Here is a 48,813-nt window from a genome sequence, read left to right as displayed (position 1 = left end):
CAGCAGCAGAGAAGCGAGATTATGCGGTACAGCGTGCAGCTCGTCAACCCCTTCTTTTTCTCGTTTCGCTCTGCTGTTTTGTCAGCACTGCGTTGCGAGGGACAGAACTATAGCAAAGGGATCGCCATACCGCAAGGCCTGTTTTTACAAACCCTCGAACTTCGGTGCCCGTTTTTCCAGGAAGGCATACATGCCTTCGCGCTGGGCAGGGGTGCCGAAGCCCGCGTGGAACAGGCGGCGCTCGTAGTTCACGCCCTCGGATAGCGTGGTTTCAAAGGCGCGATTCACGCAATCCTTGATCTGCATGGCGACGGAAACCGGCATCTGGGCGATTCCCTGGGCGATCTCCAGCACGGATTCGATCAGCTTGTCGGCCGGGACCACCCGCGACACCAGGCCGATACGCTCCGCTTCGGCAGCGTCGATCATGCGGGTGGTCAGCAACATATCCATGGCCTTTGACTTGCCGATGGTGCGCGGCAAGCGCTGGGTGCCGCCTGCGCCCGGAGTTACGCCGACCTTGATTTCAGGCTGGCCGAACTTGGCGCTGTCCGCTGCAACCAGGAAGTCGCACATCATGGCCAGCTCGCACCCGCCGCCCAGCGCGAAGCCGGCCACCGCGCCGATCACCGGCTTGCGTACTTTCAGGATGTGCTCCCAGTTGCGGCCAATATAGTTGTCCCGGTGGGTATCCTGATAGGTGTAGTCCTTCATTGCGGCGATATCGGCGCCAGCGGCAAAGGCTTTTTCGCTGCCAGTCAGCACGATCACGTGGATTGCAGGGTCTTTCTCGAACTTGGCGAAGGCCTCACCCAGCTCATTCATCATATTGTCGTTCAGGGCATTCAGCGCCTTGGGGCGGTTCAGACGGATCAGTGCCACTTTTTCATGCACTTCCACGAGCAGGTCCTGGTATTCCATTTATTCTCCTCCAGTCGGTTAACTATCGGGCAATTGTAGCTGTTGTGGTCGAAGCGCGCGCCTGTGAATCGGGGGCAGACCTACACTGGACAAAGGAATTTGTCAGGAGAACCGCCATGTTCAAATCGATTTTGCTGCCCACCGACGGCTCGCAACTTTCGGAACGGGCTACCCAGACCGCGATCGAGTTTGCCAAGATCCATGGCGCGCGTATTACTGCGGTGTCCGTGGTTCAGCCCCTGCCCTTCGTGCCGCTGGCTGATGCGGCCGTGCTGCCGGATCCGGGGGCCTTCGACCGCGAAATGCGGCGGAATGTGCAGCTCGGCCTGGATAAGGTGCTGGCTGCCGCCAGCGCTGCCGGCATCGAGTGCGAAACAGTGCTGGGCGAGGCGATCAGCCCTTATGAGGTGATCGTCAGGACTGCAGAGGAACGCCATTGCGACATCATCCTGATGGCGTCCCATGGCCGCACCGGCTTAAACAGGCTTTTCCTCGGTAGCGAAACGCAGAAAGTCCTCGCCCACACACATTTGCCGGTACTCGTGCTGCGCTAACGGGCCAGCTTGGGCAGCAGCACCCAGATATTGCCGCGCTGTTTCATGCGGCCGGCAAGATCTGCCGCTTCCGAGCCGAAGCCGAAGAACAGGTCGAGGCGAATCGCACCCTTGATGGCGCCACCCGTATCCTGCGCCAGCATCAGCCTTTGCAGCGGCATCTCGTCGTCGCCTGGCAGCGTGGTATTCAGGTAGACCGGCGCACCCAGGGGAAGCTGGCTGCGGTCGATCGCGACGGAACGCTGCGGCGTCAACGGCACGTTCAGCGTGCCTTTCGGCCCGACTTTCGGGTCCGGCAGCTTTTCTTCCTTGAAGAAGACATAGCTCGGATTCGCGTTGAACAGTTCCTGCTGGCGCGTCGGATGGCCATCGATCCAGGCCTTGATGCCTTGCGCGGTGGCTTGCTCGAGCGTCAGCTCTCCCTTCTGCACCAGCCATTTGCCGATCGACTGGTAAGGGCGGCCATTCTGGTCGGCGTAGGCAACACGCACGGTATCGCCGTCAGGCAGTTGCACGCGGCCGGAGCCCTGCACCTCCAGGAAGAAGGCCTCGACCGAATCGTCCACCCACAGCAATTCGTTGCCCGGCAGGCCTGCGCGGCTGATCTCCTCTCGCGCCGGATAGGGCACCACGCGCTTGCCTTTCAGGCGGCCGCGCACGCGCTTGCCGGCCAGCTCGGGGTAGACCGAGCCGACGTCGATAATGACCATATCGTCCGGCACTTTATATAAAGGGGTCTTGTATGGGCCACCCTTCTTGCGGGCGCCCCGCAGCAGCGGCTCGTAATAGCCGGTAATCAGCCCGGTGTTGCTGCCGTCCGGCCCAACCACCTGATGCGGGTCGAAGAAGGACTCAAAGAACAGGCGGATGGCAGCCTGGCTGTTGGCATCCACCGTTTTGGCGATGGCGCAAGGCTCTTTCCAGTCTGCGCCGCCTGCCAGCTTGGAGCAGGACAGCATGAAGGCCGGCCATGCGGCGCGCAGGTCGTCACGGTCCCAACCGGGCAGGTCGGAGAAGCGGACCGGGATGAATTCGGCCTTGGCGGGTGCAGTCGGCGCCGCGGGCACGGTCGGCTGTGCCGGCGGCTGGGTGGGCGCGGCCGGTGCGGTTGGCGTAACTGGCGCAGGCTTGCTTGGTGGAGATGGCTGCGTCGCGCAGCCGGCCAGCACTAACGCGACGGCGGTGGCGCAAACGGGTAAACTACGGCGTGTCAAAAACATGAGGTGTTGTCTATGATTTATCTGATGCTTGAAGCGCTGGTGGCGCTCTTCCTTCTGGTGTTCATCGTCTGGTGGACGCTGCCATCCAACAAAAAGAAGAAGGACGGCGACAAGTAATTAGTGCAGGGCTCGCGGCAGCGACAGCACGAATTCCGGAATCCTGGTCTCGAACTGATGGCCATCTTCGGCCACGCAGAAATATTCGCCATACATGGAACCCTGCTGCGTGCGCAGTTGCGTGCCGCTGGTGTATTCAAACACTTCGCCTGGCGCCAGCAATGGCTGGTGGCCCACCACGCCCAGTCCGCGCACTTCTTCAATATGGTTGTTCGCATCGGTGATCACCCAGTGGCGGGAAATCAGCTGGGCAGGCACAGTGCCGGTGTTCTTGATGGTAATCGTGTAAGTAAACACGAAATTGGTGCGGTCCGGATTGGACTGTTCCGGCAGGTACTGGGTGCGTACCTCGACCGCAAACTCATACTGGGCCATAAGGGTTTCCTTCATAACAATTGGGCAATTCTAGTCCAAGCAATCGGACAGCGTCCGCACGGAAGCGTAAAATAACGCATCTTTTTTCACAGCCGACCAGCCATGACTACATTCCGTATCGCTCCCAGCATCCTGTCCGCCGACTTCGCCCGCCTGGGCGAAGAGGTTCGCAACGTTGTTGCAGCCGGTGCCGACATCATCCACTTTGACGTCATGGACAACCACTACGTGCCGAACCTGACCATCGGTCCGCTGGTATGCCAGGCAATTCGCCCGCACGTGCAAGTGCCGATCGACGTGCACCTGATGGTCAAGCCGGTCGACCGCATCATCCCTGATTTTGCCAAAGCCGGCGCCAACATCATCACCTTCCACCCGGAAGCCTCCGATCACATCGACCGCTCGCTGCAACTGATCCGCGACAACGGCTGCAAGGCCGGCCTGGTTTTCAACCCTGCCACCCCACTGAGCTACCTGGACCACGTGATGGACAAGATCGACATGATCCTGATCATGTCGGTGAATCCGGGCTTCGGCGGCCAGTCCTTCATCCCGCAGGCGCTGAAGAAGATCGCCGAAGCGCGTCGCCGCATCGACGAATCCGGCCGCGACATCATGCTGGAAGTCGACGGCGGCATCAAGATCGACAACATCAAAGCGGCAGCAGAAGCTGGCGCCGACACCTTCGTGGCCGGTTCCGCGATCTTCGGCCAGCCTGACTACAAGGCCGTGATCGACGCAATGCGCGGCCAACTGGCTTCGGTGTAATCGCATGGCAGCGGTCCTGCGCGGAGTAAGGGCCGCCATCATTGACCTCGACGGCACCATGCTCGACACGATGCCGGACTTCGAGGTGGCCATCAACCTGATGCGCGAAGAACTGGGCCTGGCGCCGATTGGCGTGGCGCAGATCGAGCTGATGGTCGGCAAAGGCTCCGAGAACCTGGTACGGCGCGTGCTCGCACTGGACTACGGTGAAGAAGGCGTTGAACGCCTGTTCGCCCAGGCGATGGAGGCTTACCAGCGCCATTACCTGGTCATCAACGGCCGCCACAGCGAGGTGTATGCCGATGTGATGGCGGGCCTGCAGGCGATGAAAGCCAGCGGCCTGCGCCTGGCCTGCGTCACCAACAAGCCGGTAGCCTTCGCCAAACCGCTGCTCGCGCTGAAAGGCCTGGACGGTTATTTCGAGGTGCTGTTCGGCGGCGACTCCTTCGAAAAGAAGAAGCCGCACCCTATGCCGCTGTTGAAGGCCTGCGAATTCTTCGACCTGCCGCCGGCCCAAGTAGTGGCGATCGGCGACTCCTCAAACGATGCGGAAGCGGCCCGCGCGGCCGGCTGTCCTGTGCTTACTGTGCCATATGGATATAACCACGGAGTGGGTATACATGAAACAGATTCCGATGGTATAGTTGACACGCTTCTTCATGCAGCTGAACTGATTTCACGCGCAAACTAGACCGATGTTTCTCAACAAAAGACACAATGTAACCCACCGGGGCTCGATTGAGGCCTGGCTGTGGCGACGCTGGCAATCCTGACTTAGTCCTGATTGCTGCCGGCGCACGCGCATGTGTTCCGGCAGGTTTTTTGCAACCTACCGCCCCCACCCTATCCTGCGGCGGAACGGAGAGACACATGACCGAACTCGAATTCAAATCCCTGGCCGCGGAAGGCTATACCCGTATCCCTTTGATCGCGGAAGCTTTCGCCGACCTTGAAACCCCGCTCACCCTGTACCTCAAGCTGGCCCAGACCCAGAACTACGGCAAGAACACCTTCCTGCTGGAGTCGGTGGTAGGCGGCGAGCGCTTCGGCCGCTACTCTTTCATCGGGCTGCCGGCCAACACCATCCTGCGCAGCACCGGCAAGCTGACCGAGATCGTCAAAAACGGCCAGGTGATCGAGACCCATGAAGGCAATCCCCTCGAATTCATCGAGCAATACCAGGTGCGCTTCAAAGTAGCCGTGCGTCCCGGCATGCCGCGCTTCTGCGGCGGCCTGGCCGGCTACTTCGGCTACGACACCGTTCGCCATATTGAAAAGACCCTGGCCAGGACACAGCCAAAGGACGACCTGGGCCTGCCGGAAATCCAGCTGATGGTGACGGAAGAACTGGCCGTCATCGACAACCTGTCCGGCAAGCTCTATCTGATCGTCTACGCCGACCCGCAACAGCCGGAAGCCTACTCCAAAGCGCGCCAGCGCCTGAAAGACCTGCGCGCCCTGCTGCGCCGCGGCGTCGATGCGCCGGTGACCACGCCTTCGGTACGCACTGAAACCATCCGCGACTTCGCCAAAGAAGATTACCTGAAGGCGGTCGCCAAAGCACACGAATACATCCTGGCCGGTGATCTGATGCAGGTGCAGATCGGCCAGCGCATCCGCAAACCGTACGTGGATTCGCCGCTCACGCTGTACCGCTCCCTGCGTTCGCTGAACCCCTCGCCTTACATGTACTTCTACAATTTCGGCGACATGCAGATCGTCGGTGCGTCGCCGGAAATCCTGGTGCGCAACGAGACGCTGCCGGACGGCGAAAAGAAAGTCACGCTGCGCCCGATCGCCGGCACCCGCACGCGCGGCAATACGCCGGAACGCGATGCGGCCCTGGCGGAAGAACTGCTGAACGATCCGAAGGAAGTGGCGGAACACGTCATGCTGATCGACCTTGCGCGCAATGACCTGGGCCGCATCTCCGAAATCGGCAGCGTGAAGCTGACCGACAAGATGGTGATCGAGAAGTACTCGCACGTACAGCACATCGTCTCCAACGTCGAGGGCAAGCTGAAGAAAGGCATGTCCAACCTGGACGTGCTGCGCGCGACCTTCCCTGCCGGCACCCTGACCGGCGCGCCGAAAGTGCGTGCGATGGAAATCATCGACGAACTGGAAATCTGCAAGCGCGGCATCTACGGCGGCGCCTGCGGCTACCTGTCCTTCGGCGGCGAAATGGACGTGGCAATTGCGATCCGCACCGGCGTGATCAAGGACGGCATGCTGTATGTGCAGGCCGCCGCCGGCATCGTCGCCGACTCGATCCCGGAAATGGAATGGCAGGAAACTGAAAACAAGGCGCGCGCCGTGCTGCGCGCAGCCGAGCAAGTGCAAGATGGCCTGGATGGGGAGTTCTGAAATGCTGCTGATGATCGACAACTACGACTCCTTCACCTACAACATCGTGCAGTATTTCGGCGAACTGGGCGAAGACGTGCGCGTGCACCGCAACGACGAGATCACCATCGCTGAAATCGAAGCATTGAATCCCGACCGCATCTGCATCTCGCCGGGCCCAAAAGACCCGTCGCAGGCGGGCATCTCGCTGGAAGTGCTGAAGCACTTCGCGGGCAAGAAACCTATCCTGGGCGTCTGCCTGGGACACCAGGCCATCGGCGAAGCCTTTGGCGGCAAAGTTATCCGAGCCAAGCAAGTCATGCATGGCAAAACTTCTCTTATCGCGCATACGGGTGTCGGCGTGTTCCAGGGCTTATCCAGCCCGTTCACGGTAATCCGCTACCACTCTTTGGCAATCGAGCGATCCTCGCTGCCTTCCTGCCTGGAAGTGACAGCATGGACCGACGACGGCGAAATCATGGGCGTGCGGCACAAGGAATACGACATCGAGGGTGTGCAATTCCACCCTGAGTCCATCCTGTCCCAGCACGGCCACGCCTTGCTGAAGAATTTCCTCGACCGCAAATAAGAGAAGGAAGCATCATGGCAATCACGCATCAAGAAGCACTGGTTCGCTGCATCGAACACCGTGAGATTTTCCACGACGAGATGCTGCACCTGTTCCGCCAGATCATGTCCGGTGAAATGTCGCCTGTGATGATGGCGGCCCTGATCATGGGCCTGCGCGTCAAGAAGGAAACCATCGGCGAGATCACCGCTGCGGCGCAAGTCATGCGCGAGTTCTCGACCAAGGTGCCGATGGCCGACACCACCAACCTGGTGGACATTGTCGGCACCGGCGGCGACGGCGCCCATACTTTCAATATTTCTTCCGCCTCGATGTTTGTCGCCGCTGCCGCAGGCGCGCGCGTGGCCAAGCATGGCGGGCGTTCCGTGTCTTCCTCTTCGGGCAGTGCGGACCTGATCGAATCGCTGGGCGCCAATATCAACCTGAAGCCGGAGCAGATCGCGCAGTCGATCGCGCAGACCGGCATCGGCTTCATGTTCGCGCCCAACCACCACGCCGCGATGAAGCATGTGGCGCCGGTGCGCCGCGAACTGGGCGTGCGATCGATCTTCAACATCCTTGGCCCGCTGACCAATCCTGCCGGCGCGCCGAACATCCTGATGGGCGTGTTCCACCCGGACCTGGTCGGTATCCAGGTGCGCGTGCTGCAGCGCCTGGGCGCGCAGCACGCGGTGGTGGTGTACGGCCGCGACAACATGGATGAAGTGTCGCTGGGCGCCGGCACCATGGTGGGTGAACTGGTCAACGGCGAGATCCGTGAATACGAGATCCACCCGGAAGATTTCGGCCTGTCGATGATCGCTTCACGCAACCTCAAGGTGGCCGATGCGGTGGAATCGAAGGCGCGCGTGATGGAAGCGCTGCGCGGCGAACCGGGTCCCGCTTCGGACATCGTGGCATTGAATGCCGGTACCGCCCTGTATGCGGCGGGCATTGCGTCCTCGATCGAGGACGGCCTGGCACGTGCCCGCACGGCTGTCTCTTCCGGCGCTGCGGTGGCCAAGCTGGAACAGTTCGTCCGCGTGACCCAGGAACTCGGCCGGGAGGGCTAAGCGATGTTCGGCATCCATGACCTGACGCTGTTTGTAATCTCCGGTCTGCTGCTGAACATCATGCCGGGACCGGACTCATTGCTGATCATGGCGCGCAGCGCCACCCAGGGCTGGCGCGCCGGTTGCGCGGCGGCGCTGGGGATCGGCGCCGGCACCATGGTGCACATCGGCGCGGCAGCGCTGGGCTTGTCGGCAGTGCTGGCCACCTCGGCCACCGCCTTTACCGTCGTCAAATGGGTCGGTGCAGCTTACATCGTCTGGTGCGGCATCGGCATGCTGCGCGCACGGCTAAAGCGCGACGCTACAGCCGGTGCTGCGCTTGCACCGAGCACCCCGCCGGCCGCCCAGCCCTTCCGCAAAATCTTCGCCCAAGGCTTCCTGACCAATGTGCTGAACCCGAAGGTCGCGCTGTTCTTCCTGGCTTTCGTACCGCAGTTCATTGATGCTGGCGCGGCCAACAAACCGCTGGCCTTCCTGGTCCTGGGCTGCATATTCAACTTCAACAGCATGCTGTGGTGTAACGGCCTTGCCGTCTTCACCGCCTTCGCGAGTGCGAAGCTGAAGGTCAAACCGCTGGTGGCACTGTGGCTGAACCGCGTGACCGGCAGCCTGTTCATCGCACTCGGCGCACGCCTGGCCCTGTCCGAACAACATTGAGAACCATATGTCCGATATCCTGAACAAAATCCTGGCCGTGAAGGCCGACGAAGTAGCAGCCGCCAAGAAGCACCGCAGCTTGCAATCGCTGCGCGACGAAGTGGAAGGCGACAAGGAATTGCGTGCAAGCCTGCGCGGCTTCGAAGCCAGCCTGCGCCAGAAAATCGACGCCGGCCAAGCCGGCGTGATTGCCGAAGTGAAGAAAGCATCGCCATCGAAAGGCGTACTGCGCGCCGACTTCCGCCCTGCCGAAATCGCCGACAGCTACGCCAAGGCCGGCGCCGCCTGCCTGTCCGTGCTGACCGACGTGAACTTCTTCCAGGGCTGCAACGAATACCTGCAGCAGGCACGCGCCGCCTGCGATATTCCCGTGCTGCGCAAGGACTTCATGGTCGACATGTACCAGATTTATGAAGCCCGCGCGATGGGCGCCGACTGCATCCTGCTGATCGTGTCGGCACTGGACCATGGCCTGATGGCGGAAATGGAAGCCTGCGCCCACGAACTGGGCATGGACGTGCTGATCGAATCGCACGACGGCGACGAACTGACCGCTGCGTTGAACCTGAAAAGCCGCCTGATCGGCATCAACAACCGCAACCTGCGCACCTTCGACGTCACGCTGGACACCACGCTCGACCTGCTGTCGCGCATCCCGCCGGAACGCATGGTGATCACCGAGTCCGGCATCATGGCCCCGGCCGACGTACAGCGCATGCGCGAACGCGACGTGCACGCCTTCCTGGTTGGCGAGGCCTTCATGCGCGCGCCCGACCCTGGAGCCGAGCTGCGCAAGCTGTTCAATTAAATCCGCAACGCGCCGATTTCATGGCGCCCGCGCGGCGCCATTCAGTAAACAGGCCCATCGACTTGGGCTCGAAAATAGTCAGGGTCTGGCCGTCCAGGCTAAGCTTGAAGGTCTCGATACGTTCCACCTTCATCCATGGCTTGTCGGCCAGCGGCACTTGCCACACGAAGTTGCGGTTACGTACGGACCATTCGCCCTCTTCCTGTTTTACCTTGTCCTCCTGGCCTTTCAATGGCAGGACAAAGTAATTGCCGTCATCGCGCATCAGCACCCTGCCATTCGGGCCAAGTTTGCTCGATTCCCAGATGCCGACAATGGCGCAAGGCTGCGGGTGGCTGCCAAGCGCTGCGTCGATGTATTTTTCCGCCGCCTGCCGCCCAAGGCCGACCAGGCCAGCCACACCCAGCGCTGCAATCAAACCGATCGTGGTCGAAGGAAGAATCCCGGTACTGCCGCCGCGCAAGCGGACAATATCGTCATACGACGCGCCGAACCAGCCGGTGCCAACTTCATTCTCGCGCAGCGCCACTTTGCCGCGCCTGATCAGCAGCAGCAATACCAGGATATTGGCAAGCGGGATGATGATGAAGATCATCGCCAGGATGCGCATCACAATATTCGACCCTGCGCCCTTGGACAGCCGGTAGACGCCAGCCATAGCCAAAACGGTCACGACCAGCGCCAGCATGCCCCTCGGCCATCCGGCCAAGCCGCGGATGAAGTATGCCGAAACGAGGTAAAGCACGGTCGCAAAGACCGTCAGGCGCAAACCATCTGCCAGCATGAAGAGGCGCGCATCGGCGCCGGAATCGGCCGGGGCATACGGTTCCGGCTCCGGCTCACGCGATCGCGGCGGCATGGCGGATTTGGCTTCCGCCGCTTGCAGCGACAGGCCGCCAGCGGCCGGCGCCCGCTTCGCCTGGGCAGGCCGGGCTGGCACCGGGTTGGGCGGCGGAGGTTTCGGATACTCCTCCCGGTCGTGTTCCGCTGCCAGCGTAGCGTGGCAACCCGCGCGCTCTTTCAGCGCATCCACGTAGTACTGGGCCTGGCTGCGCGGCACGCCTTTTTTGACGACCTTGCGGCGCCCACCCGACAACAGTGCCAGCATTTCCGTGATCGGCTTGTTCATCAAGGCGGCAAGGCGGTTGGCGGCGTCGCCCAGCGCCACGCCCGGCGCGGGGCCCTCGAGAACGACCTGGTAGCTTGCAGGGCGATGCACTTTGCCGGTCTGGTTATCCACCACGGCCAGCCCGAATTCACCGGCAAGGTAAAGCACATGCGGCACGACTTCGTCGCGGCGATGCGTCACTGCCAGGCGTCCCGCATCACCGGCGAAGTGGCTATCCGACCAGGGCGCATCCGGGAACAGCGCGAGCAAGGCGTCATGAAAGCGCTGCAACGAGGCGGACGGCGGCAGTCCGCCGCTGTCTTGCCGCAACTTGTTGATAAAGGGGAAGACGTCCAGGTCTGCCTCCGGAAGGGCGACCGACGCCAGTTGGATCTGGTAACTCATGCAATTAAATTAAACTACTATCAAGCCATGGTAAATTACTACGAGGCAAAGATAAAGTTTCTGGAGACATGAAAACGACAAATCGCCCCGCCGGCCGGCGGCCGATTCGTGTTTTCGGTGTTGCGGAGGAGGAGGATCGGCTGGCAGCGCAGCGCTGGCCAGCCGTTGTGATCTCACTACAGATAGGTAATGTAGGCGTATCCGCCGGCTGGGGCCAGGACCAGCAATGCGAGCAATAATTTAGTTGAAGGCAACATTCCCTCGCGGCCACCCAGTTCACGCACTTCGTCGGCATCCAGCAAGGCGTTGCGGGTGGTGAGGCCATTCGCCTTCAAGACGCCCGCAGCGCGGAAATAGGTCCAGATGGCCAGCAAGCTGCCGATACCTGGAACCAGTGCCAGCGGTGCCAGCACCATGCGGAACAGGGTCGAACCTGTCGCCTGGCCAAGCTGGAAGACCGCCGCGGCACCCAGTACATTCATCGCCAATGCCAGTGCGAACAGGTAGGGCGAATTGAGGCGCAGGACCATTACCAGCAGCAGCACTACAACACTGACAAGCAGAGCCCGCGCTGCCATGCGCTGCGACTCGGCTGCCTTGAACATCTTCTCGTCCGGCTCGATGCCGACAAATGTCGGCGCGTCAAAGACCGGGGCCGGCTGCGGCTGCGGCACGCGCGGCTGCGGCACGCTTGGCGCCTTCGCTGGAACCTTGCTTGCTACATGGGGCGCGGCTTTTGCCGGGGATTTGCGCGGTTCGGGCGACACCGAAGCACGACAGCTGGCGCGCTCGCGCAAGGCTGCCACATAGACTTCGGCCTGGGTCCGGGTGAGCCCCTTCTTGACCAGGGTACGGCGGCGCGAATGCAGCAGCAGTACCATCTGCGGCAGCGGCTGGTTCATCAGCTCTGCCAGCTGGGTCGCAGCGACTTCGACTTCCACGCCTTCCAGCGCGCCTTCCAGCACCACCTGGTAGGACAGCGGGCGGTGCACTGCGCCATTCTGCTCGTCCACCACCGTCACGCCAAGGTCGCTGGCAATACGCAGCACATGCGGAATCACTTCATCATGGCGGCGCGCAATCGCCACGCTGCCATAGCCGCCCTTGAAGTTGTCGGACAGGGGGCCGTCCGCCCAAGGGCAGTTGTCAATGGCCTTATCCCCTGCGCCATAGCTGCTCAGGCAGGGGAACAGCTTGACGATGGCGTCGCGAAAACTCTTCAGCTGCTGGGATGGCGCAATACTGATGGTTGCGCCGGCAATCTGTTCCAGGAAAGGGAGAACTTCCGCATCGTTGGCTGGAACTTCGCGCGCGACGATGTGCAGTAGATAAGTCATAAATTAAACGTTAACCAAACTCGTAATGAGTGATGTTAAATTACTGGCGAGCAAAATAATAGTCCGTGCGGCATGAAAACGACAGCCATCAACGCGGCGCCAGTCAAGCGGCTAACGGTGTATGGGCCGAGATTTCAGTGCGGTTGCGGCCATTTGCCTTGGCGCGATAGAGGGCGGCGTCGGCGCGCGATAGCAAGCTGTCAAGAGATTCGGCCGGCGTTTGTTGACTAGCAACACCGATGCTGATTGTGCAAGATGGCACGCCTGGTTGTTGGCATTCATGCAATTGCGCCTGGATGCGCTGGGCCAGCTGCTGCGCCTGCGGCAGCGCGGTTTCCGGCAGCAGCACGACAAATTCCTCGCCGCCGAAGCGGGCCACGAGATCGCATTGGCGCACTGAGCGCATCACCACCGACGCCACGTGCACCAGCACTTTGTCGCCCTGCGCATGGCCATGCTGGTCGTTGATCGCCTTGAACAGGTCAAGGTCGATTGCCATCAGCGACAGCGGCGAATCGTGGCGCTGCTGGCGCGCCCGCACGCCGCTGAAGCCTTGCAGGAAGCCGCGGCGATTCAATACGCCCGTCAGCGGATCGTGGGTGGAGCGCTGCTCCAGGATCTTTTGCAGCTTGCGGGTGGCCAGCATCAGGAAGGCCACCGTCATCAGCAAGGTCATGAAGTTGGCCAGTGCGAGGTAGACGTTGACCAGGGGGCTGCGCTGCATCAGGTCCGCCGCTTCGCCGTTGATGAACATGGCGGCCACGCCGCGCGTCAGCACGTTGACAACCTGCAGCGCCAGCAGGACGCCGAAGAACCAGCTCGTGAAATGAGGCGTACGATGGCGCCAGACCAGCCGTAACTGGTCCAAGTAAAACACCGCGACCAGGAAGCTGAAGGCCGTTGCACGGCGCGGGAAACTGGGCTCCGCCAGCAGCCACCACAGGATGGCCGCCAGCTCCAGCACCCACACCGCGTGGAATATCCTCCACCCCGGCGGCGCGCCGAAAAAGCGCCGCGTTCCCACCATCGACAGCCCAATGCCCCACACCAGGCAGGTATTTGCCGCAGGCAGCACCAGTTCGTCAGGCAGCAGTCCGCGCGACAGGAACAGGCCGCCGGCGCCCACCATGCAAAGCAGTCCGCAGGCCCAGTACCCGACGCCAGCGACCTCGCGGCGGAAGCTCACATGCATGGAGTACATGGCTACCGCCAGCACCGCGCAAGTCAGCGTGGTGGTGAACAGGATGGTGAACGGGTCCAGCGCGGACTTCACGGCTGCATCAGGCAGTCGGGCGGCGCAGGCCGGTTTTCTGCTGCTCCACCGCGATGCTGATGCCCGGCGCGCGGTCGCCTTGCAGCACAACGTCGAAGGCCATCAATTCGTCGCGCCGGAAAGCATGCACCTGCACGGTCTCACCGACCTTGTAGCGCGACAGCAGGGCGTCGACATTGGACGGATTGCCGCTGACACGCAGGCCGTCGATCGCCACCAGCAGGTCGTTGGCCGAGAGGCCGGCCTTCTGCGCTGCGCCGCCGTCGTGCACGGCGCCCAGCTTGCAGTCGGCGCCGTCGCGGCCGATGTTGACGTCCAGGCTCGGCTTGGACGACTTGCGTTCGTCCCTGTAGCCGACGCCGAACTGCGGCAGCAGCTTTGCCAGCGGTACGTCCTCGGTGCCGCGGATGTACTTGTCGAAGAAGGTCTTCAGCTTGAAGCCGGCCACATTATCGAACAGCGCTTCCACCTCTTCCGGCGTGACGCCGCGCGCTTTGCCATTATAGAAATCGCGGCCGAACTTTTGCCACAGCGCGCGCATGATGTCGTCCAGCGAGCGCTTGCCGTTGGTCTTGGCGCGAATGGTCAGGTCCAGGCCCAGGCCGATCAGCGAGCCCTTGGCGTAGTAGCTGACGATGGCGTTCGGCGAGTTTTCATCCTGGCGATAATACTTGCCCCAGGCGTCGAAGCTGGAATCGGCCACGCTTTGCTTGCTGCGGCCGCTGCCGCGCAGCACGGCGCCGGCGGTCTTGCCCAGCATCTTGAAGTAGCCCTCTTCCGACAGCAGGCCGGCGCGCACCAGCATCAGGTCGTCGTAATAGCTGGTAAAGCCTTCGAACAGCCAAAGCAGCGGGGTGTAGTTCTCCACCTGGTAATCGTAAGGCGCGAACACCGCCGGCTTGATGCGCTTGACGTTCCAGGTGTGGAAATACTCGTGGCTGCACAGGCCGAGGAACTTCATATAGCCTTCACTTGGCTCCTTGCCTTTCTGCGCGGTGGTGGGCAGGTCGGCACGGGAGCAGAACAGCGCCGTGGAGGCACGGTGTTCCAGGCCGCCATAGCCGTCGCCCACTACCATGGTCATGAAGACGTAGCGTTCCATCGGCGCTTTTTTCGTGCGCGGCTCGAAGAAGGCAATCTGCGCCTCGCAGATCTGTTTCAGGTCGGCGCAGACGCGGGCGATATCGAGGTTGGGCACGCGGCCGGTGAACACCACGTCGTGCTGCACGCCCAAAGCCTTGAAGCTGGCAATTTCAAACGTGCCCATTTCGACCGGGCTGTCGATCAATTCGTCGTAGTCCTGCGCGATGTAGGTGCCGAAGCCGTAGCGCTTGGCCTTCAGTTCCGGCAGGGCCGTAGCGACGCGCCATTTGGCCGCTGCCTCATGGGCCGGGCGCTGGATGTCGACCACATGCGGCTCGCCTTCCTGGCCAACGGCGCGCAGGAACACGCTGGTGCCGTTGAAGAAGCCGTGGGTCTGGTCGAGGTGGGCGGCCCGCACCGACAGGTCCCAGGCATAGACTTCGTAGTGCACCGTGAGCTTGCCCTTGCAAGGCGCAGCCTGCCAGGAGTGCTTGTCCAGCTTCGCCAGTTCCACCGGCTGGCCGCCGGCTTCGGCGCGGATCTGCACGATATTGCGCGAGAATTCGCGGATCATGTAGCTGCCGGGGATCCAGGCCGGCAGCACCAGGACCTGCCCCTCCGGCGCCGGGGTCTCAATCGTCATCGCGACCTGGAACATATGGGTGGCCGGGTCTTGGGCGGCGATGGTATAGCTGATTTTTTTGCTTTTCATTGGATGTCGGACGGCGTGTCGATGTCCTGCAGGATGCCGGGATCGTTCACCGTCAGTTCGTTAACCGGGTTGTTCTTCAAGATGCTGCGGGCGCCCTGGTCGCCGGCCAGCGCCAGCAAGGCTTGCAGGTGGGTACGGCCGAAGGCGACCGGGTTGCCGCGCCGGCCTTCGTGCACCGGTGCCGCGATGGCCGCAGTGCCTGAGGCGCTGCCGCCCTGCCCGACCGCGCCTGCCAGCGCGGCCATTGTGGCCGGCTGCACATAAGGCATATCGGCCAGCGCGATCAGCCAGCCGCCGGCATCGCGCGCGTGCTGCACAGCGCATGCCAGCGAAGCGGCCATGCCATCTCCAGCGTTGGCGCAAACGACAACTTCACAGCCAAGGCCGCGCAACAAGCCTGCCGTTGCCGCGTCTTCCGGGCGCACCACGGCGAATACGCGCGGCACGGCTGCCAGCAAGGCGCGGGCACTGGCCACAACGACCGGATCGCCATTCGGCAGCGCCTGCAGCAGCTTATAGCGCTCGCCAGTGGGATCGAAACGGCTGCCGCGGCCTGCCGCCAGCAGGACGCCCACCACTGCGCTCCCCACGGCGCCTGCGTCCGCAACTACGGCGGACGCGATGGCGGCAGTTGGGGCGGCCACGTGCGATGCCCGCCTTAAGCTGTGGACAGGTCGAACGGCAGCTTGCGAACGCGTTTGCCGGTCAGTTTGAACACTGCGTTGGCCAAGGCCGGAGCCAGCGGAGGCAAGCCAGGCTCGCCCATGCCGGTCGGATTGTCGGTCGATGCGACGGTGAACACCTCCACCACCGGCATGTCCGTCATGCGCGCCACCGTGTAGTCGCTGAAGTTCGACTGTTCAACCACGCCATCTTTCAGCGTGATCGCCGCGCCGGGCAAGGTAGTGCCGAGGCCCATCAAGGCCGCGCCCTGGACCTGCGCCTCGATGGTCATCGGGTTCACCGGCAGGTTGCAATGCACGCCGGCGGTTACCTTGTGCAGCTTGGGCTGGCCATTCTTCATCGACGCCACCACGACGTATGCCACGGAAGTTTCGAACGATTCATGCAGCGCCACGCCCCAGGCCTGGCCTTTGGGCAGCTTGGCCTTGCCGTAGCCCGACTTCTCCACCGCCAGGTTCAGCGCCGCCAACTGGCGTGCATGTTTGGGGTCGATCAGCTTGCGCCGGTATTCCACCGGATCCATCTTGGCGACATGTGCCGCCTCGTCGATCAGGGTCTCCATCACGAAGGCCGTGTGGGTCGAACCGACGGAGCGCCACCACAGCACCGGCACATTGGCCGTCACATTGTGCACGCTCAGGTTCATCGGCACCGAATACGGGTCGCCCATGCCCTCGACCATGGTCGCGTCCACGCCATCCTTCACCATCATCGGTTCGAACGGCGTGCCGGTGATGATGGACTGGCCGACAATCACATGGTTCCAGCCAACGATATTGCCCTTGGCATCAAAGCCGATATCGGCCTGGTGCACATGGGAAGGACGGTAGTAGCCGCCCTTGATATCGTCCTCGCGGCTCCAGATCAGCTTGACCGGCCCCTTGCCCCAGGCCTTGGCCACATTCACCGCTTCCACGATGTAGTCGGAAGTCGGCACCGCCCGGCGGCCGAAACCGCCGCCTGCCATCATGGTGTTCAGCGTGACCTTGTCCGGCGTCAGGCCGGCCGCCTTGGCGGCAGCCACCGCGTCCAGGGTCTGGAACTGGCTGCCCGCCCAGATGGTGCAGGAATCGCCCTTCAAGTCCACCACGCAGTTCAGCGGCTCCATTGGCGCGTGCGCCAGGTAAGGGAATTCATAGGTCGCACTGATCTTCTTCGGCGCCTTGGCGATGGCCGCGATATCGGCCTTCTTCACCGGCGTGCCGGGCTTCTTCGCCAGCGCCTTGTACTCGGCGAGCTGCTTCTTGCTGCTGACCTTTTCCAGGCCCTCGGTATCCCACTCGACCACCAGCGCCTCGCGGGCCTGTTTGGCCGGCCAATAGCCGTTCGCCACCACGGCCAGGCCGCTGCCGCCACGGTCGGTATCGACCTTGATGACATCGATCACGCCCGGAATGGCCTTGGCCCTGGAAGCATCGAACTTCTTCACTTTGCCGCCAAACACCGGGGCACGCACCACCAGCGCAACCTTGGCGCCCTCAGGCTTGAAGTCCATGCCGAATTGCTGGGTGCCGCTCGACTTGGCGCGCGCATCCAGGCGCGGCGTCGGCTTGCCGATGATGGCGAAGTCCTTCTGGTCTTTCAGTTTGACTTCTTTCGGCACCGGCTGCTTCATGGCCGCATCGGCCATGGCGCCGTAAGTCGCGTTCTGTCCGGCGGGGCCAGTTAGCACGCCCTTCGAAGCACGCACCTGGGAAACAGGAACTTTCCACTGCTCGGCCGCCGCGGCAACCAGCATGGCGCGTGCACGGGCGCCGATTTCGCGGTGCTGCTGCCAGGAGTGCTTGACGGCGGTGGAGCCGCCCGTCATCTGGATGCCGAAATTAGGGTCTTTGTACGGATCGCCGGCCGGCGCCAGCGAAGAGCGCACCTGCGACCAGTCCGCGTCGAGTTCTTCGGCGATCAGCATCGGCAGCGCGGTATGCACGCCCTGGCCGAATTCGAGCCGGTTGACCTGGATGGTGACGGTATTGTCAGGCGCGATATGCAGGAAAGCGTTGGGCGCCACCGGCGGCTTGGCCGGCGCATCGGCAGCCAGCGCCCGGGCAAAGCGCCCGCCGCCACTGGCCACGTAGAAGCCGAGGAGCAGGCCACTGCCGGCCTTCAGGAAAGAACGGCGCGACACCCCTTCAGGAGCCGCATCGTCCGCTTGAGCTGCCATGAACCATTCTTTGCGCATGGCGGACTCCCTTAAGCGATGGATTTCGCGGCGTCCTTGATGGCGGCGCGGATCCGTTGATAGGTACCACAGCGGCAGATATTGCCCGACATGGCGTTGTCGATATCGCTATCACTCGGCGCCTTGTTGGTGCGCAGCAGGGCCGTTGCGCTCATCACCTGGCCACTCTGGCAGTAGCCACATTGCGGCACATCGTGCTTGACCCAGGCATCCTGCACCGCCTTGCCCACCTTGTCGGCTGACATGGCTTCGATGGTGCTGATCTTCTGCCCCACCGCCGCCGAAATCGGCGTCACGCAGGAACGGATCGCCTGCCCTTCCAGGTGCACCGTGCACGCACCGCACATCGCCATGCCGCAGCCAAACTTGGTGCCGGTCATATTGAGGTTATCGCGCAAGGCCCACAGGATGGGCGTGGAAGGATCGGCGTCGACTTGCACGTCGCGCCCGTTGATGTTCAATGTGACCATGCCAGCTCCCTAGTTAGTTGGACCTGAACCCGCATTTTTACTTAATGGTGGCGAACTTTGCTTCCAGCGCACGCTGGTCAACGGCTCCTGCAATGCGGCTACCGTCAGCGAAGAAGATCGCCGGCGTGCCATTGATGCTCATTTTCTGGCCCAGGGCCAGTACCTTGTCGTTAGGCGAAGTGCAGCCATTCGGCGCTGCCGGCGCTGCCTTGCCGTTCAACATCCAGTCGTCCCAAGCCTTATTGCGGTCGGACGAGCACCAGATGTTCTGCGACTTGGTGAACGAATCCGGCGACAGGATGTTGTACAGGAAGGTGTACACGGTCACGTTATCCGTACTGGCCAGGGTCGTCTGGCGGAAGCGCTTGCAATAGCCGCAGTTCGGATCTTCGAAAATCGCCATCACGCGCTTGCCGTTGCCCTTGACGGACTTCAGCGCCAGTTCGAAAGGCAGTTCGTCGAACTTGATCTTGTTCAGGTCATCGATGCGGGCCTGGGTCAGGTCGGTGCGGGTCTGCAGGTCAAGGATGTGGCCTTCCAGCAGGTAGCGGCCGGTCGGGTCGGTGTAGCGCAGCTCATTGCCGATCGCCACTTCATACATCCCGGGGATCGGGGCCTTCCTGATGGAGTCGATCTTGACGCCGTTCAGGCGCTCGGCCAGGGCTTTGCGCACTTGCGCTTCTTCTTTTCCATTCTGCGCATCCGCACAGGACATCAGCATGACCGAGGCCATTGCCAAAACCAGCTTACTCTTCTTCATAGGTTCTCCGCTTACAGCTTTCCGAGGGCATGTGAGATCAGCCGGCGCTTTACGCCCGGCAATTTATCCAGCAAGTTTAGCCCGAAATTACGCACTGCGCGCACCGGTTCGAGATCGGTGCCGAACAGTCGCTCCAGTCCATCCGTTGTGGCCAGCATCAGGCTGACTTCTTCCTTGCGTGCACGGGCATAGCGCGCCAGCACGCGGTCATCGCCGATGGAACGGTGCTCTTCCCGTTCCGCCACGGCTTTCACCAATTCCTGCACATCGCCGAAGCCCAGGTTCATGCCGTGGCCGGCCAGCGGGTGCACCACGTGGGCAGCATCACCCACCAGGGCCACGCGCGGCGCCACCATCGAATGCGGGCGCATCAGCCGCAGCGGGAAGGCCTTGACCACTTCCGGCTGCAGCGGCGCCAGCTTGCCCAGCTTTTCATGGGCAAAGGCGGCCAGCCGTTCGGCCAGCGCAGTGGCGCCTTCGCGGCACAGGGAATCGGCCAGTGTGTCCGGCGCAGACCACACCAGCGAAACCTGGTTGCCCGGCAGCGGCAGCAGGGCCACGATGCCCTGCTCGCCAGTAAACCACTGGTGCGCAACGCCGTGGTGCGGCAGTTCGCAAGCGAAGTTGGACACCACGCCGCTCTGGTTGTACGGGCGGTAATCGAGGCCGATATCGCACTGGCCGCGCACCCAGGACTGGGCGCCGTCGGCGCCAACCACCAGCGAGGCGCCCAGGTGGGAACCATCGTCCATGGTGATCACCGCGCCCTGCTCGTCGTGTTTCAGCGCGACCGCTTGGCCGTGCACGAAATGCACGTTCTGGGCGAAACGCAGCGCGGCATCCAGCGCCTGGTTCAGGTTGCGGTCCTCCACGATCCAGCACAATGTGCCGGTGTGGGCGCCGTAGGCATCGAAGTTCAGCGCACCGGCTTTGCTGCCGTCGCCATTGACCAGCATGGCGTCGACCGGGGCAATACGCGCCTGATCCATCGCGCCCCACACTTTCAGGGAATCAAGCAGGCGGTGGGCAGTGTGGTTGAGGGCGAACACGCGGACGTCCCAGCTCGCCTCGTCCGGGCGGGCCGGCGGCGGAGCCGGCGCCAGCAAGGTCACACTCAATCCGGACTGGGCAAACGCCAGGGCGGCCGTCTTGGCAATGGCGCCATTGCCAACGATGCAGACCGCAGTCTGCATATGGTGATGCGTGGGCTTGTTCATGCGCGCATTATAACTTTCCCACAACAGAAAAAGGCTATTGCATACCAAGGATTGCCTGCTATAATGCTGCCTCTTGGCCTGGTAGCTCAGTTGGTAGAGCAGAGGATTGAAAATCCTTGTGTCGGTGGTTCGATTCCGCCCCGGGCCACCAAGAATAAAAAGTAAAAACGCCGATCCTTGCGATCGGCGTTTTTGTTTTGTGCAATGGCTTTTGATTTGGTGAGAATTAGCGCATTTTAAGAAGGTATCAAGATGATACCATCTCGCGTTTATATTTCCCCTTAGCAAGTTTTTCAACAAGAGATCAAAAGCATGAAAAAAGCTGTATTCGCCCTCGCCGCGCTGGCAATCGCCTCGTCTTCGTTCGCCCAGGAAGTTGCCGCCCCGGCCAAGACCGTTCGCGGCTTTGTCGGCATCGGCGCCAGCACCGGCGGCGACAAACTGGCCACCGCCGAGTACACCAACGGCGACACGGCCAGCATCAAAGCCGGCTCCGGCGTGTACTTCACCGCTGGCCTGGAATTCCGCATCAATGAGCAGTTTTCCGCGCAAACCAGCGTCAACTTCCACGTGGACGAGCAGTCCGCGCAAAATGGCAGCCTGACGTTCCAGCGCGTCCCGGTAGAAGCCATGGCCTTCTATCACATCAACCAGCAATGGAAGATCGGCACCGGCCTGCGCTATGTATCGGGCGCCAAGCTGAGCGGAAGCGGTGTGGCCGATATCGACGACGTGAAGTTCGACAACACCCTGAGCGGCCTGGTAGAGGCGGAGTATATGTTCTCGCCGCAAGCGAGCATTAAAGTGCGTTACGTGAATGAGAAGTTCGACGTCAAGAGCCGTTTCCGTCCCGTGGAAGTGAAAGCCGAGCACGTTGGCATCTCGGGCAATTACTATTTCTAAGGCCTGCACGAAGCTTGTCCTGGAGCTAAAAATGCCACCTTCGTGTGGCATTTTTGTTTTTGTCGGGAAATTTTACACATTGCCATCCAGGCAATGAATTTCACTAGTAAAACAAGGCGTAACCGCTTGTAACTACAAGCGAAACCAACAATATTGTTGCTATGGCATGATTTGTGCTAATCCTGTTGAGTCTTTGTCAACCCTTGGGATTCTCAATGAAACTTCTTCGCCAGCTCCTGGCTGCCATCGCACTGATCGCCCCGCTGTCAGCCTTTGCCTTCCCGATCGCCACCACCGGCACCGAAGGCAATCCTGTGCTGGTTGGCAGCACCGCCAATATTGTCGCGCGCTACGAGGGCAATTCCGCTTCGTACAGCAATGACCTGTACCTCGTCACCAATGACGGCATCGCGGGCAACGACATTTTCCTGTTCAATAATCATGGCTCGGCCATTGGCGCGACTGTGGACCTGGGCAGCTTTGCCGTGGGTAGCGAACTCGTCTTCCGCCTGCACGTCAACAACACCAATTCGGACTATTTCACCGGGTTGGCCGGCCGCAACCAAGATGGCTCGTTCCACGCACGCGTGCAGGGCAACTGGCTTCCCAACACCACGCTGGTGAGCTTCGAAGACCTGTACAACGGCCCCTTCGAATTCAATGACCTGAGCTTCTCCTTCAGCAACACCACCACGCCGAATGACATCCCGGAACCAGCCAGCATGCTGCTGCTGTCGCTGGGCCTGGCAGGCATTGCCATTGCGCGCCGCAAGCCACGCAAGTCGTAAGCCGAAGCCCCCCCTGAAAACGCCGATCCTCACGATCGGCGTTTTTCTTTCCGGGACAGGACGCGCTTGACGCCATCCCTTCTCCGGCCTATATTAAACCAATCAGTTAATTAATCGATTGGTGAAATTCGATGCAAGATCCTCTCAGCCAAACCTTTTCTGCGCTGGCAGACCCGACCCGGCGCGCCATGCTTGCGCGGCTGTCGCTGGGAGAGGCCAATGTTTCCGACCTGGCCGAGCCTTTCCTGGACGAGATGAGCTTGCCTGCTATCACCAAACATTTGCAGGTGCTCGAAAAGGCCGGCCTCATCACCAAGACGCGCAAGGCGCAATGGCGCTCGTGCAAGATCAATGGCCAAGGGCTGAAGGACGCCGCCGGCTGGATGGAGCAATACCGCGGGTTCTGGGAAGAAAGTTTCGACCGCCTCGAGGCCTACCTGAAAACCGTCACTGCAAAAAACCCACCTGAAGGAGATGAAAATGCCTGAATTCACTGCCCCGAATGAGATTCGCATTATCCGCAGCTATGACGCGCCCGTGCAGGCAGTCTGGGATGCGTGGAACGATCCAGCCCAAGTGGCGCAATGGTGGGGGCCGCGCGGCTTCACGCTGACCACGGACAGCAAGGACCTGCGCGTCGGCGGAACCTGGCGCTACACCATGCACGGCCCGGACGGCACCGACTTCCCCAACATGACCACCTATCACGTGGTGGAGCCGCTGCATAAGCTGGTCTACGACCACGGCGCCACCGAAGACACGCCGCCGCTGTTCCGCGTCACCGTCCTGTTTGAAGAGGTGGATGGCAAGACCCGCATGGACATGACCATGGCCCTGGCCGATGCGCAAGCTGCCGCCCAGACCCGCCAGTTCATCCGCCACGCCAATGGCGATTCGACCTGGGACCGCCTGGCCGAATACCTGGGCAAGCGCCTGGCGGACCAGGACAAGTTCGTCATCAACCGCAGCTTCGAGGCGCCGCTGGCAACCGTGTTCGACATGTGGACCAAGCCCGAGCACCTGGCCCGCTGGCTTCCGCCTACCGGCATGGAGATGCGCTTCCTGCGCGCAGACATTCGCTCCGGCGGCGCATCGCTGTACTGCATGAGCAATGCGGCCATCACCATGTATGGCCGCGCCCATTACGAAGAGATCCGCCGCCCCGACCTGCTGGTCTACACCCAGCAATTCTGCGACGAGAACGAAAACATCGCGCGCCATCCAATGGCGCCGGTATGGCCGGAAACCATGCGAACCACGGTGCAATTCGCTGCCGAAGCGCCGAATCGCACCCGGGTGACGGTAACGTGGGAAGTGGAAGGCAAAGCGACGGCGGCCGAACTGGCGGCCTTCCTCGAGCACCGCGCCAGCATGACGCAGGGCTGGAGCGGATCCTTCGACAAGCTCGAGGCGCTGCTCGGCGCTTAAGGGGAGACCCGCCGCGCGAAGCGGCGGGGAACTTCAATTACGGCTTGGAGGCTGGCGCCGCACCGGCTGCACCGGCTGCGGCTTTGGCAAAGTCACCGGCCTTGATCACCGAAACCGCTTCCGGCTTCAAGTGAGCGCGCAGTGCCTCGTTCACCTGTGCTACGGTCAACGCACTGACTTTGGCTTCCAGGTCCTTCTCGAAGGCCATGGTGCGCTCGAAGCTCAGGTAGCTCGCCAGGCGCCCAGCCAGGCTGGCGTCACCGGTACGGCCCACTTGCTGCGATTGCAGCCAGGCTTTCTTGGCATCGGCCAGTTCAGCGTCGGTGAAACCGTCCTTGAGCGCCTTGGACAGTTCCTCACGCAGCGCAGCTTCTACCTTGGCGGTGTTTTGCGGCGCGCTGATCGCGAAGGCCAGCCACAGGCCGGCCGGATCGCGCGACGGCACCGACAGCTGCGAGCCCACGCCATACGACAGGCCTTCTTTCTGGCGGATGCGGTCGGCCAAACGGCTGCGCAAGGCGCCGCCGCCAAGCATGTAGTTACCCATCAGCAGGGCCGGGTAGGCCGCGGCATCATCCTTCATCGGCACTGGCTGGATCGCGAACAGGACCGAGTTGGCTTTGTCCGGAGTCTCCAGCGAGATGGCCTGGCCTGCCACCTGCTTCATTTCGCTGGCGATGCGGACGTACGGCTGCTCCGCCTTCCAGTTGCCGAACAGCCTGGCTGCCTGCGCCTGCACTGCGGCGATGTCGAAGTCGCCAACCACGGACAGGGTCGCGTTACCGGCGCCATAGTAGGCTTTGTGGAAGGCTTTGACTTGCTCCAGCGTCGCAGCCTTTTGTTCCGCCAACTGCTCCGGCAGGGTCATGGTGTGATGCGGGTGGCCGGCCGGGAAAGTATTGGTCAGGCGCCGCATCGCGTTGCTGGCCAGTGGCTGCGGCTCGGTCAGTTGCTGCTCGGTGCCGGAGATCATATCGCGCTGCTGCTCGGAGAAGTCTTTCGCCGTCAGCGCCGGTTTCATCAGCGATTCGCCCAGCAAGTCCAGTGCTGCCGCCAGGTTGTCGCGCGTGGTGGTCAGGTTGACCGTCACGCCTTCCGCGCCACCGTTGACGTTCACGTTTGCCTTCAGCTTATCCAGCGCATCCTTGACTTCCTGGCGCGACAGTCGCTCGGTACCGCTCAACAGCAACGATGCGGTCAGGTCGCCGATGATGGCCTTGCCCGCCAGGTTCTCGGCCGTTCCCATGCGCAGCTGGATCGATGCGCTGACAGTGTTGCCCTTGGTGCTCTTTGGCAGCAGCGCCAGCTTCATGCCGTTGGCCAGTACTGAACGCTGGGTGCGCTTCTCGATGTTGTCCGGGCTCGGGTCAAACACTTCGCCCTGTGCCACCGCTGCACGGCCTTTGTAGTCCTTGACCAGTGCTGCCACGTCAGGCGTCTTCGGCACTTCGGTGCGGTCCGCCCCTTCGGTAGGAATGAAGCGCGCCAGGGTGCGGTTCGCAGGTTTCAGGTATTTCAGCGCAACCGCCTGCACTGCTGCCACATCGATTTTCTCGACCTGGTCGCGGCGCTGGTGGAACAGGCGCCAGTCGCCGGCGGCTTGCGCCGAAGTCAGGGCGATGGTGAAACGGGCGGTGTCGTTGACGGTCTGGTCGATGTCTTTGGCGATCGAAGCTTTGGCGCGCTCTACTTCTGCTGCGGTCAACGGGTTGGACTTGATGTCCTCCAGCGCCTTCAGCATCGCCTCTTCCACCGCGGCGGTCTGGCCGTCCTTCGGCACGACCGCTGCGAACAGGCGGTAGCCCGGCTCCATCTGGTTGAAATCCAGGTCCATCACGGAAGACGCCAGCTTGGCATCGACCAGGGCTTTGTGCAGTCGGCCGCCTGGTGCTTCGGACAGGATACGGCCAAGCACCTGCAGGGCTGCCGCATCGTCATGGCTGGCCGGGGCCACGTGGTAGCCGGCGGCCACGATCTGGGTGCCGCCGGTGCGGCGGATGGTGACCGAACGCTCGCCATCCTGGGTCGGTTCGGCGGTATAGGTTGGGGCCAGCACGCGCGTCGGCTTCGGGATTTTTCCGAACAGTTCGTTGATCTGGGCCAGCACCCTGGCTTCGTCGAAGCGGCCGGCAACCATCAGGATCGCGTTGTCCGGCTGGTAGTAGCGCTGGTAGAACGCGCGCAGGCGGTCGATGCTGACGCCTTCGATATCGGAGCGGGCGCCGATGGTCGATTTGCCGTAGTTGTGCCAGTCGAAGGCAACCGACATGGTGCGCTCGAGCGTGACGCGGAACGGATCGCTTTCGCCCCGTTCGAATTCGTTACGCACGACGGTCATTTCGCCCTTCTGGGTCTTGTTGTTCCACAGGTCATCCTGGCTGATCGGCGAATTGACCATGCGGTCCGCTTCCAGCTCCAGCATCAGCTTCAGGTTGTCGTCGTTGGCCGGGAAGGTCGAGAAGTAATTGGTGCGGTCATACCAGGTGGTGCCGTTGAAGCGGCCGCCGGTCTGGTTCAGCACTTCCACCGGAGTCTTGCTGCCTTTCTTGATGCCGAAGTTGGCGGTCGGCTTGAACAGCAGGTGTTCCAGCAAGTGGGCCATGCCGGTCTCGCCGTAGTTCTCGTGGCGCGAACCCACCATGTAGACGATGTTGGTGGTCAGCGTCGGCTTGCTCGCGTCCGGGAACAGCAGCACGCGCAGGCCATTGGCCAGGCGGTATTCGGTAATGCCCTCGACCGAGGTGACTTTGACGGCGGCGGCCTTGGCAGCGGCGGCCTTGGCCGGTACGGCTGGCGCGGCGGCGAATGCTGGCGACAGGATTCCTGCGCTGAGCAGGATGGCGGTAAGTAGCTTCACTCTGGGTAGTTCCTATATAAAAATAAAGGTTATCGATTATATAATCGGGAATTTGCCATGGTGAAAATTCTTTAATTTTCGCCGCAGCTCACCACAGGTGCTTGCCGTCGATCACGGTCACAGCGGCCGTGGCAGCATCAAAGCCGTCGAACAGGCGCGCATTGACGCCGATGCGGCGGGTATGGCCATCCCAGCTGCCGTCGAGCTGGAAGTCAGGAGAATCAGAAAAGGTAGCGCAGCCGCACAGCGGGCAGAAATGGTGCGCCACAGCCCTGGTCTTCCAGCGATAGGCGCTGTCGCCCGACGGTGCCGGCACCAGTTTGAACTGGCCCGGGGGAAAATAGGCCAGCAGCGCACCGCGCTTGGCGCAGAAGGAGCAGGTACAACGCGTGAGCTGAGGGGGAATTTCGCCATCGATCTCGAATGCGACGGCACCACAATGGCAACTTCCTTTGATAGTCATGGCCGGCCTCCTGGGGAAAATGCCAATGTAGCGCCATCGGCGCCCCAGGAGCGCGCAGCTATTCCATTATTAACAATATAATTACTTACCATGAATAAACACTTGCACCTCGCCATTGCGGCGCTCACCCTATCCAGCGCCGCGCTGGCCAACGACGGCATTGCCGCAGTTGGCGTTGGCGGCATCGTATTCGGCAAGACCGACGCCATTGCCATGAAAAAGGAAGTGCTGAATATCAGCCACAACCTGATCAGTGTCGACTATGAATTCCTGAACGAATCGGCCAGCGATGTCGAAGAAACCATTGTTTTCCCGTTGCCGCCCTACCCTGCCGCGCAACAGGACAGCGATACCTACTACGGCCAGCCTGACGGTTTTTCCATCCGGGTAGACGGCAAGCCGGTGTCGTTCCAGAGCCGGATGGTAGCTCGCTTGCCTGATGGCAAGGACGTCACGGCGCAACTGCGAAAACTTGGTTTCAGCAACAAGGAAATCGCCTACTCGCCCAGCTTTGGCGCAAAGTCGGGCAGGGCCGCCGCGTTCACTGGACAGCAAGCCAAACAGATGACCAAGCTGGGCCTGCTGGACAAGGATAATGGTGAGCCGACCTGGAAGGTGGAAGTCAATTACGTCTGGAGCCAGAAATTCCCTGCCAATAAAGTCGTGCGCGTGCACCATGACTACCGCCCCTTCGTCGCCGGCGGCCCCGGCGAATCCGGCATGCACGAGGACTTCGCGAAAGTCTACTGCACCGACAAGAGCTACCTGAACGCGCGTGCCAAGGTGGAGGCGCGCAACAATGGCTATGTCAACACGCATAACGTGTCCTACATCCTCACCACCGGCAACACCTGGAAGCGCGGCATCGAAGATTTCACCCTGAATATCGTCAAGCGCAAGCCCGATGAACTGATCAGCCTGTGCTTCCCTGGCACCTTCAAGAAGATCGACGCACGTACCTACCAGGTGCGCCTGTTGAATTTCCAGCCGACCCAGGACCTCGAAGTCCATTTCGGCAACGTCGACAGCAGCGAGGAAGACCAAAGCGGGGTGATGCCGGTGCTGCCCAAATGAGCGCATTTCACATTGCAAAATCCTGATCTCATATCGTAGAAAATTGCTTGGCGGCGCATCATACCGAACAGTTCATTCCGCGAAAAGCAATTTCATATCATGGTAATTGCAAAATATCTCATTGAATTTAAACGATAAAATATAACTTATATGTCTTATATAAGACATGGTGCATCGCAAAAGAACGGCCTATCATTATTCCAAGTGCTTCGCCTTTTTTAATCCGCTTTTTTGCTAGGAATAGACCATGTCCCACTACCAAGACGACATCCAAGCCATCGCAGCCCTGAAGGAACGCAACGGCAGCGCCTGGAACGCCATCAGCCCGGAAGCGGCCGCCCGTATGCGCGCCCAGAACAGGTTCAAGACCGGCCTGGACATTGCCCGCTACACCGCCAAGATCATGCGCGCCGACATGGCCCGCTACGATGCCGACCCATCCCAGTACACCCAGTCCCTGGGTTGCTGGCACGGTTTCATCGGCCAGCAAAAAATGATCTCGATTAAGAAGCACTTCAACAGCACCGACCGCCGCTACCTCTACCTGTCGGGCTGGATGGTCGCTGCACTGCGCTCCGAGTTCGGCCCGCTGCCGGACCAGTCGATGCATGAAAAAACCGCCGTCTCGGCCCTCATCAAAGAGCTGTACACCTTCCTGCGCCAAGCTGACGCGCGCGAACTGGGCGGCCTGTTCCGCCAGCTCGACGCCGCCAGCGGCGACGCCAAGAAAGCCATCCAGGACAAGATCGACAACCACGTCACCCACGTCGTGCCGATCATCGCCGACATCGACGCCGGTTTCGGCAACGCCGAAGCGACCTACCTGCTGGCCAAGCAGTTCATCGAAGCGGGTGCCTGCTGCATCCAGATCGAAAACCAGGTGTCCGACGAGAAGCAGTGCGGCCACCAGGACGGCAAAGTCACCGTGCCACACGAAGACTTCCTGGCCAAGATCCGTGCTGTGCGTTACGCCTTCCTCGAACTGGGCGTGGACGACGGCATCATCGTGGCGCGTACCGACTCGCTGGGCGCCGGCCTGACCAAGCAGATCGCCGTCACCAGCAAGCCTGGCGACCTGGGCGACCAGTACAACGCATTCCTGGACTGCGACGAAGTGGCGGCCGACGCCCTGGGCAACGGCGACGTGATCATCAAGCGCGACGGCAAGCTGCTGCGTCCTAAGCGCCTGCCTTCCAACCTGTTCCAGTTCCGCTCCGGCACCGGCGAAGCACGTTGCGTCCTGGACTGCATCACCTCGCTGCAGAACGGCGCCGACCTGCTGTGGATCGAAACCGAAAAACCGCATATCGGCCAGATCGGCGGCATGGTCAAGGAAATCCGCAAGGTGATCCCGAACGCCAAGCTGGTCTACAACAACAGCCCATCGTTCAACTGGACCCTGAACTTCCGCCAGCAAGCCTACGACCGCATGAAGGCTGCAGGCGAGGACGTGTCGTCCTACGACCGCGCCGCCCTGATGAATGTCGAGTACGACAGCACCGCACTGGCACTCGAGGCAGACGAGAAGATCCGCACCTTCCAGGCTGATGCAGCCCGCGATGCAGGCATCTTCCACCACCTGATCACCCTGCCAACCTACCACACGGCGGCACTGTCGACCGACAACCTGGCCAAGGAGTACTTCGGCGACCAGGGCATGCTGGGCTACGTGGCTGGCGTGCAGCGCAAGGAAATCCGCCAGGGCATCGCTTGCGTCAAGCACCAGAACATGTCCGGTTCGGACATCGGCGACGACCACAAGGAATACTTCAGCGGCGAAGCTGCCTTGAAGGCAGGCGGTAAAGACAACACCATGAACCAGTTCTAAGCTTCCTCCTGGGGCAGAACGCCACCTTCGGGTGGCGTTTTTTTTTTGCCTATTTCCATATGGAATTTGTGTAGTTTCCTGGTCAATTTTGCGGGGAAAGCCAATGTTGCGGTTGACCTCAGGGTTGAAGCCACCTAGCATCAATTTGATAGCCGCTACCCGCGGCTGTCTTCTTCTGTTGTCCAAGGCCATTCATTCCACATTCGATCCCAGGACTCATCATGTTCAAAAAACAGAGCGGAAATCCGCGCGCCAAACTCGCCATGAGCGTGCTGGCGGCAGCCCTCAGCGCCCAGTTCCCTGTCGCCAGCGCCGCAGCCGGCGACATACGCGTCATTGTCGGCTTCAAGGCCGGCGGCGCGGCCAACGGCAAAGCAGCTATCGCGTCAGCGCGCGGCAAGGTGGTACAGGACCTGGCGGAAATCAACGCCACAGCGGCCGAAGTCCCCGGCAGCGAACTGGCCACGCTGCGCAAGAATGCACAGATCGAATTCGTGGAAGAGGACAAGAAACGCCGCCCCTTCAGCGCCAGCATGCCATCGACCGGCAGTCCCTATTTGCCGGGCCAGCTGGTGCCTTATGGCATCGGCATGGTCCAGGCCGACCAGTTGCCCGACACCTATGCCAGCAACCGCACGGTGTGCATCATCGACTCCGGCATCGACCTGGCGCATGAAGACCTGAACGGCAACCGGCTCAGCGGCAACAGCAATCCCGGCACCGGCAACTGGTTCACCGATGAACTGCACCACGGCACCCACGTAGCCGGCACCATTGCCGCCATCAACAATGCCGGCGTCGGCGTGGTCGGCGTCAATCCGGGGCGCCAGTTGAACATCCACATCGTCAAAGTTTTCAGCGCCGACGAATGGACCTACACTTCGACCCTGATCGGGGCCGCCAACAAGTGCGGCGCAGCGGGCGCCAATGTGATCAGCATGTCGCTTGGCGGCGATGAGTCGAGCATCGCGGAGGAACGCGCCTTCGCCGGTCTGGCCAAGCGCGGCGTGCTGTCGATTGCCGCCGCCGGCAACGACGGCAACAACACCCAATCCTATCCCGCCGGCTATAGCAGCGTGATGTCGATTGGCGCGCTGGACGAAAACAGGCAGGTCGCCAGCTTCTCCCAGTTCACGCCAAAAGTCGAGTTGTCGGCGCCCGGTGTCAGCGTGCTGTCGACAGTCCCGATGGGCAGCGGCCGCACCGCGACCCTGCAGGTGAGCGACGTCATTTACACGCCGCTGCCGATGGACGGCACCCCGCCCGGCACCGCATCGGGCGTCCTGGCCAACTTTGGGCTTGGTACTGCTGTCGATGGCGCCATGGCGGGCAAGATCTGCCTGATCCAGCGCGGCTCGGTCTCCTTCGCAGCCAAGGTCACCAACTGCCAGGCCAGCGGCGGCATTGGTGCGGTGGTATACAACAATGTGGCCGGCGAGCTGAATGGCACGCTGGGCGGAACGGCGACCAGCATCCCTTCAGTCGGCGTATCGGATGCCTTGGGCGCCTCCCTGTTGCAACAGGCGGGACAGCCCGCGGTCCTGCAAGTGAACGCAACCAGCTATGCGCTGTTTGACGGCACCTCGATGGCGACACCGCACGTATCGGCAGTCGCTGCACTGGTGTGGAGCTACTTCCCGAAATGCAGCGCGGCCCAGATCCGCAGCACGCTGGACAAGACTGCGCTTGACCTGGGCGCGGCCGGCCGCGATCCATACTACGGCTACGGGCTGGTGCAAGCCAAGACTGCCTACGACCGCATCCGCACCATGGGCTGCAATAATTAAGCGGGAGCGACGGCCTTCAGGGCGAGGGAAGCCATGGCCCGGATTCCCTCGTAAGACCTGGCGGAAGCGATAAACCTGCCGTTGTGGCAAAAGCCGGCGTCAGGCACGCCGGTGACAGCCGCCAGTTCGGCGTCGCGCAGTCCGGCCCAGGCCTGCGGCAAGTCGGCGCGCGCATCGAAACTCTCGGTACTCACCGGAACGGTATGCAGCATGTGGCGCTGTTCGGCGATGCTGTAGCTGATCACGAACAGCACCTTCGGCATTTCCTTGCGTACCACCTGGCTCCAAGGCAGCGCGCCATTCTTCAGGAACAGGACCTTGCCGCCTTCCAGCACTTCGCCCTGGCGCACCTGCTCCAGGGCCAGCAAGGCGGCAACGCGGTACCTGACGGCATTGGCCATGACATCGGTCAGCAAGGCCATCGCACGGCGGAATTGCGACAGCCGGAACCCCTCCGTCTCTTCGCCATAACCCAGCCTTTGCTCATCGAGCCAGTTGGTGTTGTAGCCGGAAACCACCGCCGACAGGCCATAGCCGCCGGGCGCGCTTTTCGCAGCGCCAACGTCCGACAGGTCGAGGTACTGCACCACATCGGCATCAATGCCGTAAGCGATTTCGCGCGCCGGCCCTTCGGCCAGCTGCTGTCCGGTGTGCGCCAGGGCCAGGGCAGCCACGCAGCGCGCGCCGTATTCGCGCCACACCAGCCCAGCGCTGGCGTAAGGCACGCCTGACTGCCGCGCCACGTCGAAACCTTTTTGATGGTGGTCGAAGCGGCCGGTGGCCGGGTCCCAGACACCGCCCACATCCACCGCAAAGTCGGCCGTGTCGATGATGGCCTGGTCGCGCGTGCGGATGATCTCGGCGCCGGGATACAAAACGTTGAGGACAGCCACCGCCCACGCATCGTCTGCGTGGAACTTGCCGCTGTGAGTCACTATGAGCATGCCAAATCCAGTTCTATGAAACTACCTGCATGATATACCCTGACACAATCCAGATACGTTTCGTTTCTATACTAGGCCCCTTACAAGAACGCCGCGGCCTGCGGTACCACGCGCTTCCTGTCCAAAGACGCCTTGCGCAACGCGCAGCAGACGGCCGTCGCGCTCGACATCATCGGCATGATGGATGCACTGAAGATCGAGAGCGCGGTCTTCGGCGCCTTCGACTGGGGCGCGCGCACCGCCTGCATCATCGCCGCCCTGTTCCCGGAACGCTGCAAAGGCCTGGTGTCGGTCAGCGGCTACCTGATCGGTACGCCGGCCGGCAACAGGAAGCCGCTGCCGCCGCAGGCCGAGTACGAATGGTGGTACCAGTACTACTTCGCAACGGAGCGCGGCAAGCTGGGTTATGAGGCAAACCGCAATGACTTCAACCGCCTGATCTGGAAAACCGCCTCGCCCAGGTGGGCCTTCGACGACGCCACTTTTGCGCGCAGCGCGGCGGCATTCGACAATCCGGACCACGTTGAGATCGTGGTCCACAACTATCGCTGGCGCCTCGGCCTGGCCGATGGCGAACGCAGATACGATGCACTGGAAGCCAGGCTGGCAACCGGCCCTGCAATCACCGTGCCATCGATCACGATGGAAGGTGATGCCAACGGTGCACCGCACGCGCCGCCGGCTGCCTATGCGAAAAAATTTACCGGCAAGTACCAGCACCGCACGCTGAGCGGCGGCATCGGCCACAACCTGCCACAGGAAGCGCCGCGCGACTTTGCGCAGGCCATCATCGACGTGGCGGCGCTGTGATCAGATAAAGCTGGATGGATGCGCCTCGAACAGCTTCCTGTGCTCCTGCATGCAGAAGTAATACGTGCGCTTGCGGTAGGTGGTGGAGAACGAGCTCGCCTTGTCGACATCCATTTCGCAAACCGGGCACAGTGGATGCTGGCCGGTCGAGCGGCGTGCCTTGGCATAGGCGCTGTTGGAGAACGGGTCCAGCCAGCCCTGCCCCTGGTATTCCATGGTATTGGCCGTGTTGCGCGCCACGGTGCGGCCAAAGTAGCGCTCCACCACACGCAAGGCCAGGTCGATGCCGGACGAGAGGCCGCCCGCGGTAGCGATATTGCCTTCTTCGACAAACCGTGCACCGCGCTTGAGCGCAACGCGCGGGAACTTCATGGCGAAATCCTTGAAGGCGGCGTGATGGGTGACTGCCGACTTTCCGTCCAATAGCCCCGCATGGGCCAGGATGAACGCGCCGGTGCAGACCGACATTGTCAGGTCCGCCGTGCGCGACGCCTGGCGCAGCCACTCCAGCACGGCCGGGTCGCTCACGGTTTGCGCAGGAACCACGATCACCCTTGGCGCCGGCGCGTTGGCAATGGAGAAGTTCGGCACGATCTTCATGCCGCCATAGGTAGTGATCGGCGCCTCCGTCGCGCCAACCGTGTATAGCTGGAACAGCGTCCCCTCCCGTCCCGGCACGCTGACGTTGCAGAACACTTCCCAAGGGCCGCCAAAGTCGATCATCACCGCATTGTCCGACAGCAGGAAAGCAACCGGGATGGAGCCTTGCGCCGGTGGCGCCAATGGCGCTGCCGGCGCAGCGGCCTGCTGCGCTTTGGCATGCGCCAGCGCCGGCAGCGCGGCACCCAGGCCCATTGCGGTGGAAATACGGAAAAGGTCTCGTCTTTTCATGGTCTCGCCTCAGTGGATTGTCAAGGCTTGCAGTCTCCCATCGCCCTTGTGCGCAGCGCGATGCTGTTCGCTGCAGCCTGCTGTGGTTTCGCTGCAAACCGGTGTCCCGCTGCCTTGATATCCCATATGATTGCGGCCATGACCGCAATTGCTCCCTTCCTCGCCTGGCTGGCACTGGCCCTGTTCGATGCGACCCAGACCGTGGTGTCCATGCGCGCCATGGGCATGCAGCACGACTGGTGGACGCTGTTCTTCGTGATCGTTGCATCGTGGGGCGCATGGGCGGCGGCCACCCCGCTGGCGCTTGCACTGCTGCGGCACTTTCCCCTGCCTTCGCGCGCCATGCGCAATTGGGCCGTGCATATCTGCGCCTGCCTGGCAATCGGAGCGGCGTGGACCTGCTGGGCCGCCACGCTGGAACATGCGTTCAATCCTTTCGCCTACCCCAAGGGCCCCGATCCGTTTTTGCCACTCTGGAAATCGAAGTTCATCGGCAACCTGGTGGGCGAAGTGATCCTGTATGGCGCGGTTACGGCGCTCAGCGTCACTTTCGCCACCCGCAAGCGCTTGTCGCAGCAGCGCGAGCTGCTGGCGCAGGCGCAGCTGGCCGCACTGCGGCTGCAGCTCGAGCCACATTTCATTTTCAATGCGCTCAACGCGGTTACAGGCCTGATCCGCGAGAAGAAGGATAACGAGGCGATTGCCACCATTGCTGCCCTGGGCGACCTGCTGCGCCGGGTGACGGATCGTTCCGAGCGCCAACTGGTAGCACTGGAAAGCGAAGCCGATTTCCTGCGCAAGTATCTCGAAGTCCAGCAGGTGCGCTTCGGCGAGCGCCTGCACTGGCAGCTCGACATTCCGGCCGCAATCTCGGGCGCTCAGGTGCCCGACCTTGTCCTGCAGCCGCTGGTGGAAAACGCCATCAAGCATGGCATCGCCAAACGCGCCAAAGGCGGAACACTGCGCGTCACGGCTGCCCGCGCAGGCGAGGTGCTGACGCTATCCGTCGCCAACGACGGTCCGGCGCTGGCGGCGCCGCTGCGCGACGGCGTCGGACTGTCCAACACGCGCCAGCGCCTGCAAGCGCTGTACGGCGGGCAGCAATCGCTGCAACTGCGCGACTCCGGGCAAGGGGTGCTGGCCACCCTCACCTTGCCCTACCGGGGGCAATAATGCTGCGGGCATTGATCGTCGACGACGAGCCACTGGCACGCAGCAACGTCGCCCTGCTGCTGGCGCGCGACCCGGCCATCGCGCTGGTCGGCCAATGCGGCTCGGCGGAAGAAGCGCTGGCGGCATTACCTGCGGCCCGGCCCGACCTGCTCTTCCTCGACGTGGAGATGCCCGAATGCGACGGCTTTGAACTGCTGGAGCGCCTGGGCACCGCCCCGCCTTTTGCCATCGTCTTCGTTACGGCCCACCACCAGTTCGCACTGCGCGCCTTTGAAGTCGGCGCGCTTGACTACCTGCTCAAGCCCTTCGACGACCAGCGCTTCGAACGCGTGCTGGAGCGCGTGAAAGAACGCCTGCGTGCGCCGGGCGAAACGCGCCGCTTCATCGTCAGGAACGGCAACGCGCTGGAGGTGGTGAAATTTACCGACATCGACTGGGTCGAGGCCAGCGACTATTACGCCACTTTGCATGCGGCCGGCCGCGCCCATATGCTGCGCCGCAGCCTGTCCGATCTCGAAGGCGAACTGGCGCCGCACGGCTTCCAGCGCATTCACCGCTCCGCCATCGTCAACCTGGAACGGGTAAGGACCCTGGAGCTGCATGAAGACGGCGAGTATGAAGTCGTGCTGGATGGCGGCCAGCGCCTGCGCATGAGCCGCCGCTATCGCAAGGCGGTGCTGGATCGAATGTCCCCGACTTAGTTTATACTTGCATTTTTTTTAACCCCAGAAGACATGCAACGACTGATACTGGCCATTGCCGCGCTGGCCCTGAGCGCGTGCGCCACCAAGGAGCAAAACCGCATCCAGGAAATTGGCGTCACGCCGCTGCGCGACCTGAATATCGCCAAAGTTGAAATCCCCGACGTCCTGCGCGACGCCATCGGCAATCCATACAAAACCCCCTCCGACCGGAGCTGCCCGGCCTTGCTGGCGCAAGTTGCGGACCTGGACGAAGAGCTTGGGCCGGACTTCGACGTTCCTGAAGAAAAGCAGAGCCATATGGACGCTTCGAAGGAAGCACTGGGCGATGCCGCAACCGGCGCCCTGGCACGCACGGTGGAAGGCGCAATTCCATTCCGCGGCTGGCTGCGCAAGCTAAGCGGCGCGGAGCGCCAATCGCGGAAAGCTCAAAGCGCAATCCTGGCGGGCAAAGTGCGTCGCGGCTACCTGCGCGGCATCATGGAGTCGAATTCCTGCCAGAAGGCATAAACGCTTGCTTTTGCTGCGCCGCATCATGCTAGAATCGTTGTCATCCAAGCCACAACGGGGGCCAGCAGATGAAACGCGTAATCTTCAACCAGAAGGGCGGCGTCGGTAAATCGACCATTGCGGTAAACCTGGCGGCCATTGCGGCGCACCATGGCAAACGCACGCTTTTGATCGATATCGACCCGCAGTGCAATAGCAGCCGTTACCTGCTCGGTGCGGCGACCGCAGCACTGGCGCCTACGCTTGGCGCCTACTTCGAGCAAATGCTCAGTTTCAGCATGTTTGCCAAGCCGGCCGGCGAATACGTGCACGCCACGCCGTTCGACAACCTGTCCATCATGCTGGCCCATCCCGAACTGGGCGACCTGCAATCGAAGCTGGAGTCGCGCCACAAGATCTACAAGCTGCGCGATACGCTGAACGAGCTGGAAAAGGAATACGACGAAATCTACGTCGATACGCCGCCGGCCTACAATTTCTTCACCCAGTCGGCCCTGATCGCGGCCGATAGCTGCCTGATCCCCTTTGACTGCGACGACTTCTCGCGGCAGGCGCTCTACACCCTGGTCAACAACGTCAAAGAAATCAAGGCCGACCACAATCCGAACCTGCAGATTGAAGGCATCGTGGTCAACCAGTTCCAGCCACGCGCCCTGCTGCCGCAGCGCATGGTCGACCAGCTCAAGGAAGAAGGCTTGCCGGTATTCGAGAACAAGCTCTCCAGCTCGATCCGCATCCGCGAATCGCACGAGCGCAACCTGCCGATGATCCACCTTGACCGCAGCCACAAGCTAAGCCAGGAATTCCTCGCCCTGTACGGCGAGCTGCAGCCGGCGTAATACGCCAGGCTTGATCCAGGTCATGGCCGGGCCGCGGCGGCATGGCTATGCTGGCGGATTTTGCCTGCCATGCTGACCGCCCCCGAACTCCTCCTGCCCGCCGGCTCCCTGGCCAAGATGAACGCCGCCCTCGACTACGGCGCCGATGCCGTCTACGCCGGCCAGCCGCGCTACAGCCTGCGCGTGCGGAACAACGACTTCTCCACCCTGCAGGCGCTGCAGGAAGGCATCGACGGCGCCCACGCACGCGGCAAGCAGTTCTTCGTCGCCAGTAATATCTTCGCCCACAACGCAAAGCTCAAGACCTACCTGCGCGATATGGCGCCCGTGATTGCCATGCAGCCCGACGCGCTGATCATGGCCGATCCGGGCTTGATCATGATGGTGCGCGAAGAGTGGCCCGACATGCCGATCCACCTCTCGGTGCAGGCCAACGCCGTCAACTGGGCCGACGTGAAATTCTGGCAGCGCATGGGCCTGACCCGCGTGATCCTGTCGCGCGAACTGTCGCTCGACGAGATCGAGGAAATCCGCCAGCGTTGCCCGGACATGGAACTGGAAGTGTTCGTACACGGCGCGCTGTGCATGGCATATTCCGGCCGCTGCCTGCTATCCGGCTATTTCAATCACCGCGACGCCAACCAGGGCAGCTGCACCAATGCCTGCCGCTGGGACTACAAGGTGGGCGAAGGCTGCCAGGACGCCACCGGCGACATTTCGGTGCTGCACCAGCAGCCGCGCCACCCGCTGTCCAACCAGACTTATTTGCTGGAAGAAGCCGGACGCCCCGGCCAGCTGATGCCGATCTTCGAAGACGAACACGGCACGTACATCATGAACTCGAAAGACCTGCGCGCAGTGGAGCACGTGGAACGCCTTGTGAAGATCGGCATCACCTCGCTGAAAGTGGAAGGCCGCACCAAATCCGCCTACTACGCAGCGCGCACGGCACAGGTGTACCGCAAGGCGATTGACGATGCGGTAGCCGGCCTCCCCTTCGACGAAAGCCTGCTCGGCCAGCTCCAGGGCCTGGCCAACCGCGGCTACACGGACGGTTTCTACCAGCGCCACCATACGCAAGAACACCAGAACTACATGCGCGGCGCCTCGGAAACCGACCGTAGCCAGTATGTAGGGGATGTACTGGAAATCGACGGCGGCTGGGCGCGCGTCGATGTGAAGAACCATTTCGCGGTGGGCGACCGCATTGAAGTCATGCACCCGGGCGGCAACCGCGATATCACCATCGCCCGCATGCTGGCGAACGATGGCGGCGAGATCACGGTTGCCCCAGGCAGCGGCCACATCGTGCACATCGAGCTCGATGCAGGGCTGGATGGCGCAATGCTGTCGCGCTATCTGTAGCCGGATAAAAGTCGGGGTCAGCTCCGGCAATCAGACATAAATTCCGCGAGCGAAACTTATGTCTGATTGCCGGAGCTGACCCCGACTTTTCAATTGAGAGTAATTACCAGAAGATCACGCGCTGCTGCGGCGACAGGTACATCTTGTCGCCTTCTTTCACGCCAAAGGCGTCGTAGAAGCCCGGATGATTTTTCAGGCTGCCGTTCACGCGAAATTCGGATGGCGAGTGCGGGTCGGACTTCACTTGCTGGATCAGAAAAGCGTCGCGGCCTTTGCCGCGGCGTGCCTGCGCCATGCCCATGAAGATGCGCTGTTCGGCGGTATAGCCGTCGATCACCGGGCCCGGCTGGCCTTTCATGTAGATCTTGTAGGCGCGGGTAGCCATGATCAGGCCGGCGTTGTCGGCAATGTTCTCGCCCAGGGTCAGTTCGCCGTTCACGTTATACCCCGCCAGCGGGCTGTAGCCGTTGTACTGCGCTACCAGCATCTTGCCGCGTGCCGCAAACTTTTCGCCGTCTTCCCTGGTCCACCAGTTGCGCAGGTTGCCGTCGCCGTCGTATTGCGAGCCTTTATCGTCGAAGGCGTGGCTGATTTCGTGGCCGATCGAGATGCCGACCGCACCGTAATTGACCGCCGGTTCCGCCTTGGCGTCATACAGCGGGTACTGCAGGCGCGCCGCCGGGAACACGACCTCGTTCAGCGAAGGGCTGTAATAGGCGTTGACAGTTTGCGGCGTCATGCTCCACGCCGAACGGTCCACCGGCTTGCCCAGTTTGTCGATACTGAAGCTGTGCGCGAATTCGCGCGAGCGCAGCACATTGCCCACCAGGTCGGTGCGCGCCACTTTCAGCCTGGTGTAATCGCGCCATTTGTCCGGATAGCCGACCTTGACGTTGATCTTGGCCAGCTTGGCCTGCGCCTGCAGCTTGGTTTCAGGGCTCATCCACTCCAGCGTGTCGATCCCTTCGCGGAAAGCAGCGATGAAGTTCTGCGCCATCTCCGCCACCTGCTGCTTGCGTTCAGCCGGGAAGTATTCTTTTACATAAGCCTTGCCCACCATTTCGCCCAGCGCACGGTTCACTTCCGTAATGGCGCGTTTTTGCAGCGAGCGGTTTTCCTTGGTGCCGGCCAGCACGGCGCCGCGGAAAGCGAAGTTTTCATCGACCAAAGGCTGCGACAGGTAGGGCGCGAACGAGCTGATCATGTGGAATTCAAAGTAAGCCTTCCACGCAGGCAGCGGCGTCGCTTCAATCAGCTTGTCCAGCGCCGCCAGGTAGCTTGGCTGGCTGACGATCACGGAATCGATCTTGCCTGCCACGCCAACGCCCTTCAGGTAAGCATCCCAGTCGAAGCCCGGCATCAGCGCTTTCAGCTCGGCCAGCGACAGCTTGTTGTAGGTCCTGACCGGATCGCGGTTTTCCACGGCGGACCAGTGGGCGCGGGCGATCTCTGTTTCCAGCGCCACGATCTGTGCCGCCTCCTGCGCCGCCTGCGCGTGGCCGGCCAGCGCCAGCACCTTTTCAACGTGCTGCTGGTACCTGGCGCGGATATCGCTCAGGCGCGCATCCTTTTCGGACAGGAAGTAGTCGCGGTTCGGCAGGCCCAGGCCGGACTGGCGGATGGCCACCACGTAGCGTGTCGAATCCTTCGCATCCTGGCGCACGCTCATGTCAAGCGGGCCGCCGCCATCGATGCGGTTCAGGTGCGCCACCAGCGCACCGATGCCCTGCTTGCCGGATAAGGCAGCAATGCGCGCCTGCTCCGCCTTCAGCGGCTTCAGGCCCAGCGCATTGCGGCGCGCTTCATCCATGAAACTGGCGTAGTAGTCGCCGATCTTCTGCGCGTCGGAACCGGGCTTGCGCGTCTTGTCGCGTTGCGCATTCTCGATGATGGAATTGACCTGCCCTTCCACGTTTTCCTGCGCCACATTGAACGCCCCCCAGCTCGAACGGTCGGCCGGAATCTCGACGCCGCTCAGCCACTTGCCTTGCGAATAACGGAAAAAATCGTCCTGCGCGCGGACCTGCTGGTCAATGCCGGCAGCGTCAATGCCCGAACCCAGTTGCGCCGCCCATGCGTGGGAACATGCCAGGCCAACAATCAGGCTGCCGAGAATAGTGCGTTTCATGTAATAACTCCGATGAAAAAAATGCTCCCGGCAGTATGCAGCAGCCAGCGCCGCGCGTGGACGCTGCGGCCCAACGAGCAACACTAAGTTACATAAGGCCGGGCATTTGACCAACAGCCCGGCAAGGCCGATACTTGCCGGGTTTTAGATCCATTCACCCCAACCAGGAGGTAACCAGTGAAATATTCCATGCTGGCCACCGTGCTGCTGGCTGCAGCCGCAGCGCAAGCGCAGGACGTGCCGAAGATCGATCCGCAGCGCCTGTCGCAGGACGTTAAAACTTTGGCATCCGATGAATTCGAAGGCCGCGGCCCGAACACCGCCGGCGAAATAAAAACCGTCGAATACATCGCCAGACAATTCGAAGCAGCCGGCCTGAAGCCGGGCGGCGACCTGGTGAAAGGCAAGCGCAGCTGGTACCAGGAAGTCCCGCTGGGCCGCTTCGAGATCAAAGGCCCGGTGGTGCTGAATGCGCACGCCGGCAAGGACAGCATCGCGTTTGCCCAAGGCGAGCAGATGGCAGTGCGCGCCGCGATGAACGGCGCCAAGCGTGTCGACTTCGACAAGGTCCCGCTGGTTTTCGTCGGCTATGGCGTCACCGCACCTGAGCGCAAGTGGAGCGACTTCAAGGGCGTGAACCTGAAGGGCAAGCTGGCCGTGGTGCTGATCAACGATCCGGACTTCGAAACCGGTGAAGGCGAATTCGGCGGCAAGGCCATGACCTACTACGGCCGCTGGACCTACAAGTACGAAGAGATGGCGCGCCAGGGCGCGATCGGCACCCTGATCGTGCACGAAACAGCGCCGGCTTCCTACGGCTGGGCGACGGTGAAGAATTCCAACACCAACGTGATGTACGACATCGTGCGCAAAGAGCCAGGCAAGTCGCACGCGCCGATGGAAGCATGGATCCAGCGCGACGTGGCGTCCGACCTGTTCAAGCGCGCCGGCCTCGATTTCGACGCGCTCAAGAAGCAGGCGCAAACGCGCGACTTCAAGCCGGTGGAACTGAAAGGCGTCAGCCTGTCGGCCCACTATGCGGTGGACGCGCAAGTGATCAAGTCGAAGAACGTGATCGCCGTGCGCGAAGGCAGCGCAGCACCAAATGAAACCGTGATCTACAGCGGTCACTGGGACCACCTCGGCGTCGGCCTGCCGGACGCCAAAGGCGACAAGATCTACAACGGCGCCATCGACAACGGCACCGGCATCGCCGCTTTGCTGGAACTGGGCCGCGCCTACGCCAAGGCGCCGGCACCCAAGCGCAGCGTGGTATTCCTGGCCGTGACGGCGGAAGAAAAAGGCTTGCTCGGCTCCGAGTACTACGCATCCAACCCGGTCTATCCGTTGGCCACCACCGTCGGCATGATCAATATGGATGCACTGAGCCCATACGGCCCCGCACGCAACTTCACCATTTCCGGCAGCGCCAAGCTGGACCTGCTCGATATGCTGGTCGCCAAGTTCAAAGCGCTGAACGTCAGCTACACGCCTGACCCGCATACCGAAGCCGGCTACTTCTTCCGCTCCGACCACTTCCCGATGGCCAAGCGCGGCGTGCCTGCTTTCTCGCTCGATTCCGGCGAAGACTGGGAACAAGGCGGCGTGGCAGCTGGCAAAGCGGCGCAGGAAGCCTACACCAACAACAATTACCACCAGCCTTCGGACGAGTGGGATGCCAAGTGGCCGTTCAGCGGCATGGCGCGCGACCTCGGCGTGCTGTATAGCCTGGGCCGCGACCTGGCAGAATCGAAGGACTGGCCGAACTGGTCGAGCGACTCCGAGTTCCGCACCATTCGCGACCAGAGCGCAGCAAAACGTTCCAGGTAAAAATGCAAAGCCAAGTCAAGGCCCTCCACGGAGGGCCTTTTCTTTTTCTGCGAGGCGTGCCATGCTGGGTTCACAAAAAGGATCGTTTAAGCTGGAGACAAATCATGAACTTCACGCAGTCGATGAGCATTGCCAAGAAACTCGCAGTGCTGAATGCCGGTGCCATCCTCGGCATCCTCATCCTTACCGCCATTTTCCTCATTTCAGAGCGCACCCTCATCCTTGAGGAAAGGACCAGCAATGTGCGGCAGGCCGTCGAAACGGCCTATGGTGTGCTCGACTACTACCAGAAGCAGGAAGCGGCTGGCGCCCTGCCGCGCGCTGAAGCCCAGAAGAAGGCAATGGATGCGATCAAGGTGTTGCGATATGGCAACAACGAGTATTTCTGGCTCAACGATATGCAGCCGAAGATGATCATGCACCCGATCAAACCGGAACTCGACAACAAGGACCTCAGCGCCAACAAGGACCCGACCGGCAAACACCTGTTCGTCGAATTCGTCAACATGGTCAAAAAAGCAGGCGCCGGCCCGGTCGATTACATGTGGCCCAAGCCTGGCAGCGACAAGCCGGTGCAAAAGGTCTCCTACGTCAAAGGCTTTGAACCCTGGGGCTGGATACTCGGCTCCGGCGTCTACGTCGACACTGTCGACGCCACCGTGCGCGGACGCGCCGTCGTCTTCGCCGCAGGTGCGGTGGTGCTGGCCGCCGTACTGCTTGGCATCGGCGTCTTCATCGCTCGCGGCATGCTGCGCCAGTTGGGCGGCGAACCGGATTACGCTTCCGCGATTGCCCGCAGCATTGCGGGTGGCGACCTGACCGTGCCGATCGACGTCAAGCATGACGACAACAGCAGCATGGTCAACGCGCTGAAGGGCATGCGCGACGACCTGGCGCGCATCGTCAGCTCGGTGCGCAACGCCACCGATACCATCGCCACCGCATCGGGCGAAATCGCGGCCGGCAATAGCGACCTGTCGGCGCGTACCGAAAGCCAGGCCAGCTCGCTGGAGGAGACCGCGGCATCGATGGAAGAACTGACTTCGACTGTGCGCCAGAATGCAGACAATGCCCGCACTGCCAACGAACTGGCCGCCAACGCTTCGGAAGTGGCGCAGAAAGGCGGCGCCGTGGTGTCGCAGGTGGTTGAGACCATGGCCTCCATCGACAGCTCTTCGCGCAAGATCGTCGACATCATCAGCGTAATCGATGGCATTGCGTTCCAGACCAACATCCTGGCGCTGAATGCGGCAGTGGAAGCGGCGCGTGCCGGCGAACAGGGCCGCGGCTTCGCAGTCGTGGCGTCGGAAGTGCGCAACCTGGCGCAGCGCAGTGCCGCCGCTGCCAAGGAGATCAAGGACCTGATCGGCGCCTCGGTGGAAACCGTCGGCGTCGGCAATTCGCTGGTGGCGCAGGCCGGCAGCACCATGCAGGAAGTGGTGGAAAGCGTGCACCGCGTGCGCCAGGTCATCAACGAGATCAGTACCGCCAGCAACGAGCAAAGCGCCGGCATCGCCCAGGTCAATGAAGCGATTTCGCAAATGGATGCGGTGACGCAGCAGAATGCGGCGCTGGTCGAACAGGCTGCCGCTGCCGCGGCCAGCATGCAGCAGCAGTCGGCGGCGCTGCTGCAGGCGGTCGGCGTGTTCCGCGTCGATGCCGACGCCCCCGCCGCGCCGGGGCGCCGCACACCACGTCTTGGCCGCAGCTGATGTCGTGATATGATCGGGCCTGTCGAAAAAGGCAGGACCGGTTCAAGGTAAGCCCGATCCCTCTCCTCCCCGGAGAGCTCTGCTCCATGCGCAGTCTTGCATGAGAACCCACGACGATCCCGGCGCAAATGCGTCCCGGGCTCGTCGGGGCGTTGCCAATCGATCCTCACAGGCACTCCCGTTGGGCCCACCAACTATGGAGTCAACATGCAATTGAATCACCTCGACCTGTCCGTGCCCGATGTGGCCGCGGCTTCAACTTTCCTTACGCGCCACTTCGGCTTCGCGCTGCTGCAAACCAAAGGCAACCAGGGCATGGCCATATTGGCTGGCGACGGCGGCGTGGTACTCGTGCTTACGCGCAGCGAGGAGCCCAGCTACCCCAAGACATTCCACATCGGCTTCCTGGTGGACGATGCCGGCAAAGTCAGCGCCAAACACGCCGAACTGGAGGCGGCCGGCGTGAGCGGGCTTTCGCCGCTGCAGGATATGCGCGGAGGCCCTGGCTTCTATTGCCGCACCGGGTGGGGAATCTTGCTGGAGGTTGCGCACCGCGTGCCAGTACCCGTGAGGTAGCACCGGTGCGCAGGCCCCTCGCGGGGCCTTGCCTTATTTGACGCGGGTGTAGGTCATTTCCATCCACTTCATGTCCTTGCCATTCTGCCCCGGCCCCCACATTTCCAGTTTGTGGTTGTCGTTGTCGGTGATGGCCACGCTCATGGTGTATGGAATTTCCTTGCCGCTCATCGGGTCGGACATCATGCCCTTGTACTTGATGGTGTTGCCAGTCATGGCGCCATGGGCCAGCGTCATGCCGGTGCCGCTGGAATCGATCCAGCTGCCGAAGTACTTCTTCGTCACGTTGTCATAGCCCTGGATGCCCATGCCATCGAATGGCTGGCCCATGAACTTGCCCTGGTAGTTCTCCTGCAGGTAACGGTTACCCATGATCCATTTGCGTTCCGTGGAACCGTCGGTTTCTTCAGGAGGTTTGGATGGGTCCATCCACATTTTTGACTTGACCGTGAACTTGCCTGCCAGCGCGTCAAGCTTCTTGTGCGCTTCGCCGGGAGCGGCGGCCTTGGCCATCATCTCCATTGCCGCCTTGTCGTCAGGCGGCGCGGCGGCCTTTTTCTTTTCCGGGGCGGCGCTGACGGCGGCGCCGGCCAGGGTGAATCCCGCAACAACCAGGTACTGCGCGATACGACGGAGCTTCATGACTTCCTCCTTATCCAGCAGGGTTGTGGAAGGGCCATTCTCCGCGCGGCCGCGCTGCCCGTCAACTGCGCCGCTCGGTTTCACGCAACTTGCGGCGCAGACGCAGGTTATCCGCCACAACCGACACCAACGTAAGCATCATGAGTACGACTACCGCATCAGTATCCAGATATCGCCAGAACGCCCACGCCCCAAATGCGCAAGCAACGGCAGATAGAAGAAGCAGAACCTGGTCTCTCATCACAGAGTCATCCGTGCTTGGTACAAACTACGACCGATTACCCTTGCATCATAGAGCACCGGGTGACGACGCATTGTGTCGGCCAACCAAGGGCGGTATAGGCCGTTGCATCGGATATCCCACATCACGTCGGCTAGGGAAACGCCTCCGCTCAGCGTCCTTCCCGTCGCGACAGCAATGCTCCCGATAACTGCTCCCACATAAAAGGCAGCACCCATTGTCGCTATTGCGCCAAGTTTTTCTGCGCGCAGTCCAGCGCCTACCATTTCACCTACCGTGATTCTTTGTCCGAATTTATCGATATGCGCAATGAATGCTGCCGCGTTTGCAAGTGCCGTCTGAAGACTACCAAATAATGACACTGGTGCCGGCAAGCCTAGCGATTCCATATTTTCTCGGAAGTACTGGTAGAAGTTGGACATGGTCACTCCCCGATGGATTGGCGTAAAAGGGAGAGTAGCGCCACGACGGGCGGCGCGTTTTGCGTTGGGGCAAGTGAAGTGCTTACGCGGCGTAGGTGCTGACAGCTTCGACCATGAAAGGCGGGAGGTCGGGGTGGATATTGCCGAAGCTGGCGCGGAAGCGCGGACCGTCGCGCCAGGTTGCCCCGCTTCCGGCTGGTATGCCGCCATCCTCAAGGCTGACACCGCGTCAGGGTCGCGCAATACTGCTCAGCCAAGTTCAAAAGTTGTGATGCCGTACTGCCGCGCCAGCGGTAGCCTGGGGTCTGCACCGGTGTACATGCGCGCCGTTTCGAAGCAGGCATGCATGCCATGCCGTTCAGCCAGCGCCACGGCGGCGGCATTCGGCTCCGGCACGTCGAGGAAAACCGGTTCACCGGCCGGCACACGGCCACATACGGCCACATACGGCCAGCATCAATTCCTCGGCCACTTGCGGCGATTCCGCGCACAGCGGGCCAATCTTGAAGCCCGCGCGGCACGGGCGCAGCACCGCATAGCCAAGCAGCGTGCCATCCGTATCGCGTACACCGAAGACAACGCTGCCTGCCTGTTGCAACCAGCAGCGCATGAATTGCTCACGCTCGTCGGCGAAGAAAGCGCGGTCATATGCCAGCACTTCGCCCACATCGTGCGGGCCGAGCGGCAGCACACGGTCGGCAGCGGGGACGTCGCTGCCTCGGCCTTCAAAGCGCACATTGCGGTGCGCCAGCTTGAAGCCGGAGCGCGCGTAGTTGGCCTGCTGGGCCGGAACGCCGTCCAGCCCCACGTTGCGCCCTGCCAGCCGCGCCATGCCGGCGTGCCAGATCGCCATGCCGTAACCCTTGCCGCGATAGTCAGGCCGCACGATATAGCCGCCAATGAAACCGAACCCGGCGCCGAAGCGCACCGCGAAGATGCTGGCAACCGCTTCACCATCCACAATGCCGAGCAGGAAGCCGTCCGGGTCGGCCGCATAAAAACTGGCGGCATCCTGCAGTCCAGGATTCCAGCCTTCAGCTGCGGCCCAATCGAGCACCATATCCAGCTCGGGCAGGGTCATGGCTCGAATGTCCATATCAGCCTCCATTTGCCGAATCATAAGCGGCAAATGCGGCCCGCACAGCATATTCCCATGCAGCGCCATCCTGTTCGTAAAGATAGTTCGCTGGCGCAGGCGCCGCGCCCTCCAGCGCACTGCGACGGCGATACAGATACACCGTGGTCCATGCCACGCTGGGCGGCGCGAATTGCTTTACCAGCTCGAAAGCCGGGTTCAGCATGGGGAAGGTGACCGTTGTGACCAGGGCGCCCTCCGGCAGTTCCCTTGCCAGCTTATCGGCCAGGCGGTCCATCATCGGCGCGAAACACGTGCTGTAGATATAGACCATGCTCGCGTCGGAGACGTCCGCTTCAAACATGTCCTGGTGCAGCAGGCGCACGCGGGCAGCAACCCTGGCTGCCGCAGCCGGATCTTCGGACACGCCGGCCGCCAGCATCTGCGCCAGCCGCATCTGCGCCATATCGCTGCGGTATCCAAGCAGTTCAATCCCGGTGCAGCGCATGCCGGGCAAGGCCAGTGCCGCGTTCAGGACGACCTTGCCAAGGCCGCTGCCAAGGTCGATGAAGTGGCCGCGCAAGGGTAGCCACGGCGCCACCGCCTCGAAATAGCTGTCCAGTTCCTGCTGCGTGAATTCGCCGTAGATCAGGCGGCCGTCATCGACCAGCCATTGCGCCAGGTCAGCGTCCGAGATCTCGGCCAGGCCATGCGCCGGAGCGCGCTCCGGCAGCATGCCATGCTGCTGGATGCCCGCCGGCACGCAGCCGGCAATCAGGCGCCGGTGCGGCATGAGGCGCGCAATGAAGGCCTCGCGCAGCTGCGGCAGGCGGAACGCTTCGCGCACCGCCAGGCCGATTTCGACGTAACGGGCAAGCACTGCATCGTCAATAACGGGCCTTACGTGCTGTGCACCATTTGTGATTGCCCGCCGCATCGAGTGCATGGTCTCCCCTCACCGGTTGATTTTCCACTTTACAATAAAAAACCGCCCCGAGGGGCTAATGCCGTTCAGTTAAGATCTCTTTTGAGAACTTTGACTGCACAGCGTTGAGGTAGGGCTTTAACGGCCCGGTCGCGCGAACGACCGGGCCGTTGTTCATTGTGCAGGTCTATTAAGCGCTGGCGTAGTCGTTGCAGTAAGGCCGGCAATTTGCCTTGTGCTTTGGTGACCGCGGCCCAATGCAGCTC

At 61.8% G+C, this 48,813-nt stretch carries 45 protein-coding genes, 1 tRNA gene and 2 pseudogenes; 25 read left to right on the top strand and 23 right to left on the bottom strand.

Annotated features, from left to right (window positions below):
- Nucleotides 1–144 precede the first annotated feature (144 nt).
- Entirely contained in the window at nucleotides 145–921 is a 777-nt protein-coding gene (locus ASE26_RS17730) for an enoyl-CoA hydratase (RefSeq protein ID WP_055938534.1), read from the bottom strand.
- Between the two features lie 116 nt (nucleotides 922–1,037).
- Here ASE26_RS17730 and ASE26_RS17725 point away from each other — a divergent pair, with 116 nt between their 5' ends.
- The gene (locus ASE26_RS17725; protein WP_055938531.1) at nucleotides 1,038–1,475 is read left to right on the top strand and encodes a universal stress protein; all 438 of its coding nucleotides are present in this window, start codon (nucleotides 1,038–1,040) and stop codon (nucleotides 1,473–1,475) included.
- Here the strand turns inward: ASE26_RS17725 and ASE26_RS17720 are convergent.
- Both ASE26_RS17720 and apaG read right to left on the bottom strand, forming a co-directional pair.
- Nucleotides 1,472–2,695 carry a murein transglycosylase A gene (locus ASE26_RS17720; protein ID WP_057246646.1) on the bottom strand — a complete coding sequence of 408 codons (1,224 nt, stop codon included), beginning with the start codon at nucleotides 2,693–2,695 and terminating at the stop codon, nucleotides 1,472–1,474. The genes ASE26_RS17725 and ASE26_RS17720 overlap by 4 nt on opposite strands.
- Before the next feature lie 117 nt (nucleotides 2,696–2,812).
- Nucleotides 2,813–3,187, bottom strand: coding sequence for a Co2+/Mg2+ efflux protein ApaG (apaG, locus tag ASE26_RS17715; protein ID WP_055938524.1), 375 nt, complete (start codon nucleotides 3,185–3,187; stop codon nucleotides 2,813–2,815).
- Nucleotides 3,188–3,289: 102 nt separating this feature from the next.
- Between apaG and rpe the strand changes: the two genes are divergently transcribed.
- From rpe to trpC, 7 genes are all read left to right on the top strand, one after another.
- Nucleotides 3,290–3,955: a ribulose-phosphate 3-epimerase gene (gene rpe, locus ASE26_RS17710; protein ID WP_055938521.1), complete on the top strand. Its 666-nt coding sequence runs from the start codon at nucleotides 3,290–3,292 to the stop codon at nucleotides 3,953–3,955.
- A 4-nt stretch (nucleotides 3,956–3,959) separates the two neighbouring features.
- On the top strand, nucleotides 3,960–4,646 hold the full coding sequence (locus ASE26_RS17705; RefSeq protein WP_055938518.1) for a phosphoglycolate phosphatase: 687 nt from the start codon (nucleotides 3,960–3,962) through the stop codon (nucleotides 4,644–4,646).
- A gap of 179 nt (nucleotides 4,647–4,825) precedes the next feature.
- Nucleotides 4,826–6,322 (top strand): anthranilate synthase component I, encoded by a 1,497-nt coding sequence (gene trpE / locus ASE26_RS17700; protein ID WP_057246645.1) that lies wholly within the window; start codon nucleotides 4,826–4,828, stop codon nucleotides 6,320–6,322.
- A 1-nt stretch (nucleotide 6,323) separates the two neighbouring features.
- Nucleotides 6,324–6,890 (top strand): aminodeoxychorismate/anthranilate synthase component II, encoded by a 567-nt coding sequence (locus ASE26_RS17695; protein ID WP_057246644.1) that lies wholly within the window; start codon nucleotides 6,324–6,326, stop codon nucleotides 6,888–6,890.
- 14 nt (nucleotides 6,891–6,904) lie between these two features.
- Complete coding sequence (gene trpD / locus ASE26_RS17690; protein WP_057246643.1) at nucleotides 6,905–7,942, top strand: anthranilate phosphoribosyltransferase; 1,038 nt, start codon at nucleotides 6,905–6,907, stop codon at nucleotides 7,940–7,942.
- A 3-nt stretch (nucleotides 7,943–7,945) separates the two neighbouring features.
- The gene (locus tag ASE26_RS17685; protein WP_055938505.1) at nucleotides 7,946–8,599 is read left to right on the top strand and encodes a LysE family translocator; all 654 of its coding nucleotides are present in this window, start codon (nucleotides 7,946–7,948) and stop codon (nucleotides 8,597–8,599) included.
- Nucleotides 8,600–8,606: 7 nt separating this feature from the next.
- Complete coding sequence (gene trpC, locus ASE26_RS17680) at nucleotides 8,607–9,407, top strand: indole-3-glycerol phosphate synthase TrpC (RefSeq protein ID WP_057246642.1); 801 nt, start codon at nucleotides 8,607–8,609, stop codon at nucleotides 9,405–9,407.
- Here trpC and ASE26_RS17675 read toward each other — a convergent pair.
- From ASE26_RS17675 to ASE26_RS17635, 9 genes are all read right to left on the bottom strand, one after another.
- Complete coding sequence (locus ASE26_RS17675) at nucleotides 9,400–10,920, bottom strand: hypothetical protein (protein ID WP_057246641.1); 1,521 nt, start codon at nucleotides 10,918–10,920, stop codon at nucleotides 9,400–9,402. The genes trpC and ASE26_RS17675 overlap by 8 nt on opposite strands.
- Before the next feature lie 176 nt (nucleotides 10,921–11,096).
- On the bottom strand, nucleotides 11,097–12,257 hold the full coding sequence (locus ASE26_RS17670) for a hypothetical protein (protein ID WP_057246640.1): 1,161 nt from the start codon (nucleotides 12,255–12,257) through the stop codon (nucleotides 11,097–11,099).
- A gap of 103 nt (nucleotides 12,258–12,360) precedes the next feature.
- Complete coding sequence (locus ASE26_RS17665) at nucleotides 12,361–13,530, bottom strand: GGDEF domain-containing protein (RefSeq protein ID WP_229208173.1); 1,170 nt, start codon at nucleotides 13,528–13,530, stop codon at nucleotides 12,361–12,363.
- 7 nt (nucleotides 13,531–13,537) lie between these two features.
- Nucleotides 13,538–15,325 (bottom strand): M61 family metallopeptidase, encoded by a 1,788-nt coding sequence (locus ASE26_RS17660; RefSeq protein WP_057246639.1) that lies wholly within the window; start codon nucleotides 15,323–15,325, stop codon nucleotides 13,538–13,540.
- Nucleotides 15,322–15,915: an NTP transferase domain-containing protein gene (locus ASE26_RS17655; protein WP_055938624.1), complete on the bottom strand. Its 594-nt coding sequence runs from the start codon at nucleotides 15,913–15,915 to the stop codon at nucleotides 15,322–15,324. Before ASE26_RS17655 ends, ASE26_RS17660 begins: the two co-directional genes overlap by 4 nt.
- A gap of 68 nt (nucleotides 15,916–15,983) precedes the next feature.
- Nucleotides 15,984–18,188: a xanthine dehydrogenase family protein molybdopterin-binding subunit gene (locus ASE26_RS17650; RefSeq protein WP_055938491.1), complete on the bottom strand. Its 2,205-nt coding sequence runs from the start codon at nucleotides 18,186–18,188 to the stop codon at nucleotides 15,984–15,986.
- Nucleotides 18,189–18,199: 11 nt separating this feature from the next.
- Complete coding sequence (locus ASE26_RS17645) at nucleotides 18,200–18,658, bottom strand: (2Fe-2S)-binding protein (protein WP_055938489.1); 459 nt, start codon at nucleotides 18,656–18,658, stop codon at nucleotides 18,200–18,202.
- A gap of 37 nt (nucleotides 18,659–18,695) precedes the next feature.
- Entirely contained in the window at nucleotides 18,696–19,418 is a 723-nt protein-coding gene (locus ASE26_RS17640) for a thioredoxin fold domain-containing protein (protein ID WP_057246638.1), read from the bottom strand.
- An 11-nt stretch (nucleotides 19,419–19,429) separates the two neighbouring features.
- Nucleotides 19,430–20,635: an FAD-dependent monooxygenase gene (locus ASE26_RS17635; protein WP_057246637.1), complete on the bottom strand. Its 1,206-nt coding sequence runs from the start codon at nucleotides 20,633–20,635 to the stop codon at nucleotides 19,430–19,432.
- Nucleotides 20,636–20,710: 75 nt separating this feature from the next.
- Here ASE26_RS17635 and ASE26_RS17630 point away from each other — a divergent pair.
- The 5 genes from ASE26_RS17630 to ASE26_RS17610 all read left to right on the top strand — a co-directional run bounded on the left by ASE26_RS17630 (nucleotide 20,711) and on the right by ASE26_RS17610 (nucleotide 23,754).
- Nucleotides 20,711–20,786 (top strand) — tRNA-Phe (locus ASE26_RS17630).
- Nucleotides 20,787–20,947: 161 nt separating this feature from the next.
- Complete coding sequence (locus tag ASE26_RS17625; RefSeq protein ID WP_055938485.1) at nucleotides 20,948–21,538, top strand: outer membrane beta-barrel protein; 591 nt, start codon at nucleotides 20,948–20,950, stop codon at nucleotides 21,536–21,538.
- Nucleotides 21,539–21,753: 215 nt separating this feature from the next.
- Complete coding sequence (locus ASE26_RS17620; RefSeq protein WP_057246636.1) at nucleotides 21,754–22,326, top strand: PEP-CTERM sorting domain-containing protein; 573 nt, start codon at nucleotides 21,754–21,756, stop codon at nucleotides 22,324–22,326.
- Between the two features lie 131 nt (nucleotides 22,327–22,457).
- Entirely contained in the window at nucleotides 22,458–22,814 is a 357-nt protein-coding gene (locus ASE26_RS17615; RefSeq protein WP_055938479.1) for a helix-turn-helix transcriptional regulator, read from the top strand.
- On the top strand, nucleotides 22,807–23,754 hold the full coding sequence (locus ASE26_RS17610) for an SRPBCC family protein (protein ID WP_057246635.1): 948 nt from the start codon (nucleotides 22,807–22,809) through the stop codon (nucleotides 23,752–23,754). Before ASE26_RS17615 ends, ASE26_RS17610 begins: the two co-directional genes overlap by 8 nt.
- A 37-nt stretch (nucleotides 23,755–23,791) precedes the next feature.
- Here the strand turns inward: ASE26_RS17610 and ASE26_RS17605 are convergent, their stop codons facing one another.
- Both ASE26_RS17605 and ASE26_RS17600 read right to left on the bottom strand, forming a co-directional pair.
- Nucleotides 23,792–26,611, bottom strand: coding sequence for a pitrilysin family protein (locus ASE26_RS17605; RefSeq protein WP_055938474.1), 2,820 nt, complete (start codon nucleotides 26,609–26,611; stop codon nucleotides 23,792–23,794).
- A gap of 88 nt (nucleotides 26,612–26,699) precedes the next feature.
- Complete coding sequence (locus tag ASE26_RS17600) at nucleotides 26,700–27,074, bottom strand: GFA family protein (protein ID WP_055938472.1); 375 nt, start codon at nucleotides 27,072–27,074, stop codon at nucleotides 26,700–26,702.
- 90 nt (nucleotides 27,075–27,164) lie between these two features.
- Between ASE26_RS17600 and ASE26_RS17595 the strand changes: the two genes are divergently transcribed.
- The 3 genes from ASE26_RS17595 to ASE26_RS17585 all read left to right on the top strand — a co-directional run bounded on the left by ASE26_RS17595 (nucleotide 27,165) and on the right by ASE26_RS17585 (nucleotide 31,763).
- Nucleotides 27,165–28,148, top strand: coding sequence for a DUF4424 family protein (locus ASE26_RS17595; protein WP_082507602.1), 984 nt, complete (start codon nucleotides 27,165–27,167; stop codon nucleotides 28,146–28,148).
- 247 nt (nucleotides 28,149–28,395) lie between these two features.
- Complete coding sequence (locus tag ASE26_RS17590) at nucleotides 28,396–29,976, top strand: isocitrate lyase (RefSeq protein WP_055938466.1); 1,581 nt, start codon at nucleotides 28,396–28,398, stop codon at nucleotides 29,974–29,976.
- Between the two features lie 221 nt (nucleotides 29,977–30,197).
- Nucleotides 30,198–31,763: a S8 family serine peptidase gene (locus ASE26_RS17585; protein WP_057246634.1), complete on the top strand. Its 1,566-nt coding sequence runs from the start codon at nucleotides 30,198–30,200 to the stop codon at nucleotides 31,761–31,763.
- Here ASE26_RS17585 and ASE26_RS17580 read toward each other — a convergent pair.
- Nucleotides 31,760–32,707, bottom strand: a complete 948-nt coding sequence (locus tag ASE26_RS17580; protein WP_055938464.1) for an MYG1 family protein — start codon at nucleotides 32,705–32,707, stop codon at nucleotides 31,760–31,762. The genes ASE26_RS17585 and ASE26_RS17580 overlap by 4 nt on opposite strands.
- A gap of 102 nt (nucleotides 32,708–32,809) precedes the next feature.
- Between ASE26_RS17580 and ASE26_RS17575 the strand changes: the two are divergent.
- Nucleotides 32,810–33,517 (top strand): annotated as a pseudogene (locus ASE26_RS17575) (alpha/beta fold hydrolase); the annotation flags it as partial.
- Here the strand turns inward: ASE26_RS17575 and ASE26_RS17570 are convergent.
- Nucleotides 33,518–34,408, bottom strand: a complete 891-nt coding sequence (locus ASE26_RS17570) for a DJ-1/PfpI family protein (protein ID WP_082507611.1) — start codon at nucleotides 34,406–34,408, stop codon at nucleotides 33,518–33,520. It abuts the pseudogene before it with no gap.
- Between the two features lie 138 nt (nucleotides 34,409–34,546).
- Between ASE26_RS17570 and ASE26_RS17565 the strand changes: the two genes are divergently transcribed.
- The 5 genes from ASE26_RS17565 to yegQ all read left to right on the top strand — a co-directional run bounded on the left by ASE26_RS17565 (nucleotide 34,547) and on the right by yegQ (nucleotide 38,996).
- Entirely contained in the window at nucleotides 34,547–35,581 is a 1,035-nt protein-coding gene (locus tag ASE26_RS17565) for a sensor histidine kinase (RefSeq protein ID WP_162259183.1), read from the top strand.
- Nucleotides 35,581–36,282, top strand: coding sequence for a LytTR family DNA-binding domain-containing protein (locus tag ASE26_RS17560; protein ID WP_057246632.1), 702 nt, complete (start codon nucleotides 35,581–35,583; stop codon nucleotides 36,280–36,282). Before ASE26_RS17565 ends, ASE26_RS17560 begins: the two co-directional genes overlap by 1 nt.
- A gap of 33 nt (nucleotides 36,283–36,315) precedes the next feature.
- Entirely contained in the window at nucleotides 36,316–36,792 is a 477-nt protein-coding gene (locus ASE26_RS17555) for a hypothetical protein (protein ID WP_055938451.1), read from the top strand.
- Nucleotides 36,793–36,860: 68 nt separating this feature from the next.
- Nucleotides 36,861–37,631 carry a ParA family protein gene (locus ASE26_RS17550; protein ID WP_055938448.1) on the top strand — a complete coding sequence of 257 codons (771 nt, stop codon included), beginning with the start codon at nucleotides 36,861–36,863 and terminating at the stop codon, nucleotides 37,629–37,631.
- A 69-nt stretch (nucleotides 37,632–37,700) separates the two neighbouring features.
- Entirely contained in the window at nucleotides 37,701–38,996 is a 1,296-nt protein-coding gene (gene yegQ, locus ASE26_RS17545; protein WP_200960822.1) for a tRNA 5-hydroxyuridine modification protein YegQ, read from the top strand.
- A gap of 103 nt (nucleotides 38,997–39,099) precedes the next feature.
- On the opposite strand, the gene ASE26_RS17540 is transcribed toward yegQ, so the two are convergent.
- Nucleotides 39,100–41,124, bottom strand: coding sequence for a M13 family metallopeptidase (locus ASE26_RS17540; protein ID WP_055938445.1), 2,025 nt, complete (start codon nucleotides 41,122–41,124; stop codon nucleotides 39,100–39,102).
- Nucleotides 41,125–41,301: 177 nt separating this feature from the next.
- Between ASE26_RS17540 and ASE26_RS17535 the strand changes: the two genes are divergently transcribed.
- The 3 genes from ASE26_RS17535 (at nucleotide 41,302) to ASE26_RS17525 (ending at nucleotide 45,242) form a co-directional block, all read left to right on the top strand.
- Nucleotides 41,302–42,954: a M28 family metallopeptidase gene (locus ASE26_RS17535; RefSeq protein ID WP_055938442.1), complete on the top strand. Its 1,653-nt coding sequence runs from the start codon at nucleotides 41,302–41,304 to the stop codon at nucleotides 42,952–42,954.
- A 104-nt stretch (nucleotides 42,955–43,058) separates the two neighbouring features.
- A complete protein-coding gene (locus ASE26_RS17530) occupies nucleotides 43,059–44,666 on the top strand; it encodes a methyl-accepting chemotaxis protein (protein ID WP_229208172.1) in 1,608 nt (535 codons plus the stop codon).
- A gap of 207 nt (nucleotides 44,667–44,873) precedes the next feature.
- Nucleotides 44,874–45,242: a VOC family protein gene (locus ASE26_RS17525; RefSeq protein WP_055938439.1), complete on the top strand. Its 369-nt coding sequence runs from the start codon at nucleotides 44,874–44,876 to the stop codon at nucleotides 45,240–45,242.
- Nucleotides 45,243–45,275: 33 nt separating this feature from the next.
- Here ASE26_RS17525 and ASE26_RS17520 read toward each other — a convergent pair whose 3' ends face one another.
- The 6 genes and pseudogenes from ASE26_RS17520 to ASE26_RS31610 all read right to left on the bottom strand — a co-directional run.
- Nucleotides 45,276–45,884 (bottom strand): DUF1579 domain-containing protein, encoded by a 609-nt coding sequence (locus ASE26_RS17520; RefSeq protein WP_156398206.1) that lies wholly within the window; start codon nucleotides 45,882–45,884, stop codon nucleotides 45,276–45,278.
- 240 nt (nucleotides 45,885–46,124) lie between these two features.
- On the bottom strand, nucleotides 46,125–46,547 hold the full coding sequence (locus ASE26_RS30065) for a hypothetical protein (RefSeq protein WP_082591395.1): 423 nt from the start codon (nucleotides 46,545–46,547) through the stop codon (nucleotides 46,125–46,127).
- 249 nt (nucleotides 46,548–46,796) lie between these two features.
- Nucleotides 46,797–46,973, bottom strand: a complete 177-nt coding sequence (locus ASE26_RS31860; RefSeq protein ID WP_255357554.1) for a hypothetical protein — start codon at nucleotides 46,971–46,973, stop codon at nucleotides 46,797–46,799.
- Nucleotides 46,960–47,643 (bottom strand): GNAT family N-acetyltransferase, encoded by a 684-nt coding sequence (locus ASE26_RS17515; protein ID WP_255357553.1) that lies wholly within the window; start codon nucleotides 47,641–47,643, stop codon nucleotides 46,960–46,962. The genes ASE26_RS31860 and ASE26_RS17515 overlap by 14 nt, the downstream gene beginning before the upstream one ends.
- A gap of 1 nt (nucleotide 47,644) precedes the next feature.
- Nucleotides 47,645–48,502, bottom strand: a complete 858-nt coding sequence (locus ASE26_RS17510) for a hypothetical protein (protein ID WP_057246630.1) — start codon at nucleotides 48,500–48,502, stop codon at nucleotides 47,645–47,647.
- A 131-nt stretch (nucleotides 48,503–48,633) separates the two neighbouring features.
- Nucleotides 48,634–48,813, bottom strand: a pseudogene (locus tag ASE26_RS31610) (DDE transposase); the annotation flags it as partial.

It is taken from the genome of Duganella sp. Root198D2, from assembly GCF_001428585.1.
In the GTDB taxonomy this organism is placed as follows: Bacteria; Pseudomonadota; Gammaproteobacteria; order Burkholderiales; family Burkholderiaceae_D; genus Rugamonas.
This window is presented reverse-complemented; position numbering and strand designations above follow the sequence as displayed.

Coding starts and splice junctions, on each gene's coding strand:
- ASE26_RS17730 (WP_055938534.1), bottom strand. CDS start 921: ATGGAATACCAGGACCTGCTCGTGGAAGTGCATGAAAAAGTGGCACTG.
- ASE26_RS17725 (WP_055938531.1), top strand. CDS start 1,038: ATGTTCAAATCGATTTTGCTGCCCACCGACGGCTCGCAACTTTCGGAA.
- ASE26_RS17720 (WP_057246646.1), bottom strand. CDS start 2,695: ATGTTTTTGACACGCCGTAGTTTACCCGTTTGCGCCACCGCCGTCGCG.
- apaG (WP_055938524.1), bottom strand. CDS start 3,187: ATGGCCCAGTATGAGTTTGCGGTCGAGGTACGCACCCAGTACCTGCCG.
- rpe (WP_055938521.1), top strand. CDS start 3,290: ATGACTACATTCCGTATCGCTCCCAGCATCCTGTCCGCCGACTTCGCC.
- ASE26_RS17705 (WP_055938518.1), top strand. CDS start 3,960: ATGGCAGCGGTCCTGCGCGGAGTAAGGGCCGCCATCATTGACCTCGAC.
- trpE (WP_057246645.1), top strand. CDS start 4,826: ATGACCGAACTCGAATTCAAATCCCTGGCCGCGGAAGGCTATACCCGT.
- ASE26_RS17695 (WP_057246644.1), top strand. CDS start 6,324: ATGCTGCTGATGATCGACAACTACGACTCCTTCACCTACAACATCGTG.
- trpD (WP_057246643.1), top strand. CDS start 6,905: ATGGCAATCACGCATCAAGAAGCACTGGTTCGCTGCATCGAACACCGT.
- ASE26_RS17685 (WP_055938505.1), top strand. CDS start 7,946: ATGTTCGGCATCCATGACCTGACGCTGTTTGTAATCTCCGGTCTGCTG.
- trpC (WP_057246642.1), top strand. CDS start 8,607: ATGTCCGATATCCTGAACAAAATCCTGGCCGTGAAGGCCGACGAAGTA.
- ASE26_RS17675 (WP_057246641.1), bottom strand. CDS start 10,920: ATGAGTTACCAGATCCAACTGGCGTCGGTCGCCCTTCCGGAGGCAGAC.
- ASE26_RS17670 (WP_057246640.1), bottom strand. CDS start 12,257: ATGACTTATCTACTGCACATCGTCGCGCGCGAAGTTCCAGCCAACGAT.
- ASE26_RS17660 (WP_057246639.1), bottom strand. CDS start 15,325: ATGAAAAGCAAAAAAATCAGCTATACCATCGCCGCCCAAGACCCGGCC.
- ASE26_RS17650 (WP_055938491.1), bottom strand. CDS start 18,188: ATGCGCAAAGAATGGTTCATGGCAGCTCAAGCGGACGATGCGGCTCCT.
- ASE26_RS17645 (WP_055938489.1), bottom strand. CDS start 18,658: ATGGTCACATTGAACATCAACGGGCGCGACGTGCAAGTCGACGCCGAT.
- ASE26_RS17640 (WP_057246638.1), bottom strand. CDS start 19,418: ATGAAGAAGAGTAAGCTGGTTTTGGCAATGGCCTCGGTCATGCTGATG.
- ASE26_RS17635 (WP_057246637.1), bottom strand. CDS start 20,635: ATGAACAAGCCCACGCATCACCATATGCAGACTGCGGTCTGCATCGTT.
- ASE26_RS17625 (WP_055938485.1), top strand. CDS start 20,948: ATGAAAAAAGCTGTATTCGCCCTCGCCGCGCTGGCAATCGCCTCGTCT.
- ASE26_RS17620 (WP_057246636.1), top strand. CDS start 21,754: ATGAAACTTCTTCGCCAGCTCCTGGCTGCCATCGCACTGATCGCCCCG.
- ASE26_RS17615 (WP_055938479.1), top strand. CDS start 22,458: ATGCAAGATCCTCTCAGCCAAACCTTTTCTGCGCTGGCAGACCCGACC.
- ASE26_RS17610 (WP_057246635.1), top strand. CDS start 22,807: ATGCCTGAATTCACTGCCCCGAATGAGATTCGCATTATCCGCAGCTAT.
- ASE26_RS17600 (WP_055938472.1), bottom strand. CDS start 27,074: ATGACTATCAAAGGAAGTTGCCATTGTGGTGCCGTCGCATTCGAGATC.
- ASE26_RS17595 (WP_082507602.1), top strand. CDS start 27,165: ATGAATAAACACTTGCACCTCGCCATTGCGGCGCTCACCCTATCCAGC.
- ASE26_RS17590 (WP_055938466.1), top strand. CDS start 28,396: ATGTCCCACTACCAAGACGACATCCAAGCCATCGCAGCCCTGAAGGAA.
- ASE26_RS17585 (WP_057246634.1), top strand. CDS start 30,198: ATGTTCAAAAAACAGAGCGGAAATCCGCGCGCCAAACTCGCCATGAGC.
- ASE26_RS17580 (WP_055938464.1), bottom strand. CDS start 32,707: ATGCTCATAGTGACTCACAGCGGCAAGTTCCACGCAGACGATGCGTGG.
- ASE26_RS17570 (WP_082507611.1), bottom strand. CDS start 34,408: ATGAAAAGACGAGACCTTTTCCGTATTTCCACCGCAATGGGCCTGGGT.
- ASE26_RS17565 (WP_162259183.1), top strand. CDS start 34,547: ATGACCGCAATTGCTCCCTTCCTCGCCTGGCTGGCACTGGCCCTGTTC.
- ASE26_RS17560 (WP_057246632.1), top strand. CDS start 35,581: ATGCTGCGGGCATTGATCGTCGACGACGAGCCACTGGCACGCAGCAAC.
- ASE26_RS17555 (WP_055938451.1), top strand. CDS start 36,316: ATGCAACGACTGATACTGGCCATTGCCGCGCTGGCCCTGAGCGCGTGC.
- ASE26_RS17550 (WP_055938448.1), top strand. CDS start 36,861: ATGAAACGCGTAATCTTCAACCAGAAGGGCGGCGTCGGTAAATCGACC.
- yegQ (WP_200960822.1), top strand. CDS start 37,701: ATGCTGACCGCCCCCGAACTCCTCCTGCCCGCCGGCTCCCTGGCCAAG.
- ASE26_RS17540 (WP_055938445.1), bottom strand. CDS start 41,124: ATGAAACGCACTATTCTCGGCAGCCTGATTGTTGGCCTGGCATGTTCC.
- ASE26_RS17530 (WP_229208172.1), top strand. CDS start 43,059: ATGAACTTCACGCAGTCGATGAGCATTGCCAAGAAACTCGCAGTGCTG.
- ASE26_RS17525 (WP_055938439.1), top strand. CDS start 44,874: ATGCAATTGAATCACCTCGACCTGTCCGTGCCCGATGTGGCCGCGGCT.
- ASE26_RS17520 (WP_156398206.1), bottom strand. CDS start 45,884: ATGAAGCTCCGTCGTATCGCGCAGTACCTGGTTGTTGCGGGATTCACC.
- ASE26_RS30065 (WP_082591395.1), bottom strand. CDS start 46,547: ATGTCCAACTTCTACCAGTACTTCCGAGAAAATATGGAATCGCTAGGC.
- ASE26_RS17515 (WP_255357553.1), bottom strand. CDS start 47,643: ATGGACATTCGAGCCATGACCCTGCCCGAGCTGGATATGGTGCTCGAT.